Here is a 57,671-nt window from a genome sequence, read left to right as displayed (position 1 = left end):
ACAAGTAGAAAGCACTAATGAAGCTTCGGACGAAGAAAAAACAAAAGAAACAGAGGAAGAACAGCCGTCTTCCGATGAGTTGATTCAAGCAGAAAAAGACAAGTACCTACGCTTGTTTGCGGAATTTGAGAACTACAAAAGACGTACTTCAAAAGAGCGTATCGAATTGTTTAAAACTGCGGGAAAAGATATCATCGTGTCATTATTACCTGTAATAGACGATTTTGACAGAGGAATGGTAGAAATCAACAAATCTGAGAACGAGGAATTAATTAAAGGAATTTCTTTAATTCAAGATAAGTTGGTTAAAACTTTAGAACAAAAAGGTTTAACAGCAGTAGAGGTTAATCAAGGAGATGCTTTTGATGCTGACACTCAAGAAGCAATTACTCAAATTCCTGCTCCAACGGAAGATTTAAAAGGAAAGGTAATTGATGTGGTTGAGAAAGGATACAAATTAGGTGAAACAATTATACGTTATCCTAAAGTAGTCATAGGACAATCATAGGTAGTATTAACGAACAATATTCAATTCGCAAAGAATAATTAGTGTAAACTACTAATTATTAATAGCAAAATCTTAATTGAAAAAATATGGCAAAACAAGATTTTTACGAAGTATTAGGAGTTTCTAAAGGAGCTACTGCTGCAGAGATAAAGAAAGGATACCGTAAAATGGCTGTTAAATATCATCCAGATAAAAACCCTGGAGATAAGGAAGCAGAGGAGAAATTTAAATTGGCTGCGGAAGCATACGAAGTTTTAAGTGACGAGAATAAAAAAGCCAGATACGACCAATACGGTCATCAAGCTTTTGAAGGTGGTCACGGAGGCGGAGGTGGAGGCTTTGGTGGTATGAACATGGACGACATTTTCAGTCAGTTTGGAGACATCTTTGGGGGCGGAGGCTTCGGAGGCGGTTTTGGCGGAGGTCAACGCGGTGGACGTAGAGGCATGGTTAAAGGTACCAATATGCGTATTCGTGTCAAACTAACCTTAGAGGAAATTGCTAATGGAGTAGATAAAAAAATTAAAGTCCGTAGAAAAAAACAAGCCAAAGGAGTTACTTACAGTACTTGCTCTACCTGTAACGGAGCAGGTCAAGTTATGCAAGTAACTAATACTATTTTGGGTAGAATGCAAACAGCTGCTACTTGTAATACTTGTGGTGGAGCAGGAGAGTCTATCAAAAGTAAACCTAACGGAGCAGATGCTCAAGGTCTAATCGTTGAAGAAGAAACCGTTACGATTAATATTCCAGCAGGAGTAACAGATGGAGTACAATTAAAAGTTGCCGGAAAAGGTAACGAAGCTCCTGGTAACAATTCTGTATCGGGAGATTTATTAGTGTTGATTGAAGAAATTCCACATAACACTTTAAAAAGAGAAGGAACTAATTTACATTACGACTTATATATAAGCTTTGCAGAAGCTGTTTTAGGAGTTGGGAAAGAAATAGAAACGGTATCCGGAAAAGTTAAAATTAAAATAGAAGCGGGAACTCAGTCTGGCAAAATTTTGAGGTTGAAAGGAAAAGGTTTACCTAGTATAGAAAGATACGGTAATGGAGATCTAATGGTGCATGTAAATGTTTGGACTCCTCAAGAGTTAAACAAAGAACAAGCAAAGTTTTTTGAGTCTAATTTAGATCACGAAAATTTTGATCCTAGCCCATCCAAATCAGACAAATCATTTTTTGATAAAGTTAAGGATATGTTCTCTTAACACACAAATGTTAAAAAGGTTAAAAAACAAGTGTTTTTTAACCTTTTTTCTTTGCTACATTGTATAAAGTACGTACCTTTGAACTGTTGTGTTATTTATAACACACTTTTTCTTTTTCATAGCAATTTTTCCCACCTAGTTTACTAGGTGGGTTTTTATTTTTAAAAACCAAAGATCATTGAAAAGTAGGTCGTCTTATCGCTGCGTATTTATACGGAGAGGAAAGTCCGAGCATCGTAGAACAGCATAGCGGATAACATCCGTCATTTCAAATTATTGAAAGAGGACAAGTGCAACAGAAAGCAAGTACAGTTCGGCTGTAGTGAAACCAGGTAAACTCTATGCGATGCAATGTCATGTATATTGGAGTCCTGACTTAGTTAGGTAAGAGTCGTTCGCTCAATTTCAAGGGGTAGGCAGATAAAGATTGTTGGCAACAGCAGTTTTAGATAAATGATAAGAATTCTAAATTTAATTTAGAAAACAGAACTCGGCTTATAGACCTACTTTTTATATTACGCTGTTTAATTTTTAACAAAAAGCAGAATACCGTAATTTATCATCAATATAAATATAATTTTCTACGTACAAATACTTGTTTTTGTGTGGTAAAATATGAGTTATTTTAAGAATTTGTTAAAAATCAAGTGTTTCGTTAAAGCTATTGATTTCTACTTTCGATATGGTAGTCTTATTTTGTATATTGGCAGACCAAAATAAATAATTCAGAAAATTCTATTTATGAGTACTTATAACGATTACATTAAAGAAATCGAAGAAAGAAAAGGTTTAGGCTTGAGCCCAAAACCTATCGATGGTGGTGAGTTGCTAAGCGAAATTATCGAGCAAATTAAAGATACAACCAACGCACACCGTAAAGATTCTCTTAACTTTTTTATTTATAACATAGTACCTGGTACTACCGAAGCAGCAGGAGTAAAAGCTAAATTCTTAAAAGAAATTATTCTTGGAGAATCTGCTGTAGAAGAAATTACACCAGCATTTGCCTTTGAGTTATTGTCTCATATGAAAGGTGGACCCTCTGTAGAAGTGTTATTAGATTTAGCTTTAGGAGAAGATGTAGATATTGCTAAAGATGCCGCTAAAGTATTAAAAACACAAGTATTTTTATACGAGGCGGATACTGAACGTTTAGAAGCTGCTTATAAAGCTGGAAATACCATTGCCAAAGAGCTTTTAGAAAGTTATGCCAAGGCTGAGTTTTTTACTGAATTACCGGAAGTAGAAGAAGAAATTGAAATTGTTACTTATATTGCTGGAGTGGGAGATATTTCTACAGATTTATTATCTCCAGGAGCAGATGCTCACTCAAGATCTGACCGTGAACTACACGGACAATGTATTTTTGAGCATAATAAAGACATGCAGAAAGAATTAACTGCATTAAAAGAAGAGCACTCAGATAAACGCGTAATGTTAGTTGCAGAAAGAGGTACAATGGGAGTTGGTTCTTCTAGAATGTCTGGTGTAAATAACGTTGCATTATGGACAGGTATCGCTGCCAGCCCATACGTTCCATTTATCAACATTGCTCCTGTAATTGCAGGAACCAATGGAATCTCTCCAATTTTCTTAACAACTGTTGGTGTAACAGGAGGGATTGGTATTGATTTACAAAATTGGGTTAAGAAAAAAGATGCTGATGGAAATGTAGTTTTTGATGCTGATGGAGAGCCTGTTTTAGAAGAAGTATATTCTGTAAAAACAGGAACTGTGTTAACCATTAACACAAAAGACAAAAAATTATACAAAGATGGAAAGGTTGTTAAAGACATTTCAACTGCTTTAACTCCACAAAAAGTTGAGTTTATCAAAGCAGGAGGATCTTATGCAGTTGTGTTTGGTAAAAAATTACAGACCTTAGCATCCAAGGTTTTAGGAATTGATATCGTACCAGTTTACGCCGCTTCTAAAGAAATTTCTATAGAAGGTCAAGGTCTAACAGCTGTTGAAAAAATATTCAACAAAAATGCTGTAGGTACTACTCCAGGAAAAACGTTACATGCAGGTTCTGATGTTCGTGTAGAAGTGAATATTGTAGGGTCTCAGGATACTACTGGTTTAATGACTTCTCAGGAGCTAGAATCCATGGCAGCAACCGTAATTTCTCCAATCGTTGACGGAGCTTACCAATCGGGATGTCATACGGCTTCTGTTTGGGATAGTAAGTCTAAAGCGAACATTCCTAGATTGATGAAATTCATGAATGACTTTGGATTGATTACAGCGCGTGACCCTAAAGGTCAATATCCTGCTATGACAGATGTGATTCACAAAGTATTGAATGATATTACCGTTGGTGATTGGGACATTATTATTGGTGGAGATTCTCATACTCGTATGTCAAAAGGTGTTGCTTTTGGAGCTGACTCTGGAACAGTAGCATTAGCTTTGGCAACAGGAGAGGCTACAATGCCAATTCCTCAATCTGTTAAAGTAACTTTTAAAGGAGAAATGAAAAGTTACATGGATTTCCGTGATGTAGTTCATGCAACTCAACAACAAATGTTAAAGCAATTTGGAGGTGAAAATGTATTCCAAGGTAGAATTATAGAAGTACATATTGGTACTTTAACTGCCGATCAAGCATTTACATTTACAGACTGGACAGCTGAAATGAAAGCTAAAGCTTCTATCTGTATTTCTGAGGATGATACTTTAATTGAATCTTTAGAGATTGCGAAAGGACGTATCCAAATCATGATTGATAAAGGAATGGATAACGCTAAGCAAGTATTAAAAGGTTTAGTAGACAAAGCAGATAAGAGAATTGCTGAAATAAAATCTGGAGAAAAACCAGCTTTAAGACCAGATTCTAATGCAAAGTATCATGCAGAAGTAGTAGTAGATTTAGATCAGATTATTGAACCAATGATTGCTGATCCTGATGTAAATAACGATGACGTTTCTAAACGTTACACACACGATACGATTAGACCATTATCTTTCTATGGTGGAACTAAAACGGTAGATTTAGGATTTGTAGGTTCTTGTATGGTGCACAAAGGGGATATGAAAATATTAGCTCAAATGTTAAAAAACATTGAAGCTCAACAAGGGAAAGTTGAATTTAAAGCTCCTTTAGTAGTAGCTCCTCCTACTTACAATATTGTAGATGAGTTAAAAGCAGAAGGTGACTGGGAAGTGTTGACTAAATACTCAGGGTTTGAGTTTGATGACAACGCTCCTAAAGCAGCAGCTCGTACCAAGTATGAAAACATGTTGTATTTGGAACGTCCAGGATGTAACTTATGTATGGGTAATCAAGAGAAAGCTGAACCAGGAGATACCGTAATGGCTACTTCTACTCGTTTATTCCAAGGAAGAGTTGTAAAAGATTCTGGAGAGAAAAAGGGTGAATCTCTATTATCTTCAACTCCAGTGGTAGTCTTGTCTACTGTTTTAGGAAGAACTCCTAATTTAGAAGAGTATCAAGCGGCTGTAGAGGGAATTAACTTAACTAAGTTTAAGCCTTCGTCTAAGTTATTAGTTTTATAATCTAGAGAAATACATTGTAATAGCAAAAAGCTCGAGTTTTAACTCGAGCTTTTTTTATGTCAAAAATGAAATTAGCGTGATTTTGACTCAACATAACAAAGTTTTGAAACTGTTTTTTGAGTGATTTTAGATAGAAAACTATATAGAAGTTCTATTTTAAGATAGTTAGCGTAGTTTTTCAACTCAAACTCTCACGTAATTTCACTTAAACCCATCTGTTGTTTTCAGATTAACCTTGCGATTAGTTTATTTATTGCTTTTAATCAATTATCAAACGTTCATATCCAAATGTATTTTTTGTAACTTAAAATCCGTAACAAAATATAAATCTGATAAAACAAATTTTATGGCTTTTGATATTGAAATGATAAAAAACGTATATGCTCGCATGAGCGAGCGTGTAGATGCAGCAAAAAAAATAGTAGGCAAACCATTAACCTTGTCTGAAAAGATTTTGTACAACCACCTTTGGGATGTAAATGCCTCAACGTCATTTAAAAGAGGAGTAGATTATGTTGATTTCGCTCCAGATAGAATAGCTTGTCAAGATGCAACTGCACAAATGGCTTTATTACAATTTATGCAAGCAGGAAAATCCAAAGTAGCAGTTCCTACCACAGTTCACTGCGATCATTTAATTCAAGCTAAAGAAGGTGCGGCTAAAGATTTACAGTTCGCAAATAAAACAAGTGCTGAGGTGTTTGATTTTTTATCGTCAGTATCGAATAAGTACGGAATTGGTTTTTGGAAACCTGGTGCAGGAATCATTCATCAAGTGGTTTTGGAAAATTATGCTTTCCCTGGAGGAATGATGATTGGTACGGATTCTCATACGGTAAATGCTGGTGGATTAGGAATGGTTGCCATAGGTGTTGGTGGGGCAGATGCTGTAGACGTAATGGCTGGTATGCCATGGGAATTAAAATTTCCCAAATTAATAGGAGTAAAATTAACTGGAAAATTATCGGGTTGGTCCTCTCCTAAAGACGTTATATTAAAAGTAGCGGGTATCTTAACCGTTAAAGGAGGGACAGGTGCAATTGTAGAATATTTTGGAGAAGGAGCCAAATCTTTGTCCTGTACAGGGAAAGGAACTATTTGTAATATGGGGGCAGAGATAGGAGCAACTACTTCTACTTTTGGATACGATGCTTCTATGGAACGTTACTTAAGAGCAACCGATAGGGCTGAAGTAGCAGATGCTGCAAACAAAGTAGCTACATATCTTACAGGGGATGATGAGGTGTATGCCAACCCTGAACAATATTTTGATCAAGTAATAGAAATTAATTTAAGTAAGTTAAAACCGCACATCAATGGACCTTTTTCTCCTGATTTGGCTTCAGAAGCTGGAGCGGATGTAAAAGCCAAAGCAGAAGCCAATGGTTGGCCATTAACGGTGGAATGGGGATTGATAGGTTCTTGTACCAATTCTTCTTACGAAGATTTATCTAGAGCAGCCTCTATTGCAAAGCAAGCCGTAGATAAGGGAATAGAAGTAAAGGCAGAGTTTGGAATCAATCCTGGTTCAGAACAGGTTCGTTATACAGCAGAGAGAGATGGTTTGCTACAAACTTTTGAAAACTTAGGAGCTAGAATTTTCACCAATGCTTGTGGACCCTGTATTGGTCAATGGGCTCGTTATTCAGATCCTAAAAATGCACCCAAAAATTCAATAGTACATTCGTTTAATAGGAATTTTGCCAAGCGTGCGGACGGTAACCCCAATACTCATGCATTCGTGACTTCTCCAGAATTGGTAGCAGCTATTGCTATTTCTGGGCGATTAGATTTTGATCCTACTAAAGATACTTTAACTAGTAAAAGTGGAGAGTCTGTTATGTTTGATGAGCCCGTAGGTGATGAGTTGCCTACCAAGGGATTTGATGTAGAAGATGCTGGATTTACTCCTCCCACAAAAGATGGTTCTGGAATAGAGGTCGTGGTGTCTCCAACATCGGAAAGGTTACAGTTGTTAACTCCTTTTGAGCCTTTAGGAACGAATATCAAAGGAGCTAAATTATTAATTAAAGCGTTTGGAAAATGTACAACCGACCATATTTCAATGGCAGGACCTTGGTTGCGTTTCCGTGGTCATTTAGACAATATATCTAATAATTGTTTGATAGGAGCTGTGAATGCTTTCAATAAAAAGACAGATATGGTAAAAAATCAACTAACAGGAGAATACGGATCTGTGCCTGCAACTGCAAGAGCCTACAAAGCAGCTGGAATTCCTTCAGTCGTTATAGGTGATCATAATTATGGAGAAGGGTCTTCAAGAGAGCATGCAGCCATGGAACCACGTCATTTAGGAGTAGCAGCGGTTATTGTAAAATCTTTTGCTCGTATCCACGAAACTAATTTGAAAAAACAAGGAATGCTAGGTCTGACATTTGATAACGAATCTGATTATGATTTAATTCAAGAAGATGATGTTTTCAATTTTACAGATTTAGATGGTTTTGCTCCCAATAAACCCATTACTCTAGAAATTGAGCATGCAGATGGATCATCAGACTTAATTAAGCTAAATCACACGTATAATGCGAGTCAAATAGCTTGGTACAAAGAAGGCTCTGCTTTAAATCTCATCAAAAAAGAAAACGCAGCTTAACATTTTAGAAATAAAAAAAGTTCTTACTTCAGAGTAAGAACTTTTTTTTGTGGTATCATTTATCAACCCATCAAAAAATAAATTGATTGGTTTTGATGTCGTATTGTATATCATCAGAATTAAAACTAGAAATGAGTTGCTGTTGAATACTATTGTCACTGCATTTCCCAACGTTAAAATTATTTTGATGAATAAGCATCAGTCTACTTGAGTGTTTTAGTGCCAAATTAATTTCATGAGTGGATATCAATACAGTTTTATTAGTTTCCTTAGTAATTTTTTTCAAGATTTTAAAGACGTTAATTTTATGATGAATATCTAAATGGGAAGTGGGTTCGTCTAATAAAATAATAGGGGTTTCTTGTGCCAAAGCTCTCGCAATCATTACTCTTTGCAATTGCCCATCACTAAGCGTTGATACTAGTTGATTATGCAGTTCACTTGTATTGGTAAGTTGCATTGCTTTCCGTATTATATGTTGGTCTTGTTCTGTGACCACGCCAAGCCAGTTTGTATAGGGCTGCCTTCCTAGAGCAATGGTTTCATACACAGTTAAAGAGTTTTCGGGTAGTTTTTCTGTTAGAACAATAGCTAGATTTTTGGCTATTATTTTTTGGGAGATGTTAGAAGCATCGTGGTTATTGATATAGTACTTGCCATCTAAAAAAGGAATCATACTAGCTAAAGTTTTTAACAAGGTAGATTTCCCAACTCCATTTCTTCCTAGCAGGCAAATCATCTCACCTTTATGCAGTTCAAAATTAATATTAGTACAAATTGTTTGGTTGCCGCTAGCATAACCAATGGATAATTTTTTTGCAGACAAAACAACATTTTTCATCAGCTATACTTTTTTGATTTGGAGATTAATAACCACACCACTACAGGTGCTCCAAACAAAGAGGTTATGGCATTAATCGGTAATGTTTTGTTAGCAATATTTATGTGAGATAAGGTGTCGCAGAAAAGCATAACGATGGCCCCTACAAAACATACTGCGGGTAAAAGAGTTTTGTGTTTAGAAGTTTTAAAAATTAATTTAGTAATATGAGGTATAGCGAGACCTATAAAAGCAATGGGGCCGACAAAGGCCGTAATACTCCCTGTTAATAGACTAGTAATTAAAAACACAAAAATTTCGGTTTTTTTTAGAGAAACTCCCAAGCTTTTTGCATAGTTTTCTCCCAAAAGTAAAGCATCCAAAGGTTTTATAATGATGATTAAACCTATAAAGCTCAGTATCCATATTCCGTACAATATAGACAGTTCTCCCCATTGCAAATTACCCAAACTACCAAAGCTCCAAAAAATGTATTGCTGTAATTCCGAGGCCGAACTAAAATAGCTGAGTATGCTTATAATAGCAGAGGCAAAGCTACCGAACATCAATCCTATAATGAGTATAGACATCGTGTTTTTTATATTTCTAGCAGCAATCATAATTACGCTCAAAACTACAAACGATCCTAAACTTGCACTTATGGGTATAGAGAAATTCATTAGTAAAGGAGAAAAACCAATAAAACTACTCCCCATAATCAACAAAGCAACTCCCAAACTTGCACCAGAACTTATTCCCAAAACAAAGGGACCAGCCAAAGGGTTTCTAAAATAGGTTTGCATTAACAAACCGCTAATTCCCAACCCAGCTCCAGTGATAATACTTGTTAAGGTCTTAGGAATTCTATATTGATTTACAATATAACTCACATTACTTTCTTCAATAAAAAACACACTTTTCCATACTTGATTAAAATTAATAGGAACACTTCCTGTGCTAATATTTAGAAAACATAAGACAACAAGAATTACAAATAATAGTGAAAAAGAGGAATAATATGTTTTTGGCTGTGTTAGCATATTACAAGTTTTGCAAAAACTCAATGAGTTTCTTCACAGCCAGACCCCTATGGCTAATCTTACTTTTTTCATCTAAACTCATTTCTGCAAAGGAAATGTCGTATCCTTTTGGTTTAAAAATAGGATCATATCCAAAACCTTCTCTACCTTGTTTAGAGGTCAAAATACTACCTTCACAAACCCCATCAAATAAATACTGTTTGTTGTTTAAGTTTAAACAGATAATAGTTTTAAAGTAGGCATCTCTTTGATCTTTATGATTAAGGTTTTTTAAAAGTAAGTCCATGTTCTTCTCGGCATTGCCGTCTTCACCAGCGTATCTGGCAGAATAAACTCCAGGGGCTCCATTTAAAGCACCTACAAGCAAGCCAGTATCATCAGCAAAGCAAGAATAGCCATATTTATCTGTAACATAATTGGCTTTTATTTTTGCGTTTCCTTCCAAGGTGTCTGCTGTTTCAGGAATGTCTTCGTTACATCCAATATCACTTAAAGAGAACAATTTTATATTGGGTAGCATAGCGGCTACCTCTTTTAATTTGTTTTTGTTGTGCGTTGCAAAAACTATTTCCATATGAAACATATTTTTTTAATGATTATTCGTGATGATAAGGTTCGTTTTTTAAGATAGTAAAACCTCTGTAAATCTGTTCTACCATAAATAAGCGAATCATTTGGTGGGAGAAAGTCATTTTGGATAAAGAAATTTTTCCTTTGGCTTTTTTGTACACGGTATCGGAAAAACCGTAGGGACCTCCAATTACAAACACAAGTTGTTTGATGCCTGTGTTCATCTTTTTTTGCAGAAAGTTTGCGAATTCAATAGACCTATAATCTTTACCTTTCTCGTCAAGTAGAATAAGGTTGTCTGTAGCCTGTATTCTCTTTAAGATCAATTCTCCTTCTTTTTCCTTTTGTTGGCTTTCAGAAAGATTTTTTACGTTCTTAATATCGGGTATAACATCAAGTTCAAACTTAATGTAGTGTTTAAGCCTATTCTGGTAATTCTCAATAAGTTGATTTAAATTTTTGTCATCGGTTTTACCAATGGCCAAAAGAATAATTTTCATACAATGTACTTTCTTAAAAATACAAATGTACTAAGAACCTTTTAGTTAAAAGTATTATTCAGCAGTTGCGTTTGGTGTATAGAAAAATTCTTCTTTTATGATTTTTTCATCCTTAACATGGTATACACACAGTTCGTCTAGTTGTACTCTACCCAACCCTCTAACGGTTACATCTACAGAAAGTTTAAAGCAAAAGTGATCATCAATAATCAAAGGATCAGACAACTCGTATTTGTGAATTTCTTGGGCCATTTCGTAAAACATAGCTGTTTTGCGTTGCACTTTTTTGATACCTCTAGTTTTTCTGTACCTAGTGGCTTGAGACTCTATACTTTCAATATCATCATCATATAACTCCACTTGAGCAAGAGCATTTTGACCTTGCCTACACAACTCAACCAATCTATTCGCAATTTTTTCCGTTGTCATGATTTTTTAAGTTTACTTTTTAATGCAAATTTAACGGAGGTATTATTTTGTGATGCTGATACATATAGGCTTTTTTTCTGTTTTTACGCATTTTATATAATTGGATAATTTTTTATTTTATGATAAAATGTATTTGTAGTATTTTATCTTTGCTTCAAAATAGAATTAATACATGATAAGCCAAGAGCAATTCGATAACGAAATTCAGTTGATTATAGCCAATGCTATAAGAGAAGATATAGGAGATGGAGATCATTCCTCTTTGGCGTGTATTCCCAACACAGCGCAAGGTAAGGCTAAGCTTTTAGTAAAAGATAATGGAATTATTGCTGGAGTAGATTTTGCACTCAAAGTTTTCAACTATGTAGATACTAGTCTAAGAGTTGAGGTTCTAATAAACGATGGTGAAAAAGTAACTTATGGAGACGTTGTGTTGTATGTAACAGGAAGTTCCCTTTCTATACTAAAAGCAGAAAGGTTAGTTTTAAATGCGATGCAACGAATGAGTGCTATTGCCACCAAGACTGCTTATTATGTAGATTTGCTAAAAGGCACAGGAACCAAAATTTTAGACACTAGAAAAACAACTCCTGGGATTAGAGCTTTAGAGAAATGGGCTGTTAAAATTGGAGGAGGGGAGAACCATAGATTTGCTTTATACGATATGATTATGTTAAAAGACAATCACATTGATTTTGCAGGAGGAGTATCTCAAGCAATTAAGCAAACCAAAAATTATTTAAAAGCCAATAATAAGGACTTGAAAATAATTGTAGAGGCTAGAAATTTAAAAGAAATAGAAGAAATTATTCAACATGATGGAATTCATAGAATTTTAATAGACAACTTCAATTATCAAGATACCAAAACAGCCGTTTCCTTAATAGGAGAAAAAGCAGGCACAGAATCTTCTGGTGGAATTAACGAAGATACGATTAGAGAATACGCAAATTGCGGTGTGCAATATATTTCGTCTGGAGCCCTAACACACTCAGTTTATAATTTAGATTTAAGTTTAAAAGCAGTAGAATAAACAACGTGTTAAAAACTAAAGAGATACATAAAAAAGATTCTGTAGAAAAAGAATTAAAAGCTGTACCTGTAGTAAATTGGTTTGTAAGAACGGGTAAAAAAATACCTGTTCCCGGTTTAGAAGGAATGAGTTTTTACGATTTACTAGAAATGTATTTCTTAGGAATTATTAAAGGAGCCCTAACTTCAAGAGCAGGAGGAATTTCTTACAGTTTTTTCATGGCATTGTTTCCGTTTATGCTATTCATGCTTACCTTAATACCATACATTCCCATTGATGGTTTTCAGAACAGTTTTATGATGCTCGTTTCTGACCTGCTACCTCCAGATACCTTTAACGCCGTAGAATCTGTTCTAAGAGATATTGCCAATAACAAATACGGAGGACTTTTATCTTTTGGTTTTTTAGTCTCCATTTTTTTGATGACTAATGGTGTAAACGCTGTGTTTGCAGCTTTTGAATACTCGGTACACGTTCAAAAAATAAGGAACGTAGTAAGGCAATACTTAATTTCACTCGGAACCTCAATCACCATGTCCGTTATGCTAATTTTAACAGTAGCGGCAACAATATTTTTCGAGTTCGGTTTAGATTTTTTAACAAAAAACGGTTGGTTACCAAGCAATATTTTATGGATGGGAAATCTACGTTACCTTTTGTTTATGTTCCTAATATTCTGTACCGTTTCAATGCTGTATTATTTCGGAACTAGAGAAGGTAGGCAAACGCGATTTTTTTCAGCAGGCTCAGTGTTAACTACAATCCTCTCGCTGTTAACTTTCTATGGCTTTGGAATTTATGTAGTCAAATTCTCAAAGTACAACGAACTATATGGTTCCATAGGTACTCTTTTGGTATTAATGCTATTTATTTGGTTAAATGCCATTATACTACTGTTGGGATTCGAACTGAATGCAAGTATTACCAGACTAAAAAATCAGCAAAGAACAAAAAGCAGCTAGTTTAGATTTTTTTTCGTGACAGACATTTTACAATTATTCAGGGCGTTCCCCTTGTGGGTTGGGCTATTCGCTATATCTTTTACTAGTTTTCGATACAAATTTATTCCGTTCCACTCCACAAATTCACTCAAACCGACCGTAAAAGGATGCCGCTACTATCCCTAACGCAAAAAGTAAAGTTTACTAAAGGTATAAGACAGAAAAAATATCATCAAATCATAACATTCTAATAGAGGTTAAGAGCTCCAAAATCTCTAACCTCACCAACCACCAACCACCAACCACCAACCACCAACCACCAACCACCAACCATCAACCACCAACTATCCATATTAACCCCCTGACTAGTAACCCACTAAAAAAAGACACAAAAACTTCACGAAAAAAGTATATAAAAACATTAAAATATGCGTATGTTTGCAGCCCCTTAGTAGCGAGAACTATTTTAGTTATAAAGGGATAAGATCAGATACATGATATAACATTTAATAAAGGAGATTCTCCTTTACAAACGAGTAAAAAAAAGATTTAGAAATAAATCAACAATTATTTGTTTGGGATTAAATAAAGTTAGTATATTTGCATCCGCTTAGCGAAGCAGCTAAGTTATAAAGTCACTATGTGACAAAGTTCATTGAGAAATTTGAAATTGACAGCGTAAATTAGAGCGTAAATTACATGACTAGATCATGAGATTTTTTTGAGCATCGTCTAAATAAGCAGTGAGAGCTGTAAAAAAATAACGATGAAGAGTTTGATCCTGGCTCAGGATGAACGCTAGCGGCAGGCTTAACACATGCAAGTCGAGGGGTAACAGGGATAGCTTGCTATTTGCTGACGACCGGCGCACGGGTGCGTAACGCGTATAGAACCTACCATAAACAGGAGGATACCCTTTGGAAACGAAGACTAATACTCCATGGCGATATGATTTGGCATCAGATTATATTTAAAGATTTATTGGTTTATGATGGCTATGCGTCTTATTAGCTAGATGGTAAGGTAACGGCTTACCATGGCAACGATAAGTAGGGGTCCTGAGAGGGAGATCCCCCACACTGGTACTGAGACACGGACCAGACTCCTACGGGAGGCAGCAGTGAGGAATATTGGTCAATGGAGGCAACTCTGAACCAGCCATGCCGCGTGAAGGATGACTGCCCTATGGGTTGTAAACTTCTTTTATAGAGGAAGAAACGTGGTTACGAGTAATCATTTGACGGTACTCTACGAATAAGGACCGGCTAACTCCGTGCCAGCAGCCGCGGTAATACGGAGGGTCCAAGCGTTATCCGGAATCATTGGGTTTAAAGGGTTCGTAGGCGGGCTAATCAGTCAGAGGTGAAATCCAGCAGCTTAACTGTTGAACTGCCTTTGATACTGTTAGTCTTGAGTTATATGGAAGTAGATAGAATATGTAGTGTAGCGGTGAAATGCATAGATATTACATAGAATACCGATTGCGAAGGCAGTCTACTACGTATATACTGACGCTGATGAACGAAAGCGTGGGGAGCGAACGGGATTAGATACCCCGGTAGTCCACGCCGTAAACGATGGACACTAGTTGTTGGGCACAAGTTCAGTGACTAAGCGAAAGTGATAAGTGTCCCACCTGGGGAGTACGGTCGCAAGATTGAAACTCAAAGGAATTGACGGGGGCCCGCACAAGCGGTGGAGCATGTGGTTTAATTCGATGATACGCGAGGAACCTTACCAGGGCTTAAATGTAGGATGCATTGTTTAGAGATAGACATTTCTTCGGACTTCTTACAAGGTGCTGCATGGTTGTCGTCAGCTCGTGCCGTGAGGTGTCAGGTTAAGTCCTATAACGAGCGCAACCCCTATTTTTAGTTGCTAACAGGTTAAGCTGAGGACTCTAGAGAGACTGCCGGTGCAAACCGCGAGGAAGGTGGGGATGACGTCAAATCATCACGGCCCTTACGTCCTGGGCTACACACGTGCTACAATGGTAATGACAGAGGGCAGCTACCTGGTGACAGGATGCGAATCTTCAAACATTATCACAGTTCGGATTGGAGTCTGCAACTCGACTCCATGAAGCTGGAATCGCTAGTAATCGCATATCAGCCATGATGCGGTGAATACGTTCCCGGGCCTTGTACACACCGCCCGTCAAGCCATGGAAGCTGGGAGTGCCTGAAGTCGGTCACCGTTAAGGAGCCGCCTAGGGTAAAACTGGTAACTAGGGCTAAGTCGTAACAAGGTAGCCGTACCGGAAGGTGCGGCTGGAACACCTCCTTTCTAGAGAAACGAGATGTATGTTACAAAGAGATTATTTACCTCTAAGCTGTTAATTTAAAAAGATATAGAATACAATCACATATTGAGTCTCGTAGCTCAGCTGGTTAGAGCGCTACACTGATAATGTAGAGGTCGGCAGTTCGAGTCTGCCCGAGACTACAAACAAAGTTTGTTTAGGCAGGCATTAGTTACTAAAAGATTACTTAGGAAAGTAAGATTTAGATTGTATTTTAAAAAGGAAATTCTAGAAGCAACGCAATTCAATTAGCAATTGACAATAAGCAATTAACAATTATTGAAAATTGTATATTGGGGATTGTTCATTGCAAATAAGGGGGATTAGCTCAGCTGGCTAGAGCGCTTGCCTTGCACGCAAGAGGTCATCGGTTCGACTCCGATATTCTCCACAATAGATTGACGATTGATTATTTTACATTGACTATTTAATAATCAATAGAAAATAGACAATAATCAATTTTAAAAGTTCATTGACATATTGATATTATAAATATGGGAAACCATATTTACTTGAGTAGACATTAATAGTTAATATTGAGTACGAAGTACAAAGTATTAACTAAAGATAAAAATAAAATATTACAGTCGAAGACTGTAATAAAGATTAAAGACGCAAAAGAGTACAATAAGCTAATTAAGGGTGTATGGCGGATGCCTAGGCTCTCAGAGGCGAAGAAGGACGTGATAAGCTGCGATAAGCTACGGGGATTTGCACATAAGAATTATATCCGTAGATTTCCGAATGGGGCAACCCACTATGTTGAAGGCATAGTACCGAGAGGAGCAAACCCGGTGAACTGAAACATCTAAGTAACCGGAGGAAGAGAAAATAATAATGATTTCGTTAGTAGTGGCGAGCGAACGCGAAAGAGCCCAAACCCATTCTGTTACGGCAGGCTGGGGGTTGTAGGACTGAGTTATTGAGAAGCAATCGAATTAGAATAACCTGGAAAGGTTAACCACAGAGGGTGATAGTCCCGTATAGGTAAGAGAAGCGATCATATCAGATTCCTGAGTAGGGCGGGGCACGAGGAACCCTGTCTGAATCTGCCGGGACCATCCGGTAAGGCTAAATACTCCTGAGAGACCGATAGTGAACTAGTACCGTGAGGGAAAGGTGAAAAGAACCCTAAGTAAGGGAGTGAAACAGATCCTGAAACCGTACACCTACAAGCGGTCGGAGCCATTTTACATGGTGACGGCGTGCCTTTTGCATAATGAGCCTACGAGTTACTTTATCTAGCAAGGTTAAATTCTTAAGGAATGGAGCCGTAGCGAAAGCGAGTCTTAATAGGGCGTTTTAGTTAGGTTGAGTAGACGCGAAACCTGGTGATCTACCCATGGGCAGGTTGAAGCTGTGGTAACACACAGTGGAGGACCGAACCCGTTGACGTTGAAAAGTCTTGGGATGACCTGTGGGTAGGGGTGAAAGGCCAATCAAACCAGGAAATAGCTCGTACTCCCCGAAATGCATTTAGGTGCAGCGTTGTATTATAGTTATATAGAGGTAGAGCTACTGATTGGATGCGGGGGCTTCATCGCCTACCAATTCCTGACAAACTCCGAATGCTATATAATGCTTTACAGCAGTGAGGGCATGGGTGCTAAGGTCCATGTCCGAGAGGGAAAGAACCCAGACCATCAGCTAAGGTCCCCAAATATATGTTAAGTTGAATAAACGAGGTTTGACTGCCTAGACAGCTAGGATGTTGGCTTGGAAGCAGCCATTCATTTAAAGAGTGCGTAACAGCTCACTAGTCGAGCGGTCGAGCATGGATAATAATCGGGCATAAACATATTACCGAAGCTATGGATTTGTAACGTAAGTTATAAGTGGTAGGGGAGCATTCTAGTTGTGCAGAAGGTGTTCCGTAAGGAATGCTGGAACGGCTAGAAAAGAAAATGTAGGCATAAGTAACGATAAGGCGGGTGAGAAACCCGCCCTCCGAAAGACTAAGGTTTCCTCAGCGATGCTAATCAGCTGAGGGTTAGTCAGGACCTAAGGCGTACCCGAATGGGGAAGTCGATGGACAACAGGTTAATATTCCTGTACACGCACCCGTTAAAAGTGACGGATTGCCTAGATCTTTACGTACTGACGGAATAGTACGTTGAGCCTAGCCTTCGGGCGAAGCGAAAAGAAGTAAGCGGTTCCAAGAAAAGCGAGGGCTGCGTCCTGTACCGTAAACCGACACAGGTAGTTGGGATGAGTATTCTAAGGAGCTCGAGTGATTCATGGCTAAGGAACTAGGCAAAATCGACCCGTAACTTCGGGAGAAGGGTCGCCCTTAATTAAATTTAAGGGCCGCAGTGAAAAGGTCCAGGCGACTGTTTATCAAAAACACAGGGCTCTGCTAAAACGAAAGTTGATGTATAGGGCCTGACACCTGCCCGGTGCTGGAAGGTTAAGTGGAGGGTTTAGATACAAATCGAAGATCTGAAATGAAGCCCCAGTAAACGGCGGCCGTAACTATAACGGTCCTAAGGTAGCGAAATTCCTTGTCGGGTAAGTTCCGACCTGCACGAATGGTGCAACGATCTGGACACTGTCTCAGCCATGAGCTCGGTGAAATTGTAGTATCGGTGAAGATGCCGATTACCCGCTACGGGACGAAAAGACCCCGTGAACCTTTACTATAGCTTAGTATTGGCTTTGGATAAGTAATGTGTAGGATAGGTCGGAGACATTGATCATGCGTCGCTAGGCGTGTGTGAGTCGTTGTTGAAATACGACCCTTTGCTTATCTAGAGTCTAACCCAGTGATGGGGACAGTGCTTGGTGGGTAGTTTGACTGGGGTGGTCGCCTCCAAAAGAGTAACGGAGGCTTCTAAAGGTACCCTCAGTACGCTTGGTAACCGTACGTAGAGTGCAATGGCATAAGGGTGCTTGACTGGGAGACCTACAAGTCGATCAGGTTGGAAACAAGAGCATAGTGATCCGGTGGTTCCGCATGGAAGGGCCATCGCTCAAAGGATAAAAGGTACTCCGGGGATAACAGGCTGATCTCCCCCAAGAGCTCACATCGACGGGGGGGTTTGGCACCTCGATGTCGGCTCGTCACATCCTGGGGCTGGAGAAGGTCCCAAGGGTTGGGCTGTTCGCCCATTAAAGTGGCACGCGAGCTGGGTTCAGAACGTCGTGAGACAGTTCGGTCTCTATCTGTAGCGGGCGTTAGAAATTTGCGTGGATTTGACTCTAGTACGAGAGGACCGAGTTGAACTAACCTCTGGTGTATCAGTTGTTCCGCCAGGAGCATTGCTGAGTAGCTACGTTGGGAAGGGATAAGCGCTGAAAGCATATAAGCGCGAAACCCACCACAAGATGAGATTTCTTTAAAGGGTGGTTGTAGACTACGACCTTGATAGGATATAGGTGTAAAGGCAGTAATGTCATAGCCGAGTATTACTAATAACCCATAGGCTTGTGTACTTGCGGACTTTAATGATTTTAGCTACTCAATGGATTGGAAACATGATTTATAATATCAATATGTTAACACATAATTAGTTGTGGGTTTTTCGTTGTTAGTATGATACTACTAACAAACAATGAACAACCACCAACCAAGACCTTAAGGTGATTATTGCAATAGGGCTCACCTCTTCCCATTCCGAACAGAGAAGTTAAGCCTATTCGCGCAGATGGTACTAGCACTTGCTGGGAGAGTATGTCATCGCCTTTTTTTGATTCTAAAATCACATTAGAATTTACAAACCTCATTCAATTCAATTGAATGAGGTTTTTTTGTTTTTATGAGTAAGTGGATGTCGGGGGAATAGAGAAGTGGAAATTAAGTAGTCAGAAGTGAAGGAGTTATATGAGTTAAGAATTATAAGAGTTAAGCTGGTAGTCGCTTCTCGACTCCGCTCGAAGACCATTATAGGTGTTAGAGCTAAATCCGAGAACTATTTGTGTTATAGTTTTCCTCTAATGCGTTTTGTTATTTTGGCTTAGCTGGATAACTTGAATATTAGAATTTATAGATATTGAAGTTCGATTGAGTAATCTTTGTGACTTTTTATCTCAACTTCGTTCAAAGACCGTTGGCTGTATGAAATTTTATTAGTGCTTATATTGATACCAATATCAATAACTGTTGATGCTGCTTTTAGTCCACTCGAATTTTATTGATTATCATATTTAGATGATTCAAAACATAAAGGAGTATAATTATAATTACTTGTTGTAAAATACATATTAGTTTGTATAACGACATACTTCTCGGCTTTGATTGAAGACAGTTTATTGATGGTATTGTATGTAATTTGTATGAGGTCAGTATGAAAGTAGTATTGCAAATGAACATCTTCTCAACTTTGATTGACGAGTTCTCTAGGTTTTTGAGCGGAGTCGAGAACGATTCTAGAAAAGATTACACTGTTGAAAATTGGATTTTATTGTTTGCGTTAGGGATAGTAGCGGCATCCTTTTACGGTCAGTTTGAGTGAATTTATGAAGTGAAACGGAATAAATTTGTATCGAAAACCAGTAAAAGATATAGCGGATAGCCCGACCCAGAGGGGAACGCCCTTGTGAGAAATAAATCAAAATCCATATTATCTATATAAATGTATTAGGACATTGTGTCTAAACAAAAAAAGCACTTTGAACAAGACAGTATCCAATATTTTGTGTAAACAAAAATTCTACGGGGTTTAACTTTTTTAAAGCTGAACCCTTTTTTCAAATATAGTTAAGAACTGGTTAAGAATTAGTCCCCAATTGTGAATTGGCTGGGTCCATTTCTTAGTAATTTGCATCAAAGATAAATAAACTGATTTTTTCAAGGCATCGTCTGTTGGGAAGCTCATTTTGTTTTTAGTGTATTTTCTAATTTTGCCAGACAGTATCCAATATTTTGTGTAAACAAAAATTCTACGGGGTTTAACTTTTTTAAAGTTGAACCCTTTTTTCAAATATAGTTAAGAACTGGTTAAGAATTAGTCCCCAATTGTGAATTGGCTGGGTCCATTTCTTAGTAATTTGCATCAAAGATAAATAAACTGATTTTTTCAAGGCATCGTCTGTTGGGAAGCTCATTTTGTTTTTAGTGTATTTTCTAATTTTGCCATTAAGATTTTCAATTAGATTGGTAGTGTAAATTATTTTTCTGATTTCTAAAGGGAAATCAAAGAACACGGTAAGTTCCTCCCAATTGTTACGCCAAGATTGTACTGCATAAGGATATTTATCATTCCATTTTTCAGCAAACTGGTCTAATTCGGCTTTAGCCATTTCTTTATTAGGAGCATTGTAAATATGCTTCATATCTCCTGTAAAAGCTTTTTTGTCTTTCCAAACCACATAACGTGCACTATTACGAATTTGATGAACCACACAGATTTGAGTATCTGCTGTTGGAAACACATTTTTAATGGATTGTGTAAATCCGTTGAGATTATCGGTAACAGTTACCAAAATATCTTCAACCCCTCTAGCCTTTAAATCAGTAAGTACTCCTTGCCAAAAAGCGGCAGATTCATTCATTCCTAACCACATTCCTAATAGTTCTTTGTGGCCTTCTCTGTTGAGCCCTACGGCTAAGTAAATAGTTTTGTTAACAACCTTTCCTCCTTGACGAACTTTAAATACAATTCCATCCATCCAAACTACGCAATAAACAGACTCTAAAGGCTTGTTTTGCCATTCTAATACTTCTTGATTGATTCTGTCTGTGATGATAGATATAGATGATGTGGAGAGCTTATAGCCATAAATTTGATAAAGTTCATCTTCAATATCAGAAACACTCATACCTTTTGCATAAAGCGAGATTACGATATTTTCTATAGACAGTGAAGTGCTTTTGTGTTTAGGAACCACAACAGGTTCAAAATCACTATTGCGATCACGTGGAACTTTAATCTCGCTTTGACCGAGGCGGTTCTTTACTTTTTTTGTAGTGCTACCATTGCGAGCATTAGTGTTGCTGCGTTTACCATTTTTGGGATAGCCTAAATGAGCATCCATCTCTCCTTGAAGCATAGCTTCTAAAGCGGCACTGTGTAATTCATTCAATAAATTACTTAAATCGTCTTCTGTTTTTAGGCCTTTTAATAGACCACTTTGTAAAAATTGATTTTTTAAATCATCCATAATAAAACTGTGTGTTATAAAATTAATCAAAAAATTAGGCGGGGTTTTAAAACCCCGCCTAATTTCTGTTTACACAGTTTTTTGGACACTACCTTTTGCCATTAAGATTTTCAATTAGATTGGTAGTGTAAATTATTTTTCTGATTTCTAAAGGGAAATCAAAGAACACGGTAAGTTCCTCCCAATTGTTACGCCAAGATTGTACTGCATAAGGATATTTATCATTCCATTTTTCAGCAAACTGGTCTAATTCGGCTTTAGCCATTTCTTTATTAGGAGCATTGTAAATATGCTTCATATCTCCTGTAAAAGCTTTTTTGTCTTTCCAAACCACATAACGTGCACTATTACGAATTTGATGAACCACACAGATTTGAGTATCTGCTGTTGGAAACACATTTTTAATGGATTGTGTAAATCCGTTGAGATTATCGGTAACAGTTACCAAAATATCTTCAACCCCTCTAGCCTTTAAATCAGTAAGTACTCCTTGCCAAAAAGCGGCAGATTCATTCATTCCTAACCACATTCCTAAAAGTTCTTTGTGGCCTTCTCTGTTGAGCCCTACGGCTAAGTAAATAGTTTTGTTAACAACCTTTCCTCCTTGACGAACTTTAAATACAATTCCATCCATCCAAACTACGCAATAAACAGACTCTAAAGGCTTGTTTTGCCATTCTAATACTTCTTGATTGATTCTGTCTGTGATGATAGATATAGATGATGTGGAGAGCTTATAGCCATAAATTTGATAAAGTTCATCTTCAATATCAGAAACACTCATACCTTTTGCATAAAGCGAGATTACGATATTTTCTATAGACAGTGAAGTGCTTTTGTGTTTAGGAACCACAACAGGTTCAAAATCACTATTGCGATCACGTGGAACTTTAATCTCGCTTTGACCGAGGCGGTTCTTTACTTTTTTTGTAGTGCTACCATTGCGAGCATTAGTGTTGCTGCGTTTACCATTTTTGGGATAGCCTAAATGAGCATCCATCTCTCCTTGAAGCATAGCTTCTAAAGCGGCACTGTGTAATTCATTCAATAAATTACTTAAATCGTCTTCTGTTTTTAGGCCTTTTAATAGACCACTTTGTAAAAATTGATTTTTTAAATCATCCATAATAAAACTGTGTGTTATAAAATTAATCAAAAAATTAGGCGGGGTTTTAAAACCCCGCCTAATTTCTGTTTACACAGTTTTTTGGATACTACCTTGAACAACAATTCAAAGTGCTTTTTTTTAGTGTGATACTATTTATCTATCTCTTATAATTGTGTTGTTTCAAAAACAGCATATTCTACGTCGTCTTGTACTTTATCGTGGTACTTCACTACGAAGTGATCATTTTCATTGAAATAAATATTTTTCTTTGAATCTGCTTTATTTGAATGGTGCTTATGGTACATTTTGTTGATAGCTTCTTTTTCATCATTGTCCATGCTAGACATTTCACTATCGGATAATAACTGGTTACCACTAATTGCAAAGTTGTATTTTTTATCGTTATGTACGGAGTACTTAACTTTTACTATTTTGTCGTATTGTGGGTCGTCATCATTATCAACCATAATTGTTTTTTCTACTTGCGTAGGAGTACTTAATCTGTCTTGGTTTAAGCTATATTTTTGATTTGGATCCATTTTTACAGCTTTTGTTTTTTCTGTAATTACTTTTACCTCTGTAGTATAAAGGTTTCCATTTTCCATTTCTTTTACTTCTTTATCTACTTTGGTAACGATAATTTGATCTGCTTGTGCATATGTTGCAATTCCTGCGAATGCGAACATTCCTAATATTAAATTTTTCATGTGAGTATATATTTTGATGTTAATAATTGTTTGTACTGTAAAGATATAGACTGTTTATGATTGGTCTTTACTCATATAAAACTCATGTTAACTCATATGATAATCTTTTATTTATTATGTATTAATTTTATCAGACTCAATAAAAAAAGCTCCATTACATGAATAATGAAGCTTTAATGGTATGGTTTAATCAATTAGAAAATACTATTCGATATATTTTAATTTTTTTTCGATAGCTTGAATAATGTTGCCTGCGATGTCTTTTCCTGTAGCGTTTTCTATTCCTTCTAGACCTGGGGATGAATTCACCTCCAATAACAAAGGTCCTTTGTTGGAACGAATTAAGTCGACCCCTGCAACAGGAAGGTTTAATATTTTGGCAGATTTTAAGGCTAGCTTTTTCTCTTCGGTATTAATTTTAACGATGGATGCGGTTCCTCCTTGATGAATATTGGCTCTAAATTCTCCTTTGGCAGCACTTCTTTCAATGGATGCTACTACTTTTCCGTCTACAACAAAGCAACGTAAGTCTTTACCGTTGGCTTCTCTAATAAACTCTTGTACTAAAATATTAGCATTTAAACTTTTAAAGGCATTGATTACGGATTCTGCTGCTTTATTGGTTTCTGCCAGTACAACTCCCTTACCTTGTGTACTTTCTAATAGTTTGATAATTAAAGGAGCTCCTCCAACCATATGGATAAGATCTTTGGTATCTAGAGGAGATTTGGCAAAACCTGTGGTTGGAATATGAATATCGTTTTTAGAGAACAACTGCGATGAGTATAGCTTATCTCTAGATGAACTAATGGATTCAGCATCATTTAAACAATAAACCCCCAAAGATTCAAACATTCTTAGTAGAGCGCATCCGTAAAAGGTCATACTTGTTTTAATACGAGGAATAACAGCATCAAAATCATTAATTACGTTTCCTCCTCTATATCTAATTTCTGGAGTTTCGGTATCTAATTTCATGTAACACTGTTGCACGTTAAGAAATACCATTTCGTGACCTCTAGCTTTACCAGCTTCCATCAGTCTCTTATTGGAGTATAGTTCTGGATTGCTTGCGAGTACTGCTATTTTTAATCCAGATTTTTTCTTTACAAACGTTTTGTATTTGTCTTCTATAACTTCGTCAATAATATCTCCTTGAAGAAACTCTTCCGATGGATTTACAATAATTTTGTTGTCCATGGCTTGCCTTCCTAATAGCATTTTAAATTCCATGGTATCTCTATTGGTTAAAGTCAGTTCAATATCCCAAGTTTCATTACCAAGCGTAACGGGAGAGGTAATAACGTATCTTTTCTCTGGAATCCCCGATGAACTTTTTACAATTCTAGTACCTACTACTTTAGATTCACATTCTATAGAAATACTTCTGTTTTCTGTAAGGGGTTGTACGTTAAAACGGACCCACGTTTCTTTATTTTTTTTAAACGTGGAGATATCTGTCGCTTGTATGGATGATGTTTTAGCACCAGAGTCTATTCTTGCTTTGATTGCAGGAATATTTAGCTGATTGAAGTGACACCATTCTTTATTTCCAACAATTTTTAATTCGTTCATCATGTGTTTAATTTTTATCGAAATAATGCTAATTATAAGTGAGCAATGTTATGTAAATATTAATTTTAAAGATATTTTATTTTCTTGATTTTAATACTTTTTTAATCATAATGAATTCTTATATTTGTGGCATAATTTAAGAACATGAGTTTGGTAAAATTACATCATCATCACATCCAGTACTGCGCTTAAGCGAGTTAGGAGGATTATGTTGTAATGTAAACATATTTTTCAGACCCGTTTGAGCTATCTCAAACGGGTTTTTCATTTTAAAATTGAATATAAACTATATACTAATGAGCACATTAAAAATTGCCATTCAAAAATCAGGAAGATTAAATGAAGATTCTTTACAACTTTTAAAGGAGTGTGGAATTTCAATTGATCATCGTAATGCACAGTTAAAAGCTACTGCAAGAAACTTTCCTTTGGAGGTTTTTTACTTAAGAAATGGTGACATACCTCAGTATTTAGAAGATGGAGTTGTAGACATTGCTATTTTAGGAGAGAATACTTTAATAGAAAAAGGAGAGAATTTGCCCATAATTGAGCGTTTAGGTTTTTCTAAATGCAAAGTTTCTTTAGCAGTGCCTAAAAATGTTGAGTATAATGGGCTTTCTTACTTTGAGGGTAAACGTATTGCTACAACTTATACCAATACTTTAGATAAGTTTTTAAAAGAAAAAGGAATCAATGCTAGTTATCACAAAATAGCTGGTTCTGTAGAGATTGCACCGAATATTGGTTTGGCCGATGGTATTTGCGATATTGTTAGTTCTGGAGGTACGTTATTTGCAAATGGTTTAAAAGAAGCTGAAGTAATGTTTTGGTCTGAAGCGGTATTAACTTCCTCTCCAACATTATCTAAAGAGAAGCAAACTCTGTTAGACACTTTGCAGTTTAGAATTCAGTCTATTTTAAAAGGTAGAGCAAACAGATATGTTTTACTAAATGCTCCAAATGATAAGGTAGATGAGATTATAAAAGTAATTCCTGGAATGAAATCTCCTACAGTTTTGCCTTTGGCACAACAAGGGTGGAGTTCTGTTCACACAGTAATTCCTAAAGATAAATTTTGGGATATTATTGATGAGTTGAAAGGACTTGGAGCCGAGGGAATTTTAACTACAGAAATTGAAAAAATGGTTTTATAATAGTACAATGTAATTAGTACAAAGTAGATGGTACAGAGTATAAGTTAACACAACGACTGAACTCAATACTTAATACTTATTACTCATTACTCAGTACTCAGTACTAAGTTAGACAAATGAAAACATATATAAACCCAGCCCCATCAGAATGGGAAAAAATATTAGAACGACCTGCTAAAGAAGCTGTAAGCTTAACGGCAACAGTTAAAGGTGTTTTTGATGATATTAAACTAAAAGGAGATAAAGCTGTAAAAATATATACAGAAAAATTTGATGGTGTTTTATTAGATGCTATAAGAGTCTCTGAAAAAGAAATTAATACAGAAGTATTAAGAGTAAGTCCAGCAATGAAACAAGCCATAGAGGTTGCTGTGCAAAATATAGAAAAGTTTCACCAATCTCAGGTTATTGAGAAAAAAGTGATTTCTACCACGGATGGAGTGGACTGTTGGCAGGAAATGAAACCCATAGAAAAAGTAGGCTTGTATATTCCAGGAGGGTCAGCACCTTTGTTTTCTACCATTTTGATGTTAGGAATTCCTGCAAAAATAGCAGGAGCTAGTAAAATAATATTGTGTACTCCACCCGATAAAGAAGGACACTTGCATCCAGCAATTTTATATGCTGCACAAAGGGTAGGTATCACAGATATTTATAAAGTAGGAGGAATACAGGCAGTAGCTGCTATGACCTATGGTACAGAAACTATTCCTCAAGTATATAAAATATTTGGTCCAGGAAATCAATACGTAACTGCTGCCAAGCAGTTTGCTTTAAGTCAAGGAGTAGCTATAGACATGCCAGCAGGGCCTAGTGAAGTAATGGTAGTTGCAGACAAAAATGCAAATCCTATATACATTGTTGCAGATTTGCTATCTCAAGCAGAACATGGAGCGGATAGTCAAGTAATTTTTGTAGCAGATTCAAAAGAATTGATTGCTCAAGTTAAAGAAGAATTGGCTTTGCAATTAAACATATTACCTAGAAAAGAGCTAGCAACAAAGGCAATAGAGAATTCAAGTGCTATTCTAATAGAGGATATTAAAACGCAAATTGAATTAATTAACGAATACGCACCAGAACACCTAATTTTAAACGTATTAGAAGAGGATGAGTACTTGGCCAACATAGTAAATGCAGGATCGGTTTTTATAGGACCTCACACACCAGAAAGTGCTGGAGATTACGCATCTGGAACCAACCATACGCTGCCAACAAATGGATATGCAAAAATGTATAGTGGTGTAAATTTAGATGCATTTACCAAAAAAATCACCTATCAAAAAATATCAGAGCAGGGATTAAAGAATATTGGACCTGCGATAGAGTTGATGGCAGAAGCAGAAGGTTTACAAGCACATAAAAATGCGGTTACTTTCCGTTTAAAAGGATTAAAATAACAACCATGAGTAATGAGTTTCAGACTTATTTAAGTGAACATCAAAAAACAATAGGTTACATAGCCACACCTATAGCGATTATCATGTTTGCTTCTTTAATAGAGATTTTTATTTCCAATTTAAAAGGAGAAAGTAACATTATCATTCAACCTTTGGCAACTTTCATCAATGGTATTGTTTGGACTTTATATGCTTATGGTCGTAAAGATTATTTTTTATTAATACCCAACGGTTTGGCTACCGTGTTGGGAGCTATGACAGCAATGGCTGCATTTATATAATAAAGTAAATATGGAATTTAATTTAAATAATATCATTAGAGAAAACGTAGCTAATATGAAAGCGTATTCATCTGCAAGAGATGAGTTTACTGGAGCTACGGATGATATGGTGTTTTTGGATGCCAATGAAAACCCTTTTGAAAACGGTGTGAATCGTTATCCAGACCCGATGCAAAAAACTGTGAAGTCAGAATTAGCCAATATTAAAGGGGTTTCTCAAAAAAATATTTTGTTAGGAAATGGTTCTGATGAAGTTATTGATTTACTATTTCGTGCGTTTTGCGAGCCAAAAGAGGACAACGTAATTACGTTACCCCCTTCTTACGGGATGTATGATGTTTCTGCAAACCTGAATCATATCGCTATAAAGGAGGTGCCGCTAAAGATTAATTTTCAGCCTGATGTATCAGCTATCTTAAAGACTGTTGATTCTAATACTAAAATCATCTTTTTGTGTTCCCCTAACAATCCGTCAGGTAACTTGTTTGATTACGCAAATGTAAAAGCTATTGTAGATGGTTTCAATGGCTTGGTAGTGGTAGATGAAGCTTATATTGATTTTGCCTCAGAACCAAGTTGGGTGTCTCGTTTACAAAAGCATCCTAATTTAATTGTAAGTCAAACGATGTCCAAAGCGTACGGAATGGCAGGAATTCGATTAGGTGTTTGTTACGCATCCGCAGAAATTATTACGGTTTTAAATAAAATTAAGCCTCCGTATAACGTAAATGAACTTACGCAACAAAGAGCTTTAGAACGTTTGTTGGCTCATGAAGATGTACAAGAGGAAATTGAAGCTATTTTAGTTGAGCGAGGTAGCTTGGAAATTGCGTTAAAAGAAATTTCTTTTGTAGAAAAAGTATACCCTTCTGATGCTAATTTTTTATTAGTAAAAGTAGACAATGCAACCAAACGATACAATGAATTGATTGAGAAAGGTATTGTTGTGAGAAATAGAACTACACAAACTCTGTGTGAAAATACATTGAGATTTACGGTAGGAACTATTAAAGAGAATTTAGCGTTGGTTAAAGCGTTGAAAGAGCTTCAGTAGAAGCGAATTCCTGAACTTGTTTCAGAAAAAAAATAGAATAAATAATTAGTACAAAGTACATAGTGCTGAGTACAAAGTTTTAAAGTTGAAAAAGTCTTGGTACTTAATACTTTATCCTTAATACTTTGAGTCATGAAAAAAGTTTTATTTATAGATAGGGACGGTACGTTGTGTATAGAGCCCCCTGTAGATTATCAGTTGGATAGTTTAGAAAAATTAGAATTTTATCCAAAAGTATTCCGTTATATGGCAAGAATTGCCGAAGAACTAGATTACGAATTGGTGATGGTTACTAATCAAGATGGATTGGGTACAGCCTCTTTCCCAGAAGATACTTTTTGGCCTGCTCAAAACAAAGTTATTGATGCTTTTAAAAACGAAGGTGTTGAGTTTGCAGCGGTGCATATTGATAAAACTTTTCCTCATGAAAATGCTGAAACACGTAAACCAAGAACTGGTTTATTAACGCAGTATTTTGATAAAGAGCAATATGATTTAAAAAATTCATTCGTATTAGGTGATAGAATTACCGATATGGAGTTGGCCAAAAACCTAGGAGCTAAAGGAATCTTTTTATCAGAGAATCCAGAATTGGGAGCTGACGAAACAGAAGCTGATACTAAAGCAATTCACGATTGTATTGCTTTGACTTCTACAGATTGGAAAGAAATTTACGAGTTTTTAAAATTAGAAGATCGAGTTTCAGAAATTACACGTAACACGAACGAAACTAAAATTTATATCAAACTAAATTTAGACGGGTCGGGTAAGAATCATATAGATACAGGAGTCAAGTTTTTTGACCATATGTTAGATCAGATTGGTCGTCATGGAGCGATGGATTTAACGGTAAAGGTTGACGGAGATTTAGAAGTGGACGAACATCACACCATTGAGGATACGATGATTGCTTTGGGAGAATTATTCCATAAAGCCTTAGGCAATAAATTGGGAATAGAACGTTACGGTTTCTGTTTACCAATGGATGATTGTTTAGCACAAGCTGCGGTTGATTTTGGAGGAAGACCTTGGTTGGTTTGGGATGCTGATTTTAAACGCGAAATGATTGGAGACATGCCAACTGAAATGTTTTTACATTTATTTAAATCGTTTACGGATGGTGCAAAATGTAACTTAAACGTTAAAGCAGAAGGAGATAACGAACACCACAAAATAGAAGGAATATTTAAGGCATTTGCTAAAGCGATGAAAATGGCTGTAAAAAGAGATGCCAATAAAATGTTTTTACCGAGTACAAAAGGAGTGTTGTAAAATAAGTTGTTAAGAATTTAAGAAGTTAAGAAGCTCCTTAACTCCTCATTTCCTTAACTCCTTAACTACTATTAAAGAATGAAAATAGCAATTATAAATTACGGAGCGGGAAATATACAATCTATCCGATTTGCCATTGAGCGATTGGGGTACGATGCTTTATTAACCAACAATGTAGAAGAAATAAAAAATGCAGATAAAGTGATATTTCCAGGAGTGGGAGAAGCAAGTAGCGCTATGAAAATGTTACGGGAATCTGGGTTAGATAAAATAATACCCACTTTAACACAGCCAGTTTTAGGAATTTGTTTGGGTATGCAGCTCATGTGCAAGTATACAGAAGAAGGGAACACAGCTGGTTTAGGTATTTTTGATGTGAGCGTAAAGCGTTTTGAAAATATTGTAAAAGTTCCTCAAATAGGATGGAATCAAATAAAAGGTTTGGGTTCTAAAATTTTTAATAATGTTAAAGAGAATGCCTATATGTATTTAGTACATAGTTATTACGCACCTATCACTAAAGAGACCATTGCCTCTACCGAATATGGTGTAGAATATTCTACGGCATTGCAGAAAAATAATTTTTACGGAGTACAGTTTCACCCAGAAAAAAGTAGTACCGACGGTGCTATGATTTTAGAGAATTTTTTGAATTTATAAGTAGTACAAAGTACGGAGTATTCAGTACGAAGTAAAGAGTTATGAATAAATATCAAGATTTAAAAATTTGGAACAAAGCAATGGAATTGGTAGAAAAGATATATCTATTAATGAAATTGTTACCTGATGATGAAAAATTTGGATTGATTTCGCAGATTAAAAGATGTAGTGTTTCAATCCCCTCAAATATTGCGGAAGGGGCTGGTAGGAATTCAAATAAGGAATTTAAACATTTTTTAAGCATAGCAAATGGATCTACTACTGAACTAGAAACACAAATATTACTGACAATTAGATTAGGCTTAGTAAATAGAGACAAGACAGAAGAAATATTAATTTTATGTAGAGAGATAAGGAAGATGAATTATGCACTTCAAAAAAGTTTAAGTTGAAAACTTTATACTTTGTACTCAATACTTAATACTCAAAAAAAAATGAGAATAATACCAGCTATAGATATCATCGACGGACAATGTGTTCGTTTATCCAAAGGAGATTACAGTACTAAAAAAGTGTATAATGAAAATCCGCTGGAAATTGCAAAGCAGTTTGAAGCACACGGAATAGAGCATTTACATTTGGTAGACTTAGATGGAGCCAAAGCAAGTCACATCGTAAACCATAAAGTATTAGAAGAAATAGCTACTAAAACATCTTTAAAAATTGATTTTGGAGGTGGGTTAAAAACAGACGAAGATTTAAGAATTGCATTTGAATCTGGAGCGAATCAAATTACAGGAGGAAGTATTGCTGTGAAGAACGCATCGGTTTTTAAAAGTTGGATTTCTAAATTTGGAGCCAATAAAATTATTTTGGGTGCTGATGCTAACAATGAGAAAATAGCAGTAAGCGGATGGTTAGAAGAATCTGATGAAGATTTGATACCTTTTGTTCAAGGATATCAAAAAGAAGGAATACAATATGTGATCTGTACAGACATCGCAAAAGATGGAATGTTACAAGGACCCTCTTTTGATTTGTACGAAAAAATGTTACAGCAATGTACCAATATCAAATTAATTGCAAGCGGAGGAATTTCCACATTTGATGAATTACCTAGATTAGCAGCGTTGGGTTGTGAGGGTACTATTGTAGGAAAAGCTATTTATGAAAATAAAATAAGCTTAAAGCAATTGGAAACGTATATAGTACAGAGTAGTTAGTACAAAGTATTAAGTTTAATGGTGCTTTGTACTCAGTACTTAGTACTCAATACTAAATAAAATATGTTAGCAAAAAGAATAGTTCCTTGTTTGGATATTAAAAATGGACGTACCGTTAAAGGTGTCAATTTTGTGGATTTACGAGATGCTGGAGATCCTGTAGAATTGGCAAAAAAGTATGCGGAAACAGGAGCAGATGAATTGGTTTTTTTAGATATTTCTGCCACAGAAGAGAGAAGAAGAACTTTAGTGAATTTGGTGAGAGATGTGGCTGCGCAGGTAAATATTCCGTTTACGGTTGGTGGTGGAATTTCGTCTGTTGAAGATGTAGATTTATTATTACAAAACGGAGCAGATAAAGTATCTGTGAATTCATCAGCAGTTAAAAGACCGCAATTAATAAACGAATTATCTCAAAAATTTGGAAGTCAGTGTGTGGTTGTGGCCATTGATGCCAAAAAGATTGACGGAGAATGGATTGTTCATTTGGTAGGAGGTAAAGTACCTACAGAGTTAAATTTGTTTGAGTGGGCCAAAGAAGTTGAACAACGAGGTGCCGGTGAAATTTTATTTACATCGATGAATAATGATGGAACTAAAGATGGTTTTGCAAACGAGGCTTTGGCACGTTTGTCAGAAGAATTAAACATTCCGATCATCGCAAGCGGTGGAGCAGGAAATATGCAACACTTTGCCGATACCTTTATCAATGGTAAAGCAGATGCAGCTTTAGCAGCAAGTGTGTTTCACTTTCAAGAAATTGAAATCCCAGAGTTAAAAGAAGAATTACAGAAACAGGGAATACCTGTGAGATTATAAATTTAATCAGTATTAAGTAAACAGTAGTAAGTACAAAGTACGAATACTTATTACTCTATACTCTATACTCAGTACTAAAATATATGGAAATTAAATTTGATGAAAAAGGACTAGTTCCTGCAATTATACAAGATGCTGAAACCAAAAATGTATTGATGTTAGGATACATGAATCAAGATGCATTTGACAAAACAATCAGTACCAATAAAGTAACTTTCTTTAGTCGTTCTAAACAGCGTTTATGGACCAAAGGAGAAGAAAGTGGTAATTTTTTAGAACTGGTCTCTATAAAAAATGATTGTGACAAGGACACTTTATTAATACAAACGAAGCCTGCAGGACCTACGTGCCACAAAGGGACTGGTAATTGTTGGGCAGAAGAAAATGAAGAAAACTTTGGATTCTTATCTACTTTAGAAAATGTAATTGCGGAGCGTGTACAAAATAAAGAGGTACAAAAATCTTACGTTGCTAGTTTGTTTGCCAAAGGAATTAACAAAGTAGCTCAAAAAGTAGGAGAAGAGGCCATAGAAACTGTAATAGAAGCGATGGATAATAACGATGAGTTGTTCTTGTATGAAGCTGGAGATTTATTGTTTCATTACTTGATGTTGCTGCAAGCGAAAGGTTTTACTTTAAAAGATATTACGGCAGAGCTAAGAAAAAGACAAAAATAAAAAGAGTTCATATGGGTTCTTATCAAAACTGTATGAGTTATTGATAGTGTTCTAATCTTGTTAATTTTAACCTGAATATTAAAATTTAAAACAGATGATAAAACCAAAAGAACAAGCACCAGACTTAAAAATAAGTTTGGTAAACGATACACAATGGAGTTTACAAGATCAGACTCCAAAAAATTTTACTTTAATCGTTTTTTATAGAGGGAAACACTGTCCAGTTTGTAAAAACCAACTAGAGGAATTGCAATCCAAAATCTCTGATTTTACAGATAGAGGTGTAAACTTAATTGCAGTTAGTATGGATGGTGAAGACAAAGCTAAGGCAACTCATAAAGAATGGGATATTAAAAGCATACCATTGGGTTACGAACTTTCCGAAGACAAAGCAAGAGAATGGGGATTGTTTATTTCTAAAGGTATATCAGACAAGGAACCCGAAACTTTTTCTGAAGCAGGTTTGTTTCTAATCCATAAAGACGGAACTGTTTACTGGGAATCTATACAGTCTATGCCATTTGGAAGACCTCCATTAAAAGAAGTTCTATCGGGAATAGATTATATATTGGATAAAGGTTATCCTGCGAGAGGAGGAGCATAAACTACTACAACCGAAAACATAAAAAGGCTTTAGATAATTCTAAAGCCTTTTTATGTTTGTATGAGCGCATCATGATAGCTTTAGAGTTCATCGATAATAGGGATAATGACTATTTTTAATGTATCATTTAAAACAAAGAAATATGGAAATTAATTTTGAATATCACGGTGTTAAAGCAAGCAACCTTTTAGAAAGCTTTACCAAAGAAAAACTAAACAATTTGAACAAGAAATATCATTTTTTAGTCGACTTGGATGTATATTTTAAAAGTGAAAATACAACTTCTGATGAAACAGGAATGATTGCTGGTTTAAACGCAAATATTCCAGGAACAAGAATTCATGCGAGTCATAGTTCAAACTCATTTGAAAACTCTATTTCTGAGGCGATTAGAGAATTAGAAATTCAGCTACAGAAAAAGAAAGAAAAAATGGCTACTTATTAGACATCATAAAAACATAAATTTTAAGAAACTGCCTATGGCAGTTTTTTTTTGCGCTCGCTAAATCTCTATATTTGTCATATCAGTATTTTAAAATCTTACATACTTAAAATATACTGCGAGCATTTATTCATGAAAGACACTTACAAACATCAAGGATTAAGGAATAGATTAATTGCTGTTTTACAGAGTAAAGGAGTAACGGATCAAGCGGTTCTATCTGCGATAAAAAGTATTCCTAGACATTTGTATATGGATGCAAGTTTTGAAGAATATGCTTATCAAGACATTGCCTTTCCCATAGCTGCTGAGCAAACGATATCTCAACCTTATACGGTTGGTTTTCAATCTCAATTATTGGAAATAAAGCCAGGGGACAAAGTATTAGAAATTGGTACAGGTTCTGGATATCAGACGAGTGTGTTGGTAAACCTAGGAGCTCACGTTTATACGGTAGAAAGGCAACAAGAATTGTTTAAAAAGACAGGAAAGCTACTTCCCTTAATGGGCTACAAACCTAAGTATATGTCTTTTGGAGATGGTTACAAAGGATTATCACAATTTGCACCTTTTGATAAAATTATTGTTACCTGTGGTGCTCCATTTATACCTAAGCCTCTACTGGCCCAATTAAAAATAGGAGGTAGAATGGTAATTCCAGTAGGAAATGCTCAACAAATGATGACCTTAATTGTTAGAAAATCCGCTAAAGAATTTGATAAGCAAATTATTGAAGAATGTGCTTTTGTACCTATGCTAACAGAGAAAAAGATTAAAAGCTTTTCCTAAAAATTAAAGGACTATTTACTCTTTAAAGTTCTTAGATGTAGTTCTCTTTCATCAAAATTTGTTTCTTTTAAGGGTAACACAATTTGACTAAATAAACTCATTAATTCGGCACTGTGTTCTGTAGTTTTACTTTGTGTTAAGTCTACGTGTACAAAAGTCATCCATGCTATAGATTTGAGTTGTGTTTTACTTTTACTGAACATTCTCATCTCAACTTTTAAATGTTTTTTAGAGAACGCTATCGTTTGCGATTCAAAAGCAATTTCTTCCATAGTAAAAACTGGTATCAGATAAGCTAGTTGGGTATTAGAGACTACCCAGCCTAATTTTTCTTCGCGAATCATTTTAAAAATATCTATACCGTAAGCTTTCAAAACCTGATCTTCTCGTTGGTTGATAAAATAATCGATATACCTACCGTTGTTTAAATGATTAAAAGGGTCACAGTCTTGGAATCTAATTTTTGTGCTGCTGGTGAGTATTTTTTGGTTATCCATTTTACCTGATGTATATAATAGCTTGCAAATGCATTAGGGATTGAATGTTTTGTTTGAGCTCATTTATTTGGAGTTTGAGCGGAAACGAGAAAACCAAATAAATAGCGAGTAATGAAAGCCCGACTCCCAAAAGTTATTTTGGGAGAAATGCCATGATGATTCGTTTATGTATCTTTATTTAGGTGTAAAAATACTACATGGAATAATCATTTCTTCCAAAGAAATTCCTCCGTGTTGGTAGGTGTCTTTGTAATACTTGGTAAAATGATTTTGGTTGTTAGGGTATACAAAAAACAAATTGTCCTTGGCAAAAATGAAAGAGCTATTCATACTTTGTTGTGGCAAAAATATTTGTTTAGGGTCGTGTTCTACATACACATCTTTTTCTTGAAAAGTTAAACTCCTACCCGTTTTATAGCGCAGGTTAGAGGCTATAGCTTTAGTTCCGATTACTTGAGTGGGTTTGCTACAGTTGATGGTACCGTGATCTGTGGTTAGGATGAGTTTGATATTGTCTTTTTGCGCTTTTTTTATCAATTCTAACATGGCTGAGTTTTGAAACCAAGAATCTGTTAGAGCTCTGTAAGATTTGTCATCTGACACCAATTCTTTAATAACTTTTGTATCTGTTTTAGCGTGAGATAGCATATCTACAAAATTGAATACCACAATGTTGAATTTATTGTTTTTGTATTGATTGTAGTTGTTAATTAACTCTTTGCCTGCTTTTTGATTTGATATTTTGTGATAAGAGAATTCTATATTTTTACGCAAAGCCTTCAATTGCCTTTTTAAAAATTCTTCCTCTGACATATTTTTTCCACCTTCATCGTTTTCATCCAACCATATATCTTTGTGTTTGGTGGCCATTTCTAAAGGAGTTAACCCAGAAAAAATGGCATTTCTAGCATAATGAGTGGCTGTTGGCAAAATACTATAATAAGGCTTTTCGTCTTGTTTTTTGTAGTAATTGGCAATGGCTTTTTCTATAATGTAGTATTGGTCGTATCTTAGATTATCTACTACAATTACCATTGTTTTGTCACTTTTCTCTATCTCGGGTAAAATAGTTTTTTTAAAGAGTTGATGAGATAGAACTGGAGCATCACTATCATAAAACCAATCGGCATAATTGTTTTTGATGAATTTGAAAAAAATCTGATTTGCTTCCTGTTTTTGACTTTCTAAAATACCCAGTAGACCAGCATCATCTATATTTTCCAATTCTACTTCCCAATGCACCAATTTTTTATAAATATCAATCCAAGCCTCGTAAGAATTAACAGAGGCAAGTTCCATAGAAATTTTTCTAAACTCTTGCTGGTAATTGATAGAGGTTCTTTCGCTGATAAGCCTATTATGGTCCAAGTTTTTCTTTAAACTCAGTAAAATTTGATTTGGATTTACAGGCTTAATTAAATAATCTGCTATTTTGGAGCCAATAGCTTCTTCCATAATATATTCCTCTTCACTCTTGGTAATCATAATAATGGGAACGTTAGAAACCACATTATTAATTTCTGTTAGCGTTTGTAAACCACTAAGCCCTGGCATATTTTCATCTAAAAAAATAACATCATAGTTATGTTCTTTAACCAATTCCAAAGCATCTGCACCATTAGTGCAGGGGGTTACCTGATAGTTTTTTTTCTCAAGAAATAAAATATGTGGTTTTAATAGATTGATTTCGTCATCAACCCATAGAATTTGAATGTGGCTCATATGGTTAAGAATCTGTTATTTACTAAGGATAAAGGAATTAGATTTTTATATTTGTGTACCATTAAAAGTACAAAATTTGAATACCTTGTCCAACAAAGTCAAAATTATAAACGATCCTATTTATGGTTTTATTACAATTCCAAACAAATTAATTTTTGATTTAATAGAACACCCTTATTTTCAGCGTTTAAGGAGAATAACACAAATGGGTATGTCCAATTTGGTGTATCCGGGAGCACATCATACTCGCTTTCATCATGCAGTAGGTTGTATGCATTTAATGCAAAAGGCAATCCAAGTGTTAAGAAACAAATCTGTAGAGATTTCTGAAGATGAAAAAAATGCTGTTTGTATGGCTATTTTGTTACACGATATTGGGCATGGACCTTATTCTCACGCTTTAGAGCATAGTATTGTAGACGGAGTTAACCACGAAACTCTTTCCCTAAAGTTTATGAAAGAGTTGAATGTTGAATTTAAAGGAGCGTTGACTTTAGCAATTGAAATTTTTGAAGGGAATTATCAACGAAAATTTTTAAATCAGTTGGTGTCTAGTCAATTAGATATTGATAGAATGGACTATCTAAAAAGAGATAGCTTTTATACGGGGGTAGCAGAAGGAAACATTAGTTCTGAGCGTTTAATTGATATGCTTAATGTTTATGATGATAAATTGGTGGTGGAAGAAAAAGGAATTTATTCTGTAGAAAAATTTATTGTAGGTAGAAGGTTAATGTATTGGCAGGTCTATTTGCACAAAGCAAGCGTAGTGGCGGAAAAAATGTTGGTGAATTTATTAGCAAGGGCAAAGGAATTGGCACAGAATGGAGTAGAGCTACCTTGCAGTAAGGCATTGCGTTATTTTTTGTACAAAGATGTTAACGGAGAGTTTGATTTAGAAACCCTAAAAACGTTTTCTAAGTTGGATGATTATGATATTTTGTCTGCGATAAAAGATTGGATTAGTCACCACGATAAAGTGCTATCTAAATTGTCCGAAATGATTATTAACAGAAGACTTTTAAAAGTTCAATTAAGTAATACACCATTCACGGATGAATATGTTGTTTCAATAACAAATAGCATGGAAAAACAGGGGTGGAGTCAAAATGATTTGAAATATTTCTTTATTCAAGATCAAATTCAAAATCAAGCATATAATGACGAGCACAGTAAAATTTACTTGTATTATAAAACCGGTCGAGTTGTAGATATTGTAGAAGCATCAGACCAGTTAAACATTCAAGCGCTAACAAAACCAGTAATTAAACACTTTCTTTGCTATCCAAAAGGAATCAAATTGGGTTAAATATAATTTAATTTTATACTTTTGCGAGCAATGGAATTTAAAGCAACACAGATAGCTGAAATTTTAGGGGGGGAAATAATAGGTGATTCTTCAGTAACAGTTTCTACTTTATCAAAAATTGAGGAAGGTGAAAAAGGATCGATGACCTTTTTATCTAATCCTAAATACACACAATATATATATACTACTAACGCATCTATTGTAATTGTTAATAGAGATTTTGAAGCTACTGACAAGATAACATCTACCTTAATTAAAGTGGATGATGCTTACCAAGCTTTTACTCAGGTTTTAGAGTTTTATAACGAGTACAAAAATCAAAAATCAGGTATTGAATCTCCTGTAAGTATTGCAGAGTCATCCGCAATTGGAAAAGATGTTTATATTGGAGCATTTACTTCCATAGGAGGAAATGTAACGATAGGAGATAATGTTAAGATTTATCCCAATTGTTATATTGGAGATAATGTTATTATTAAGGATAATACCACAATTTATTCTGGCGTAAAAATATATATCGATTGTGAAGTTGGTGCTAATTGTAAAATACATGCTGGTGCTGTAATTGGAGCCGATGGATTTGGATTTGCACCTACGGAAAGTGGTGAGTACAAAGCCATTCCTCAAATAGGGAACGTTGTGGTAGAAGACCATGTAGATATTGGAGCCAACACAACGATAGATAGGGCTACAATGGGTTCTACTATCATTAAAAAAGGAGTTAAATTAGACAATTTAATTCAAGTAGGTCACAATGTAGTGATTGGTAGTAATACTGTTATTGCAGCTCAAACGGCTATAGCAGGTTCTAGCAAAATAGGAGAAAATTGCATGATTGGTGGTCAAGTGGCTATTTCAGGACATTTAACTGTTGGAAACAACGTAAGAATTTCTGGGAAAACAGGAGTAGGTAAAAGCGTTAAAGACAATTCGGTTCTAAGAGGTATTCCTGCGATGAATTTGAATGACTACAATAAATCGTACGTGTATTTTAAAAAACTACCTCAAATTATCAACGAATTAAAAAATAATAAAAGCTTATAAAAGTAAAAAGGGATGCTAAAACAAAAAACAATCCAAAAGGAAGTAACATTAACAGGTGTAGGACTGCACACAGGTAAAAATGTTACCATGGTCTTTAAACCAGCTCCAGAAAATTATGGTTATGCATTTGTTCGCGTAGATTTAGAGGGTACACCTACCATTGAAGCAAAGGTAGAATATGTTACTGAAACAGAGAGAGGTACAAATCTTGAAAAAAAGGGAGTAAGTATCAATACTTCTGAACATGTTTTAGCAGCAGCAGTAGGCTTACAAATAGATAACCTTATTATTGAGATTGATGCATCCGAACCACCAATTATGGACGGTTCTTCAAAGTTTTTTATTCAAGCACTTGAATCGGCAGGAGTAGTAGAGCAAGAAGCATGTGTAGAAGAATATATAGTTAAAGATATTATTAGTTATAGAGACGAATCCACAGGTAGTGAAATTATTTTAATGCCTGCGGATGAGTACCAAATTACTACGATGGTAGATTTCGGAACCAAAATATTGGGAACCCAAAATGCCACTCTAGATAAGATTAGCAACTTTAAAGAAGAGATTTCTGCTGCCAGAACTTTTAGTTTTTTGCATGAATTGGAGATGATGCTAGAACACAACCTAATTAAAGGAGGTGATTTAAACAACGCAATTGTTTACGTAGATAAAGAAATATCTGAAGACACTTTAACCAAACTAAAAACAGCCTTTGGTAAGGATGAAATTCAAGTTACTCCTAATGGAATTCTTGATAACTTAGAATTGCACTGGGCAAATGAAGCTGCTAAGCATAAGTTATTAGATGTAATTGGGGATTTAGCACTAGTAGGTACGCGTATTAGAGGTAAAGTAATAGCCAACAAGCCAGGACATAAAGTAAACACTTTGTTCGGGAAACGTTTGGCTAACATTATCAAGCAAGAAAAACGTAAAAACGTTCCTGTATACGATTTAAATCAGCCACCATTAATGGATATTCATGCCATTATGAAGTTGTTGCCACACAGACCTCCATTCTTATTAATTGATAGAATTTTGGACTTAGGAGACGATTTTGTGGTTGGGATGAAGAACGTTTCAATGAACGAGCCTTTCTTTGTTGGACATTTTCCAGAAGCACCTGTAATGCCAGGAGTACTGCAAATAGAAGCAATGGCTCAATGTGGTGGAATATTGGTATTGAGTACGGTACCTGATCCGGAAAATTATTTGACTTATTTCATGAAAATGGATAATGTTAAATTCAAACAAAAAGTATTGCCTGGAGATACTTTGATATTTAAGGCAGAGTTGATTACTCCTATTAGGAGGGGAATTTGTCATATGAGATCTGTTGGTTATGCCAACGGAAAAATAGTAGTAGAAGCTGAATTAATGGCTCAAATCGCAAGAAAAAAATAAAAGGATGAATCAACCGTTAGCATACGTACACCCAGGAGCAAAAATAGCTCGTAATGTTGTGATAGAACCATTTACAACAATCCATAACAATGTAACTATTGGTTCTGGAACTTGGATTGGTTCTAATGTAACCATTATGGAAGGAGCTGTTATTGGCGAAAATTGTAAAATTTTTCCTGGAGCAGTGATATCGGCAATGCCTCAAGATTTAAAATATGATGGAGAGGAAACTTCTACCATTATAGGAAACAACGTGACCATTAGAGAATGTGTTACTGTGAATAGAGGAACGTCCGATAGAATGAAAACTGTAATTGGAGATAACTGCTTAATTATGGCATATTGCCACGTAGCTCACGATTGTATTGTAGGAGATAACTGTATTTTCTCAAACGGTAGTACTTTGGCAGGACATGCCAACGTAGGGAACAACGTAATTTTAGCAGGAATGACTGCAATTCATCAATTTTGTTCCATTGGAGATCATGCTTTTGTTACAGGAGGATCCTTGGTGAGAAAAGATGTCCCACCTTTTGTAAAGGCAGCTAGAGAGCCATTATCCTATGTGGGAATAAACTCCGTAGGATTGAGAAGAAGAGGGTTTAGTGTAGAAAAAATTCGTGAAATTCAGAATATTTACAGAATACTATTTCAAAGCACTTATAACAACACACAGGCAATAAGAATTATAGAAGCAGAAATGGAAGCCTCAAGTGAAAGAGATGATATTATCAATTTCATTCAGACATCGCAAAGAGGAATCATGAAAGGATATTTTAGTAATTAAGAAATAAAAATAAAAAGATGGCAACTACATCAGATATAAGAAACGGTTTGTGTATTGTATACAATAGTGATACTTATAAAATAACAGAATTTCAACACGTTAAGCCTGGAAAAGGTCCAGCGTTTGTTAGAACTAAATTAAAAAGTTTAACCTCTGGAAAAGTGATAGATAATACTTTTTCTGCGGGTCACAAGATAGAAGAAGTAAGAGTAGAAACTAGAAAATATCAGTATTTGTATGCAGAAGGAGATACTTTTAACTTTATGAATACTGATGACTACAATCAAATCACTCTAGAAAGAACAGCTTTGGATGCTCCAGAATTGTTAAAGGAAGGAGAGATTGTTACTATTATTGTACGTTCAGAGGACGAAATGCCGTTAGCGGTAGATATGCCTCAATCTGTAATTTTAGAAGTCACTTATACAGAACCTGGAATAAAGGGAAATACAGCGACCAACGCTACTAAACCCGCTACTGTAGAGACTGGAGCATCTGTTAACGTACCTTTATTTATTAATGAAGGAGATAAAATAAAAATAGAAACAGCTAAAGGAACCTACCAAGAAAGAATTAAAGAGTAATTCTTAAATATTCAAGAACCAACTAAAGCCCAAAATGATTTTCATTTTGGGCTTTGTTATAAAATTATTACAGGTTTTACAATTCTGTGATAAAAAGGCAAAAGAACGTTTTTTTATAGACAAATATTTATATTTGTTCGCAACGAATTTTCAATAAAAAAAATAAAATTAAATGAGTGTTTTAGTAAATAAAGATTCTAAAATTATAGTTCAAGGATTTACTGGAGGTGAAGGTACTTTTCACGCTTCTCAAATGATTGAATACGGAACAAATATTGTCGGTGGAGTAACTCCAGGTAAAGGAGGACAAGAACACTTAGGTAAACCAGTATTTAATACAGTTCAAGATGCTGTTGATAAAGCTGGAGCAGATACCACTATCATTTTTGTACCACCAGCTTTTGCTGCAGATGCTATTATGGAAGCTGCGGATGCAGGAATTAAAGTAATTATTTGTATTACTGAAGGGATTCCAGTTGCTGATATGGTGAAAGTAAAAGGATACTTAGAAAATAAAGAAGCTCGTTTGGTAGGTCCTAACTGTCCAGGGGTTATTACTCCAGGAGAGGCTAAGGTAGGAATCATGCCAGGTTTTATTTTTAAGAAAGGTAATGTAGGTATCGTTTCTAAATCAGGAACATTAACTTATGAGGCTGCTGATCAAGTTGTAAAACAAGGATTTGGAATTACTACGGCTATTGGTATTGGAGGAGATCCAATTATTGGAACGACCACCAAAGAAGCTGTAGAAATGTTAATGAACGACCCTGAAACAGAAGCTATCGTAATGATTGGTGAAATTGGAGGTCAGTTAGAGGCAGAAGCAGCAAAATGGATCAAAGCTGATGGTAACAGAAAACCAGTAGTAGGGTTTATAGCAGGACAAACAGCTCCTGCAGGACGTACTATGGGACATGCTGGTGCTATTGTAAGTGGTGAAGGTGAGTCTGCTCAAGCTAAGATGGAAATTTTAGAAGCAAACGGAATTCACGTTGTGGCATCTCCTGCTAAAATAGGTGAAGCCATTGCAAGCGTATTGGCAGAAGTAGCTAAATAAGCATCATAAAGAAACTATATAATGGGATTATTAGAGAATAAAACAGCGATTATAACTGGTGCCACTAGAGGGATTGGTAAAGGAATTGCTTTAGAATTTGCTAAGCAGGGTGCAAACGTAGCTTTTACTTATAGTTCGTCTGTGGAGGCAGCAAATGCTTTAGAATCGGAGCTATCGTCCTTGGGAGTAAAAGCCAAAGGATATCAATCTAATGCAGCAGATTTTGATGCAGCACAAGAGTTAGCATCAGAAGTATTAAAAGAATTTGGTGCTATTGATGTGTTAATTAACAATGCAGGTATCACTAAAGACAACTTGTTAATGCGTATTTCAGAAGAAGATTTTGATAAGGTATTAGAGGTTAATTTAAAGTCTGTATTCAATTTAACCAAAGCTGTTATTCGTCCTATGATGAAGCAAAGAGCAGGTTCTATTATCAATATGAGTTCTGTAGTAGGAGTTCAAGGAAACGCTGGTCAAACTAATTATGCGGCCTCTAAAGCGGGAATGTTAGGTTTTTCTAAATCTGTAGCTTTAGAATTGGGATCTAGAAATATTAGATGTAATGCTATTGCTCCTGGTTTTATTGAAACTGAAATGACGGCTAAGTTAGACGAAGCTGTTGTGGATGGTTGGAGACAAGGAATTCCATTAAAAAGAGGAGGTCAGCCAAAAGATATTGCAAACGCATGTGTGTTTTTAGCTTCTGATATGTCTTCTTACATAACGGGTCAAACTTTAAACGTTGATGGTGGTATGATTACTGCTTAGATTATAAAAAAATAAATATTAAGACTGCTCTAAAGTTTATCTTTAGAGCGGTTTTTTTATATTGGAAGAAACCGTTTACGCTATGAAAATATCAAAAATTCAAGAAAAGTTGTTAGCAAACACTTGGAAGCCCTTAAAATTGTTTTCTTATAACTATACATCTTCGCAAGGTAGTGTATGGAAGCAGTCTAGAGAAGTTTATGACAAAGGAGATGGAGCGGCTGTCTTTATGTATAACAGTAAGTCTAGAAAAGTATTGTTAACCAAACAATTCAGAATGCCTACTTATATCAATGGTATTTCTGATGGGATAGTAACAGAAGTACCTGCTGGTATGCTGGACCAAGATGATCCTGAAACTTGTATTGTTAGAGAAATAGAAGAAGAAACAGGTTATAGAGTACCCAAAGTAAAAAAAGTACGAGATTGTTTTATGACTCCTGGTGCCGTTACAGAAATAACTCATATGTTTATAGCTGAGTATGACGAAACGATGAAAGTGTCAGATGGTGGAGGTGTTGATAACGAACAAGAAGATATTATTGTATTTGAAATGGACTTTGATGAGGTAAAAAAGAGCGTAAGAAATAACGAAATTAGGGATGCTAAAACTCTAATATTGTTGCAGTATGCTATGATTCATCAATTATTAGATTAAATAAACTAAGATAAATTATATAAAAATGGGGAAAGTAATAATCAATGGCTTTGACGATTTTAAAGCACTTGAAGGTAAAGAAATTGGCGTATCAGAATTTTTACCCGTACCACAAGAAAGAATTAATCAATTTGCAGATGCAACCTTAGACCATCAATGGATACATTGTGATGCAGAAAAAGCAAAAGAAGGTCCTTTTGGTACTCCTATTGCTCACGGTTATTTAACTCTATCTTTAATGCCGAATTTATGGGAACAAATCATAGAGGTAAATAATAGTAAAATGTTGGTTAATTACGGAATAGAAAAATTAAAATTCAACAAACCCGTTCCTGTTGACAGTAAAGTTAGATTGAGAGCCAAACTGAAGTCTATCAATAATTTAAGAGGAATTTCTAAAGCAGTATTAGCTATTAACATTGAAATAGAGGGAGAGAGAAAGACGGCCCTAGATGCTGACATTATTTTCTTATATCACTTTGTAAATTAAGAAAGCTGTGTGGTAGTTTTTGTCTTTTTATGCGACTCAATTATTAGTAATTAATAAAATGAGATAGAATGAAAGATACAAACGAAATAAAAATAATAATTAAGGATAACATTCATCAAATAAAAACTAGTGAATTTGTACCTAATGGTGGATATCCCGATTTAGAGAACATAGATATCAACATCTATAGTTACTCAATAGAGCATGAAATAGAAACGTTCAATTTAGGAATTAGTTTTTTAGAAAGAGAAGCAGATTTTTGTGATATGTTTGGGCATGATGTTTATCACACGATAGACAAGCAACTAGTGATTAGTAGAACTTCAACAGTATTAAAGTAATAAAGATGAGAACAGAGCTAGAAATAAAGCAGATAGTACAGCAAAATATCAATCAAATAAAAATCAGCGAGTTTGTTACAGATGGTGGTTGGCCCAATATAGAGCATATTGATGTTGCTGTTTATAGTCAAACGGAGAGCAACGGAGTAGAGATTATAAATTTACACATTTTGTATACTGTAGATAAGGCTGGTTGTTGTTTTATACCTGGAAGAGAAGAACAAAATAGAATGTCCAAAACATTAATTATAGAAGGTAATAACATTAAAATAAAATAATAATGAATACAAAACCAAATATGAGTTTTCCAAAGAGTTTGCCTATCGTTATAGCAATTATAGTTGTTGTTTTAATTTTTGTCTCAAAATCCGCCCTAACTATAGATTCTGGTAAAGCAGGAGTGTTATATAAAACATTTGATAAAGGAGTGGTAACAGATGAGCCCTCTTTAGGAGAGGGATTTCACTTGATTGCACCGTGGAATAAAGTAATTGTTTACGAAGTGAGACAGCAGGAATTGTTTGAAAAAATGAAAGTTTTATCTTCTAACGGACTTGATATTTTATTAGAGGTTACTGCATGGTATTTACCTCAAAAAGATAAAATAGGATTTTTACATCAACAAAAAGGACAGAGCTATTTAGAAACTGTAATCAAACCTTCTTTGAGATCTGCGGCCCGTTCTGTAGTGGGACGTTATACTCCTGAACAAATTTACTCTAGTAAAAGGGATGTGATACAAGAAGAAATTTACACTGAAACAAAGAAGATTTTAGATAAGCAATTTATTCAGTTGAACGATGTTTTGGTGAGAGACGTTACTTTACCACCAACCATTAAAACAGCTATTGAAAACAAATTGAAACAAGAGCAAGAGTTTTTAGAGTATGAATTTAGATTAGAAAAAGCTAGAAAAGAGGCTGAGCGTCAAAAAATAGATGCAGAGGGTAAAGCCACGGCTAATAAAATTTTAAGTGCTTCTTTAACCGATAAAATTTTAACAGAAAAAGGTATTGAAGCGACGAAAGAATTAAGTAATTCTCCCAATGCAAAAGTTATTGTAATAGGGTCTGGTAAAAGCGGAATGCCTATTATATTAGGAAATCAGTAAATGGTAACTATTCTTAAAAAATAAAAGCTGTCTGATTATCAGACAGCTTTTATTGTCTAATCTTCATCGGAATTCCAAAATTCACGCTTTTTATTTAACTCTTGTTCTTGTTTGGCATATTCTTCTAAAGAAATAACTTTTAAAAACGAAGGATGTTGCTCAATGGCATATTCTATTTTTTTTATGATATCATTCATATCTTCGTTATCATAATCTATATCCAGAGGCTTTTTGATAACCATAGATTGTAAGATTCCTCTTTTTTTAATGAGCAATCCTTTTTTATCAAAAGATCTTCTAAATCCATCAATAACGATAGGCACTACAATAGGCTTGTAAGTTTTAATTAAATGAGCAGTTCCACGTCTAACAGGGTTAAAAGGCTTTGTAGTACCTTGAGGAAAAGTAATCACCCATCCATCGTCCAAAGCAGTTTTAATGTTGGTAATATCAGACATTTTAACCTGTCGATTTACATTTTTACCAGCTGCTCTCCAAGTTCTTTCAATAGAAATAGAGCCAACGTAAGCAAAAATCTTAGGAAGTAAGCCAGCCTTCATAGTTTCTAAAGCTGCTATATAATATAAATTTAATTTAGGCTTTAGTAAGTAAGTCCATCTTCTTAAACTATTATCTCTACCGTTTAGCGTAGCGTAAAAAACGTGATACATCGCAGCGACATCGGCAAAGTAAGTTTGGTGGTTAGAGATAAAAAGAACATTTCTTTCTGGTAACTCCTTTAATATTTCAGATCCTTCAATTTTTAGTTTGTTAAAGCCATTGTATCTTCTATAAGAAACAGCCCCTACAACACTAATAATTATTCGTTTTAAAAAAAGGTATTGCCCAAAAGGGTTCTTTTTTAATAATCCCATGGATTTATCTTTGTTTTTTTATTGGTTAGCAAATTTACAATAAATTGTACCTAATTATATGTTTTTTAACACTTCTTTAACTTCGTTAAGTATCATTGCGGTAGCCCCCCAGATTTTATGATCATTGAAAGCAAAGCAAGGAATGTTTTGTTGGCTGCCCCCAGCAGTGTTTTTTGTAAAGGTGGTTATACTTCTGTCTTGCAATAAATGCTCAGCGGGCAAATCAATGATTTCTGCAACTTCGTAATTGTTCACAAAATTTGGGATATCGTTTATCATACCCAAATATGGGCTTACCTTAAAATTGCTAGGAGGAATGTATATTGGAGTCAAACTTTTAACAATTGTAATATCGGTATCATTAATGCCAACCTCCTCATTAGTTTCTCTCAGAGATGTTTGTCTCAAACTAGAATCATTAATGTCGTATTTACCTCCAGGGAAACTAATTTGATTTCCATGAGTACCTTTATAATTTGCTCTTTTAGTTAGCAGAATATGAGTTTTATTATTTTCTTTCGGATACAAGAGCACCATTACACCTGCCTTTCTAGCATCTTTTGGAATCTGGTATTCTGTAAAGGTAGGGCGAGAAAAAGGAGCTAATTTTCGGTGAGCTTGGACACCTAAAAGTTCAATACTTTTTAAATGTTCAATTTTCTCTTTTAGTTGTTCAAAAATCATTTTTTATATACTTTCACTAAATGAAGTCTAAATATATAAAACTACTTTTAAGTATAGTGTTTGATTTAGTTGGAATGCTGTCTTATTTTGTGCCCCAATTGGGAGAAACAATAGATGTAATCTGGGCCCCGTTATCTACCTATATTTTGGTTAAAATGTATAAAAATAAAGTGTCTAAATATACGGCTGTTCTAGGATTTGTTGAAGAAATTTTACCCTTTACAGATATAGTTCCTACTTTTACTATTACTTGGCTGTTGAGTAATTTTGAAACGAAAAGGAGTTAAGATTTTAACTTCATTCTCTTCATCATTTTGCTTTGCATGTTTTTAAAAAAAGAGTATTGACCCACTAGCCATCCTACATATGGAAGGGTAAACTGATAAACTAAAAAGACAGGAACAATATATAATACGTAGTATACAAACAAATTTAAGTTTTGTTTTGAGATGCCAATGATTGACAAGGCAGGTCTAACAATAAATGCAGCAAAAGAACCATTGATGCTAAATGCTATCAAAATAGCAAGTATTTCCCAATTAGATTTTAGCCCCCAACGTTGTTTTAATTTTTCCATTCTGGATATTTTTTGCAAAAATAATTGATAATGCACGATATACAATAAAAAGAACGCATTATAAAAATTTATTTTTGAGTTCTTTGGTAGGTATCATGCAATGTTCTTTTTTTCCAAACCACTTGTAGCGGTTTTTGGCAATAAAATCGTAAACAAAATCTCTTATAGGTTTAGGAATGATATAAAATATATATAACAAAGGATATCCTCCTTTTAAGTGCTTAGCAATAATAAGAGCAGCGCTAGATTTGGTATATATTTTATTTGATGTAACCAATATTATCGAGTCTATTTTAGATAAATTCGGGACTTGTTTTTTTAAATAAAATTGAGCTAGGGGAGATTGGAGTGTTGAAAATTTGAATAGATTTCGCTGATCATTTTTTATGATAAGTTGCACAGAGTCACTGCATAAGTTACAAACACCATCAAATAATACAACTGGGTTTTTTTCGACAACATCTTCTATCTTTTTCAAACCATTAATCATTTACTTTCGCTAAATTTGCCGAGATTTTATACAAATATACTTAATTGATGTTTATGAAAACTACCAGATTATTTTTGCTATTAGCTTTGTTTGCCCTAAGCACACAGGCCCAAGAAACAAAGTTAAAAAATAAAGGGAAATTTTATGCGTACTGGGGATGGAACAGAGCATCTTATTCAGCATCAGATATTACTTTTAAAGGAGACGATCACGATTTTAAATTATCCAATGTAGTTGCCAAAGACAAACAAAATAAGTTTTCGTTTGATAAGTTTTTAAATCCAGCAAACTTAACCATACCGCAAACCAACTATGGTATTGGTTATTTTTTTAAAGAGAAGTATAGTGTATTTGTAGGAGTAGATCATATGAAATATGTAACTGTTCAAGATCAGAATTTAACAATTGACGGAGAAATAAACACAGGAAGTATTCATGACGGAGTTTATGGTGTGGATACTGCAAACGGGGATTTTATAAAACAAACAGAAGATTTTTTAAAATTTGAACACACCGATGGGTTGAATTATATTCATGTTTCTCTTAACAGATTTGATGATATCAGTAGTCATTTTGGATTACATTCAGAAAATTTCGTAATCAATTTAACAGAAGGTATAGGAGCAGGTCCTATGTTGCCCAAAACAAATTCTACCTTGTTGGGTAAACAAAGACACGATAATTTTAATATCGCTGGTTATGGAGTTCATGCTCAAATGGGGTTAAACTTTGTTATTTACAAATACTTTTTCATCCAGACAGATGTGAGAGGAGGATATATCAATATGAGCAATATTAGAACAACTCAAAGTAAGTCTGATAAAGCCTCTCAAGAGTTTACGTTTTTACAAGGAACCATATTGATAGGAGGTAGGTTTAAATTATTTTAAACATCTGCCAACTTACAAGTAGAAAACAAGTACAAATTTTACAAGTCAAAAAATAAAAACCCCGATCTAAGTTTGGACTACTCCCAAAAATTTAGGTAGTCAAAGATTTAATTATTCATACGGGTTCCATACTGTATCGGTCTCATTCTATTTAAGGCTAACGATATTCTCTCGTTATTTTAGTAACGAAAATATATTGTTTTTTTTTCAAGCTGTTCAATGCAGTCACCTTTTTTAAGGCAAATTAACTCTGATTATATCTCCCTAAGAAGTTTTCAATGACAGCACTATCTGAATAATTACTCTTTCTGGACATGAATTGAATCGCGTTGTTGTTTTTAAAATGCTGAATATGTTCCATCCTAAAGTAGTGATACGGCAAAACATTATTATTTATAGAGAATATTCCTCAGAAATATAGATGGAAAAATCATATTTTATCGCTTGAAATATAGGTTGTTGTAGAATTAGAATTAAAGTATTTGACATTAGTTCAAGCTTTAGATAAGTATAATGTTTAAGCAGATTTAACGATTTATTTTCGGTTAAAGAAATATGGGGATTTCGATTACAGTCACACTGTAAGTCAAAAATAAAGGATAAGCAAAACTCCAAAAACAACAAATTCTAGAACTTGCTTAAGGGTTGTGTTTAAGCTAAAAAAAACAAATTCTTCTAGTACACAAATTTAAAAAATCAAGTAAATAGGTGATTCTGTAAGATGTGATGGAGATATAGCAGTAGCAGAATAGAAGTTAGAAATTTCGATTAGAAAAAGTTGGATTCCGAGTTGTTGGAATGTATGTTAAATAAGAATAAGAAAGCATAAGAGCTACTTGTGAACTACTCGGGATGAATCTATAAATATTATAGAGACATACAAAGGATAAAGCATCGCCAATCTTCAGAAAATCAGATGATGGATTTCGTGTGAACTACTCGTGTCCAGATACCACGGGTAGGAGCTGAAAAATTATATGATATTTTAGAATCACAATTAAGCGACTAAATATCTACGGAGACAAATTGTTCAAAATCTTAAAAGCAAACAACATGCTTATTTCTCATGAGTATAAATATCATGTAACCACATACTCACATCATCACTTTAAAAACGTAGAAATAAAGTGGAGGATATTCAAATGAGTAAATCCAATCAAACTTGGTTTAGAGACATTATTTTTACTAGAGGTAGAGAAAACTAAAATTATTTAGCCTTAATAACCGGTGCACACTTGAAAAAAATAAGGTATATGTTTCTGATAGTTTGAATGTAATAGGTGTTTTGAGGGTTTTAGAAGGCTATAGAAAATATACAGATAGACTCTTAATACACCATTCTAACAAAGGGTTACAATATTGTTTTTCTATTTATCAGAAAGAATTGACAAAGCAATTACGACACCACCAATGACAGATGAAAATATGATTGTTGTCAAAATACATTAAAGGAGAGAGTTAATGGTACTCCAAAAAGGGGATTCATAATAAACAAATGCAGTACGGCAATAGAACTTAAAGAACTAGTTGTAGAAGTAACAAATACTTGTAATTAGCAAAAGACCGCGTTGTAGGATTGATTATAAAACGGTCAACCTGTACTTTAGGGCAAATCACTCAATTCTCTTAATAATTGATTTTTTTGTTTGATAAACATATTAAACCTCTTATATTTGCAACCGCTAACGCGAAAGCGCGCAAATGGTGGTTGTAGTTCAGTTGGTTAGAACGCCTGATTGTGGTTCAGGAGGTCGCCGGTTCGAATCCGGTCTTCCACCCTTTAAAGTAGTAAAGCCCGTCTAATGATTTAGATGGGCTTTTTTTATACCTGTAAGTATTGAATCCACAATCGTCTAAAAAAACATGAATAAAGCAGCATTGCAAATAGAATTGGTTTACGATATCATCTGTCCATGGTGCTACATAGGGCATCATCGTTTGTTAAAAGCTATTAAAACAACGAATGTAGAGGTTATTAAATTATTGCCGTATCAGTTAAGGCCTCATCTTCCACAAGAAGGTATCAGCACCAAAGATTATTGGAAGCAGAAAGGGATTACGGACATAGAAACTGCTTATAAAGATGTTAAAGAAGCTGCCGAAAGCGAAGGTATTGTTATTGCACCTTTAAAATTCAACAGAATTCCCAATACTTTAAAAATTCATCAGGTAGTAATGCTTGCAGAAGAAAAAGGTTTAGGTGTAGAGGTGCTACAGGCTATACAAACAGCTTATTTTAAAGAAGGATTAGATTTAACCAAAATGACAACTGTGCTAGAAGTTACCGAAGATTTTTTGAGTGGGAAAGAAATTAAGAAAGCATGGGAAAGTGAAGATTTTTACGAAACGATGGTTTTTACTAAAGAACAAAAAGTAAAATCTAAAAAAATATCAGTAGTTCCAACCTATATTGTAAACGATAAACACCGAATTTCTGGAGCAGTAAGTAATTACACAATGCTTGATATGTTGAAACAGTTAACTACTGACAAAAATCATTCAGGTTTTTGTGAAATTGATTCAGACGTTTGTTGATAAAACACACGTGTTTGGTTTGTGTTAACGAAATACAAATCACTTAAGGAGTAATTTTTACATCAACTTGATCGCCAATGACGTAATCAGCAGAAATAACTTGAGATCTTTCAATTTTGACGGTTTGTGTTGCTATTAAAACAGTAATCATGGAGTTATCTATTTTTAAAACAGTTCCTCTTAAAGTGTTATGAGTGTTATTGCTTAAGAGTATTTCTGGCTTGCCTTCGTCTATAATTTCTCCGTAATTCATCATAACCACATAGTCAGCCATATTTAAAACTTCCTGTAAATTATGACTTACCATGATGATCGTAAAATTGAGCTTTTTTTGAAGCGCTTTTAAATAGGATTGTATTTTTTTTCTCAATACTTCATCAATAGCAGTTAAAGGTTCATCTAACAATAATAAATCGGGTTTTTGAGCAATAGCTCTTGCCAAGGCGACTCTTTGCTTTTGTCCACCAGATAATTTACTAGGTTTACTATGAATAATATGCTTTATTTCCAAATTGATGATCAAATCATCAATAAGAGCTTTTGATTTTTCATGATGAGCAAACTGAATATTTTGCAAAACAGTCATATTAGGAAATAAAGCGTAGTCTTGAAATACATAAGCAATATTCCTTTTAGAGACGGGAACTGTTTTATTATGATGCGCGTGATACCAAGTCGTTTTTTTGTATGTAATACTACCACTATCAGGCTTGTCTAAACCACTTATTAAGCGTAGTAGCGACGTTTTGCCTGCTCCAGAAGTCCCAAAAAGTATATTAATACTATTTAATTTAAAATGAGCATCGATATTTAAACTAAAAGGTTTTTCCTCTGAATGGTATGTTTTGTTGATTTTACAAGTAATCATTAGTAGTGTTTTTTAAAATAACCTCCATTAATCAAATAAACACTTAACAATACTAGGAAAGAAATCAGTAACAAAATAATAGAGTACAGGTTCGCACTATGGTAATTCAAGGCTTCTACTTCGTCGTAAATCGCAATGGAAGCCACTTTTGTTTTACCTGGAATGTTTCCCCCAATCATTAAAACAACTCCAAACTCTCCAATGGTATGTGCAAAACTCAAAATAACTCCTGTAATGACAGAAGATTTGATGTTGGGTAAGAGTATTTTATTGAGAATTGTAAATCTGGATTTTCCCATAAGCATGGCTGTTTCCATATAAGATTTTGGTAGTGAAGTTAAACCTGCTTGTATGGGTTGTACCATAAATGGTAAGCTATAAATCATGGAAGCTAGTACCAAACCATTAAAAGTAAATAGAAGCTGAATACCCAAAGTGTTTTCTAACCAATAACCAATAGAGGTATTTGGACTTAAAAACAGTAAAAAATAAAACCCCAAAACTGTAGGAGGCAATACCAAAGGCATGCTTACAATGGTTTCTATAAACGGTTTTAGTTTAGATTTTGTAAATGCAAGCCAGTAACAAAGGGGTGTAACAATAATAAACAACAATAGAGTTGTGATGATGGCTAGTTTAAAAGTAAGTAAAAGCGGATTGAGTTCCATGCGTTACAAGCGTTGTGTCAAATATGAGCAATTAATCTAGAATAACGTTAAGAATTGTGTTATTCGTTTTCGATAACAACTAAAGCCATTTTGATAGCAGCATAATCTAATTGCTCATTAAAATATTCATAAAAACTTTTTAAAGATTTAGGATTTTCTACTTTATCCATAGCTTCTCTTACTGCTTCTATTTCCTTATTTGATACAAAATCACTCAAATCTATTTTTATTCCTTCATTGTATAGTTTTACAAAATGACTTTGAATGGTATTGGGAGTTAAGCCTCTTTGCTGTGCTATTTCTTCAATAGACAACCCCTGTTTTTGTAAATCGTAAGTTTCTAAATGCGTTGCAGTTTTGCTTTTCTTTTTTCTAATTGGTTTTACTACTTTTTCTTTGTTAAACCTTATGATTTCGGTGATAAAGTCATAACCATAATCTTGGAGTTTTTTTTGCCCAACACCATCTATTTGCAAAAACTCTTCATCAGTAACAGGCCTTTCGTTGGCCATATTTTTTAAAGTAGCATCTGTAAATATATGATAAGCAGCCAATCCTTTAGCTGTTGCTAATTCCAAACGTAAAACTCTTAAACGCTCAAACAAATTATTTTGTGGCTTACTAGCTTTTTGTTGTGTTTTGTTACCGACGTTAACATAATCTACGGATTTAGTAAGAGAAACTTTAGCTCCGTTAAACAATACTTCTTTAGATAGTTCATTTAATTTGAGAGCATTATTCTCGTGGAAAGCGATTTCACAGTATCCTTGATTGATTAACTGTACCATGTATTGTTGCAAATCTTTCCAAGCAATATCTTTGGCAACCGCATAAGTTTTTAGCTGATAATATTTTTTCTCTACTATTGTTGCGTTCATAGAGCCTCTTAAAAAGTCCACAACCACGTTTAATGGCTCTTGCTGACGAAGTCTAAAAATTCCTGATAACACCTTTTGAGCAATTACAGTACCGTCTAAAAAAGTAGGAGGATGCTTACATACATCACAATTGCCACAATTTTTCGTTTCTGTCTCTCCAAAATAACTTAACAATATGTTTCTTCTACAACTAGTAGCCTCTGCATATTGTCTCATTCTCTCTAACTTGGCTAGTTGTACCTCTTTGTTTCCAGAAGTTTCTGCGAATTTTTGTAGCTGAACTACATCTGCATAAGAATGAAAAAGAATGGTTTCGGAATCTACACCATCTCTACCAGCTCTACCAATTTCTTGGTAATAGCCTTCAATGTTTTTGGGTAAGTTGTAATGTATAATCCACCTTACATTAGATTTATCTATCCCCATACCAAAAGCAATGGTTGCGCAAATAATCGGAGTAGTATCGTGTATAAAACCTTCTTGAACCTTACTTCGTTCGTCAGCAGGCAAACCTGCATGGTAAGCAGCCGCTTTATGCCCGTTTTTTTGTAATCGTTCAGCTAGCTGTTCTGTTTGTTTTCTACTTAAACAATAAATAATTCCTGATTCTTTAGGCTTGGAATTCACAAAATCAATAATCTGATTTACGCGATCTTGCGCTGGACGAACTTCTAAACTTAAATTAGCTCTATTAAAGGAACTGATATTTCTTTTGGCTTGCCCTATGTTTAATTGATTGGCAATATCTTCTCTCGTGGCTTTATCTGCAGTTGCGGTTAGCGCTACCAACGGAGTGTTTGGGAGTCTTTTTTTTAAGAAAGATAATTGAGTGTATGCAGGTCTAAAGTCATGACCCCAAGAAGAAATACAATGAGCCTCGTCTACCGCAATTAAGCCAATATTACAAACTTGGCTAATTTGTTCAAAAAAAACCAAACTTTCAGGAGCTAAATACAACAGCTTAAGGTTTCCTTCTTTTACATTTTTTACAATTGTGTTATTTTCAGTATCGGTTTGAGAGCTATTCACAAAGGCAGCATGAATTCCATTTGCATTTAGAGCATCAACTTGGTCTTTCATCAAGGCAATCAATGGAGAAATCACTAAGGTTAATCCATCAAGTAAAATGGCTGGTAATTGGTAACAAATAGACTTACCACCCCCAGTAGGCATTATTACTAGATTATCCTTACCGTTTAAAATACTTGTTATAATAGACTCTTGTAACGGTCTAAACTGTTCGTACCCAAAGTAGTCTTTTAAAGTTTTGTGCAGTAACTCTTGTTGTTTCATTCTTTCAAGCAAATATTTTTAAATAAAATACAAAAACGTGTATTCAGTAAGCTAGTATAACTGCAAAGCTTCATCTAGTATTTCAGCGATGGTTTTAACATCAATATTTTGATGCGAGGGCACACGCAGTATCTTGATAGTTGTTCTTTTACCCGAAATCAATTTTGGATGATTCATTAAATGTCCTTTTGCAAAGCCTAAATAAGGTTCGTTGCTTACTTTCTCTTTCCAAATATAGCATAGTGGTTTTTCTTTATAATAAAGGTAAGGTAACCTCCACTTAAAATATACACGTATTTCCGGATGGTAATCAGAAATGAAATTTTTGAGAAACAAGAAAACACTTTGGTTAGGCTCTTCTAATTTCTCAAAAAAATCATCGATATTATTCATTATAGACTTAGAGTTATGAAAGATAGTAATCCAAAGACTCTTCTATCAATTCTGTGGAAACTTTGCAATCAATCTTATATTTTTCTATACCCTCTAATAGAACAAAATTTACCTGACCGTTCACATTTTTCTTGTCGTGTTTCATTAAATCTATCACCGCAGGATAATCACTTTTTAGAACGGGTACTTTACCAAAAATACGTACCATTGTTTTTTTGATGTTTTCTAATTCTTCTGAAGGAAAGTTATAAAGTTTGGTAGATATGTAGGTTTCGGTAATCATTCCCAGAGCAATAGCTTCACCATGAGTTAAAGTTTCTTTGTCTTCGGATTCTAAAAAATGCGATTCAACAGCATGACCAATGGTATGACCAAAATTCAATATTTTTCTCAAACCACCTTCTAGTCGATCCTCTAGGACTACTTCGTTTTTAATTTCTATAGAACG

53 protein-coding genes, 3 tRNA genes, 3 rRNA genes, 1 other RNA gene and 2 pseudogenes (2 of these 62 running past the window's edge) are annotated in these 57,671 nt (G+C 34.9%); 41 read left to right on the top strand and 21 right to left on the bottom strand.

Annotated elements, in window-relative coordinates; all coding sequences use genetic code 11:
• The 5 genes from ACXGQW_RS02505 to ACXGQW_RS02485 form a co-directional block, all read left to right on the top strand.
• A protein-coding gene (locus ACXGQW_RS02505; RefSeq protein ID WP_457823530.1) for a nucleotide exchange factor GrpE crosses the window boundary here: on the top strand, positions 1-508 show its 3' portion. 59 nt of this gene lie to the left of the window's left edge; only the last 508 of its 567 coding nucleotides appear in the window; its start codon lies beyond the left edge, outside the window; its stop codon occupies positions 506-508.
• A gap of 86 nt (positions 509-594) precedes the next feature.
• Complete coding sequence (gene dnaJ / locus ACXGQW_RS02500; RefSeq protein ID WP_457823529.1) at positions 595-1,725, top strand: molecular chaperone DnaJ; 1,131 nt, start codon at positions 595-597, stop codon at positions 1,723-1,725.
• 182 nt (positions 1,726-1,907) lie between these two features.
• An RNA gene (gene rnpB / locus ACXGQW_RS02495) (RNase P RNA component class A) lies at positions 1,908-2,239 on the top strand.
• 227 nt (positions 2,240-2,466) lie between these two features.
• Positions 2,467-5,244, top strand: a complete 2,778-nt coding sequence (locus ACXGQW_RS02490) for a bifunctional aconitate hydratase 2/2-methylisocitrate dehydratase (RefSeq protein ID WP_457823528.1) — start codon at positions 2,467-2,469, stop codon at positions 5,242-5,244.
• 346 nt (positions 5,245-5,590) lie between these two features.
• Positions 5,591-7,861, top strand: a complete 2,271-nt coding sequence (locus ACXGQW_RS02485; RefSeq protein ID WP_457823527.1) for an aconitate hydratase — start codon at positions 5,591-5,593, stop codon at positions 7,859-7,861.
• Positions 7,862-7,931: 70 nt separating this feature from the next.
• On the opposite strand, the gene ACXGQW_RS02480 is transcribed toward ACXGQW_RS02485, so the two are convergent.
• Genes ACXGQW_RS02480 through ACXGQW_RS02460 form a run of 5 tightly spaced genes read right to left on the bottom strand, consistent with a single transcriptional unit; the run spans position 7,932 to position 11,220 of the window.
• A complete protein-coding gene (locus ACXGQW_RS02480) occupies positions 7,932-8,702 on the bottom strand; it encodes an ABC transporter ATP-binding protein (RefSeq protein WP_457823526.1) in 771 nt (256 codons plus the stop codon).
• Positions 8,702-9,721: an iron chelate uptake ABC transporter family permease subunit gene (locus ACXGQW_RS02475; RefSeq protein ID WP_457823525.1), complete on the bottom strand. Its 1,020-nt coding sequence runs from the start codon at positions 9,719-9,721 to the stop codon at positions 8,702-8,704. The genes ACXGQW_RS02480 and ACXGQW_RS02475 overlap by 1 nt, the downstream gene beginning before the upstream one ends.
• A 1-nt stretch (position 9,722) precedes the next feature.
• Positions 9,723-10,295, bottom strand: coding sequence for a non-canonical purine NTP diphosphatase (locus ACXGQW_RS02470; protein WP_457823524.1), 573 nt, complete (start codon positions 10,293-10,295; stop codon positions 9,723-9,725).
• A 22-nt stretch (positions 10,296-10,317) separates the two neighbouring features.
• Entirely contained in the window at positions 10,318-10,791 is a 474-nt protein-coding gene (gene rlmH / locus ACXGQW_RS02465) for a 23S rRNA (pseudouridine(1915)-N(3))-methyltransferase RlmH (RefSeq protein ID WP_457823523.1), read from the bottom strand.
• A gap of 54 nt (positions 10,792-10,845) precedes the next feature.
• Positions 10,846-11,220 carry a SnoaL-like domain-containing protein gene (locus ACXGQW_RS02460; protein WP_457823522.1) on the bottom strand — a complete coding sequence of 125 codons (375 nt, stop codon included), beginning with the start codon at positions 11,218-11,220 and terminating at the stop codon, positions 10,846-10,848.
• A 172-nt stretch (positions 11,221-11,392) separates the two neighbouring features.
• On the opposite strand from ACXGQW_RS02460, the gene nadC reads away from it, so the two are divergent.
• The 7 genes from nadC (at position 11,393) to rrf (ending at position 19,181) form a co-directional block, all read left to right on the top strand.
• Entirely contained in the window at positions 11,393-12,253 is an 861-nt protein-coding gene (gene nadC, locus ACXGQW_RS02455) for a carboxylating nicotinate-nucleotide diphosphorylase (RefSeq protein WP_457823521.1), read from the top strand.
• A gap of 5 nt (positions 12,254-12,258) precedes the next feature.
• Complete coding sequence (locus ACXGQW_RS02450) at positions 12,259-13,215, top strand: YihY/virulence factor BrkB family protein (protein WP_457823520.1); 957 nt, start codon at positions 12,259-12,261, stop codon at positions 13,213-13,215.
• A 742-nt stretch (positions 13,216-13,957) separates the two neighbouring features.
• Positions 13,958-15,480: ribosomal RNA gene (locus tag ACXGQW_RS02445) — 16S ribosomal RNA — on the top strand.
• Positions 15,481-15,565: 85 nt separating this feature from the next.
• Positions 15,566-15,639: transfer RNA gene (locus ACXGQW_RS02440), tRNA-Ile, on the top strand.
• Positions 15,640-15,813: 174 nt separating this feature from the next.
• Positions 15,814-15,887, top strand: a tRNA-Ala gene (locus ACXGQW_RS02435).
• Positions 15,888-16,121: 234 nt separating this feature from the next.
• Positions 16,122-18,928 (top strand): 23S ribosomal RNA (locus tag ACXGQW_RS02430).
• Between the two features lie 143 nt (positions 18,929-19,071).
• Positions 19,072-19,181, top strand: a 5S ribosomal RNA gene (rrf, locus tag ACXGQW_RS02425).
• The 16S, 23S and 5S rRNA genes sit together here with 2 tRNA genes alongside, the layout of an rRNA operon.
• A 982-nt stretch (positions 19,182-20,163) precedes the next feature.
• Here rrf and ACXGQW_RS02420 read toward each other — a convergent pair.
• From ACXGQW_RS02420 to rimK, 5 genes and pseudogenes are all read right to left on the bottom strand, one after another.
• Positions 20,164-20,346 (bottom strand): annotated as a pseudogene (locus tag ACXGQW_RS02420) (IS256 family transposase); the annotation flags it as partial.
• Positions 20,347-20,392: 46 nt separating this feature from the next.
• Positions 20,393-21,595 carry an IS256 family transposase gene (locus ACXGQW_RS02415; protein WP_457821478.1) on the bottom strand — a complete coding sequence of 401 codons (1,203 nt, stop codon included), beginning with the start codon at positions 21,593-21,595 and terminating at the stop codon, positions 20,393-20,395.
• A gap of 94 nt (positions 21,596-21,689) precedes the next feature.
• Positions 21,690-22,721 (bottom strand): annotated as a pseudogene (locus ACXGQW_RS02410) (IS256 family transposase); the annotation flags it as partial.
• Between the two features lie 146 nt (positions 22,722-22,867).
• Positions 22,868-23,410, bottom strand: a complete 543-nt coding sequence (locus tag ACXGQW_RS02405) for a hypothetical protein (protein ID WP_457823519.1) — start codon at positions 23,408-23,410, stop codon at positions 22,868-22,870.
• Between the two features lie 204 nt (positions 23,411-23,614).
• On the bottom strand, positions 23,615-24,985 hold the full coding sequence (gene rimK, locus ACXGQW_RS02400) for a 30S ribosomal protein S6--L-glutamate ligase (RefSeq protein WP_457824209.1): 1,371 nt from the start codon (positions 24,983-24,985) through the stop codon (positions 23,615-23,617).
• Positions 24,986-25,281: 296 nt separating this feature from the next.
• Between rimK and hisG the strand changes: the two genes are divergently transcribed.
• From hisG to ACXGQW_RS02335, 13 genes are all read left to right on the top strand, one after another.
• Positions 25,282-26,139 (top strand): ATP phosphoribosyltransferase, encoded by an 858-nt coding sequence (gene hisG / locus ACXGQW_RS02395; RefSeq protein WP_457823518.1) that lies wholly within the window; start codon positions 25,282-25,284, stop codon positions 26,137-26,139.
• A 116-nt stretch (positions 26,140-26,255) separates the two neighbouring features.
• On the top strand, positions 26,256-27,539 hold the full coding sequence (gene hisD / locus ACXGQW_RS02390; protein ID WP_457823517.1) for a histidinol dehydrogenase: 1,284 nt from the start codon (positions 26,256-26,258) through the stop codon (positions 27,537-27,539).
• Between the two features lie 5 nt (positions 27,540-27,544).
• The gene (locus ACXGQW_RS02385) at positions 27,545-27,820 is read left to right on the top strand and encodes a SemiSWEET family transporter (RefSeq protein ID WP_457823516.1); all 276 of its coding nucleotides are present in this window, start codon (positions 27,545-27,547) and stop codon (positions 27,818-27,820) included.
• 10 nt (positions 27,821-27,830) lie between these two features.
• Complete coding sequence (gene hisC, locus ACXGQW_RS02380; protein ID WP_457823515.1) at positions 27,831-28,874, top strand: histidinol-phosphate transaminase; 1,044 nt, start codon at positions 27,831-27,833, stop codon at positions 28,872-28,874.
• Positions 28,875-29,006: 132 nt separating this feature from the next.
• Complete coding sequence (gene hisB, locus ACXGQW_RS02375) at positions 29,007-30,146, top strand: bifunctional histidinol-phosphatase/imidazoleglycerol-phosphate dehydratase HisB (protein ID WP_457823514.1); 1,140 nt, start codon at positions 29,007-29,009, stop codon at positions 30,144-30,146.
• A gap of 78 nt (positions 30,147-30,224) precedes the next feature.
• Positions 30,225-30,806, top strand: coding sequence for an imidazole glycerol phosphate synthase subunit HisH (hisH, locus tag ACXGQW_RS02370; protein ID WP_457823513.1), 582 nt, complete (start codon positions 30,225-30,227; stop codon positions 30,804-30,806).
• Between the two features lie 41 nt (positions 30,807-30,847).
• Positions 30,848-31,198, top strand: a complete 351-nt coding sequence (locus ACXGQW_RS02365) for a four helix bundle protein (protein ID WP_457823512.1) — start codon at positions 30,848-30,850, stop codon at positions 31,196-31,198.
• Between the two features lie 42 nt (positions 31,199-31,240).
• Positions 31,241-31,969, top strand: a complete 729-nt coding sequence (hisA, locus tag ACXGQW_RS02360) for a 1-(5-phosphoribosyl)-5-[(5-phosphoribosylamino)methylideneamino]imidazole-4-carboxamide isomerase (protein ID WP_457823511.1) — start codon at positions 31,241-31,243, stop codon at positions 31,967-31,969.
• Positions 31,970-32,032: 63 nt separating this feature from the next.
• A complete protein-coding gene (gene hisF, locus ACXGQW_RS02355) occupies positions 32,033-32,788 on the top strand; it encodes an imidazole glycerol phosphate synthase subunit HisF (RefSeq protein ID WP_457823510.1) in 756 nt (251 codons plus the stop codon).
• An 83-nt stretch (positions 32,789-32,871) separates the two neighbouring features.
• Complete coding sequence (gene hisIE / locus ACXGQW_RS02350; RefSeq protein WP_457823509.1) at positions 32,872-33,465, top strand: bifunctional phosphoribosyl-AMP cyclohydrolase/phosphoribosyl-ATP diphosphatase HisIE; 594 nt, start codon at positions 32,872-32,874, stop codon at positions 33,463-33,465.
• A gap of 94 nt (positions 33,466-33,559) precedes the next feature.
• Positions 33,560-34,069: a peroxiredoxin-like family protein gene (locus ACXGQW_RS02345; RefSeq protein WP_457823508.1), complete on the top strand. Its 510-nt coding sequence runs from the start codon at positions 33,560-33,562 to the stop codon at positions 34,067-34,069.
• Positions 34,070-34,211: 142 nt separating this feature from the next.
• The gene (gene hpf / locus ACXGQW_RS02340; protein WP_457823507.1) at positions 34,212-34,514 is read left to right on the top strand and encodes a ribosome hibernation-promoting factor, HPF/YfiA family; all 303 of its coding nucleotides are present in this window, start codon (positions 34,212-34,214) and stop codon (positions 34,512-34,514) included.
• A 129-nt stretch (positions 34,515-34,643) separates the two neighbouring features.
• Positions 34,644-35,300, top strand: coding sequence for a protein-L-isoaspartate(D-aspartate) O-methyltransferase (locus ACXGQW_RS02335; RefSeq protein ID WP_457823506.1), 657 nt, complete (start codon positions 34,644-34,646; stop codon positions 35,298-35,300).
• 11 nt (positions 35,301-35,311) lie between these two features.
• Here the strand turns inward: ACXGQW_RS02335 and ACXGQW_RS02330 are convergent, their stop codons facing one another.
• Positions 35,312-35,797 (bottom strand): acyl-CoA thioesterase, encoded by a 486-nt coding sequence (locus ACXGQW_RS02330; protein ID WP_457823505.1) that lies wholly within the window; start codon positions 35,795-35,797, stop codon positions 35,312-35,314.
• 174 nt (positions 35,798-35,971) lie between these two features.
• A complete protein-coding gene (gene porX / locus ACXGQW_RS02325) occupies positions 35,972-37,519 on the bottom strand; it encodes a T9SS response regulator signal transducer PorX (RefSeq protein WP_457823504.1) in 1,548 nt (515 codons plus the stop codon).
• Positions 37,520-37,604: 85 nt separating this feature from the next.
• Between porX and ACXGQW_RS02320 the strand changes: the two genes are divergently transcribed.
• The 12 genes from ACXGQW_RS02320 to ACXGQW_RS02265 all read left to right on the top strand — a co-directional run bounded on the left by ACXGQW_RS02320 (position 37,605) and on the right by ACXGQW_RS02265 (position 47,072).
• Positions 37,605-38,828 (top strand): HD domain-containing protein, encoded by a 1,224-nt coding sequence (locus tag ACXGQW_RS02320; RefSeq protein WP_457823503.1) that lies wholly within the window; start codon positions 37,605-37,607, stop codon positions 38,826-38,828.
• 30 nt (positions 38,829-38,858) lie between these two features.
• Positions 38,859-39,872 carry a UDP-3-O-(3-hydroxymyristoyl)glucosamine N-acyltransferase gene (lpxD, locus tag ACXGQW_RS02315; protein WP_457823502.1) on the top strand — a complete coding sequence of 338 codons (1,014 nt, stop codon included), beginning with the start codon at positions 38,859-38,861 and terminating at the stop codon, positions 39,870-39,872.
• Positions 39,873-39,884: 12 nt separating this feature from the next.
• Positions 39,885-41,273 carry a bifunctional UDP-3-O-[3-hydroxymyristoyl] N-acetylglucosamine deacetylase/3-hydroxyacyl-ACP dehydratase gene (locus ACXGQW_RS02310; protein ID WP_457823501.1) on the top strand — a complete coding sequence of 463 codons (1,389 nt, stop codon included), beginning with the start codon at positions 39,885-39,887 and terminating at the stop codon, positions 41,271-41,273.
• A gap of 4 nt (positions 41,274-41,277) precedes the next feature.
• Positions 41,278-42,060, top strand: a complete 783-nt coding sequence (gene lpxA, locus ACXGQW_RS02305) for an acyl-ACP--UDP-N-acetylglucosamine O-acyltransferase (protein WP_457823500.1) — start codon at positions 41,278-41,280, stop codon at positions 42,058-42,060.
• A gap of 17 nt (positions 42,061-42,077) precedes the next feature.
• On the top strand, positions 42,078-42,644 hold the full coding sequence (efp, locus tag ACXGQW_RS02300) for an elongation factor P (protein WP_457823499.1): 567 nt from the start codon (positions 42,078-42,080) through the stop codon (positions 42,642-42,644).
• Positions 42,645-42,816: 172 nt separating this feature from the next.
• A complete protein-coding gene (gene sucD / locus ACXGQW_RS02295) occupies positions 42,817-43,701 on the top strand; it encodes a succinate--CoA ligase subunit alpha (protein ID WP_457823498.1) in 885 nt (294 codons plus the stop codon).
• Positions 43,702-43,722: 21 nt separating this feature from the next.
• Positions 43,723-44,472 carry a 3-oxoacyl-[acyl-carrier-protein] reductase gene (gene fabG / locus ACXGQW_RS02290; protein ID WP_457823497.1) on the top strand — a complete coding sequence of 250 codons (750 nt, stop codon included), beginning with the start codon at positions 43,723-43,725 and terminating at the stop codon, positions 44,470-44,472.
• A gap of 82 nt (positions 44,473-44,554) precedes the next feature.
• Positions 44,555-45,130, top strand: a complete 576-nt coding sequence (locus tag ACXGQW_RS02285) for an NUDIX domain-containing protein (protein WP_457823496.1) — start codon at positions 44,555-44,557, stop codon at positions 45,128-45,130.
• Positions 45,131-45,155: 25 nt separating this feature from the next.
• Complete coding sequence (locus ACXGQW_RS02280) at positions 45,156-45,620, top strand: MaoC family dehydratase (RefSeq protein ID WP_457823495.1); 465 nt, start codon at positions 45,156-45,158, stop codon at positions 45,618-45,620.
• 68 nt (positions 45,621-45,688) lie between these two features.
• A complete protein-coding gene (locus ACXGQW_RS02275; RefSeq protein WP_457823494.1) occupies positions 45,689-45,961 on the top strand; it encodes a hypothetical protein in 273 nt (90 codons plus the stop codon).
• 5 nt (positions 45,962-45,966) lie between these two features.
• Complete coding sequence (locus ACXGQW_RS02270; RefSeq protein WP_457823493.1) at positions 45,967-46,239, top strand: hypothetical protein; 273 nt, start codon at positions 45,967-45,969, stop codon at positions 46,237-46,239.
• A gap of 2 nt (positions 46,240-46,241) precedes the next feature.
• Positions 46,242-47,072 (top strand): prohibitin family protein, encoded by an 831-nt coding sequence (locus tag ACXGQW_RS02265; RefSeq protein ID WP_457823492.1) that lies wholly within the window; start codon positions 46,242-46,244, stop codon positions 47,070-47,072.
• A gap of 56 nt (positions 47,073-47,128) precedes the next feature.
• Here ACXGQW_RS02265 and ACXGQW_RS02260 read toward each other — a convergent pair whose 3' ends face one another.
• Positions 47,129-47,947, bottom strand: a complete 819-nt coding sequence (locus ACXGQW_RS02260) for a lysophospholipid acyltransferase family protein (RefSeq protein WP_457823491.1) — start codon at positions 47,945-47,947, stop codon at positions 47,129-47,131.
• Positions 47,948-48,001: 54 nt separating this feature from the next.
• Positions 48,002-48,631, bottom strand: a complete 630-nt coding sequence (locus tag ACXGQW_RS02255; RefSeq protein ID WP_457823490.1) for an NUDIX hydrolase — start codon at positions 48,629-48,631, stop codon at positions 48,002-48,004.
• 20 nt (positions 48,632-48,651) lie between these two features.
• Between ACXGQW_RS02255 and ACXGQW_RS02250 the strand changes: the two genes are divergently transcribed.
• The gene (locus ACXGQW_RS02250; protein WP_457823489.1) at positions 48,652-48,918 is read left to right on the top strand and encodes a hypothetical protein; all 267 of its coding nucleotides are present in this window, start codon (positions 48,652-48,654) and stop codon (positions 48,916-48,918) included.
• Here ACXGQW_RS02250 and ACXGQW_RS02245 read toward each other — a convergent pair.
• Both ACXGQW_RS02245 and ACXGQW_RS02240 read right to left on the bottom strand, forming a co-directional pair.
• Positions 48,915-49,208 (bottom strand): DUF6787 family protein, encoded by a 294-nt coding sequence (locus ACXGQW_RS02245; RefSeq protein WP_457823488.1) that lies wholly within the window; start codon positions 49,206-49,208, stop codon positions 48,915-48,917. The genes ACXGQW_RS02250 and ACXGQW_RS02245 overlap by 4 nt on opposite strands.
• Before the next feature lie 58 nt (positions 49,209-49,266).
• Positions 49,267-49,686: a thiol-disulfide oxidoreductase DCC family protein gene (locus ACXGQW_RS02240; RefSeq protein ID WP_457823487.1), complete on the bottom strand. Its 420-nt coding sequence runs from the start codon at positions 49,684-49,686 to the stop codon at positions 49,267-49,269.
• A 65-nt stretch (positions 49,687-49,751) separates the two neighbouring features.
• On the opposite strand from ACXGQW_RS02240, the gene ACXGQW_RS02235 reads away from it, so the two are divergent.
• The 3 genes from ACXGQW_RS02235 (at position 49,752) to ACXGQW_RS02225 (ending at position 53,123) form a co-directional block, all read left to right on the top strand.
• Positions 49,752-50,588 carry a hypothetical protein gene (locus ACXGQW_RS02235; RefSeq protein ID WP_457823486.1) on the top strand — a complete coding sequence of 279 codons (837 nt, stop codon included), beginning with the start codon at positions 49,752-49,754 and terminating at the stop codon, positions 50,586-50,588.
• A 1,703-nt stretch (positions 50,589-52,291) separates the two neighbouring features.
• Positions 52,292-52,367: transfer RNA gene (locus ACXGQW_RS02230), tRNA-His, on the top strand.
• An 84-nt stretch (positions 52,368-52,451) separates the two neighbouring features.
• Positions 52,452-53,123 carry a DsbA family oxidoreductase gene (locus tag ACXGQW_RS02225; RefSeq protein WP_457823485.1) on the top strand — a complete coding sequence of 224 codons (672 nt, stop codon included), beginning with the start codon at positions 52,452-52,454 and terminating at the stop codon, positions 53,121-53,123.
• A 43-nt stretch (positions 53,124-53,166) separates the two neighbouring features.
• Here ACXGQW_RS02225 and ACXGQW_RS02220 read toward each other — a convergent pair whose 3' ends face one another.
• The 5 genes in view from ACXGQW_RS02220 to aroB are tightly spaced (at most 59 nt apart) and all read right to left on the bottom strand, a layout consistent with a single transcriptional unit that may run on beyond the window.
• Positions 53,167-53,991 carry an ATP-binding cassette domain-containing protein gene (locus tag ACXGQW_RS02220; RefSeq protein WP_457823484.1) on the bottom strand — a complete coding sequence of 275 codons (825 nt, stop codon included), beginning with the start codon at positions 53,989-53,991 and terminating at the stop codon, positions 53,167-53,169.
• Positions 53,991-54,659 (bottom strand): molybdate ABC transporter permease subunit, encoded by a 669-nt coding sequence (modB, locus tag ACXGQW_RS02215; protein ID WP_457823483.1) that lies wholly within the window; start codon positions 54,657-54,659, stop codon positions 53,991-53,993. The genes ACXGQW_RS02220 and modB overlap by 1 nt, the downstream gene beginning before the upstream one ends.
• 59 nt (positions 54,660-54,718) lie before the next feature.
• Positions 54,719-56,830, bottom strand: coding sequence for a DNA helicase RecQ (gene recQ / locus ACXGQW_RS02210; RefSeq protein WP_457823482.1), 2,112 nt, complete (start codon positions 56,828-56,830; stop codon positions 54,719-54,721).
• Positions 56,831-56,881: 51 nt separating this feature from the next.
• On the bottom strand, positions 56,882-57,223 hold the full coding sequence (locus ACXGQW_RS02205) for a DUF1801 domain-containing protein (protein WP_457823481.1): 342 nt from the start codon (positions 57,221-57,223) through the stop codon (positions 56,882-56,884).
• 13 nt (positions 57,224-57,236) lie between these two features.
• Positions 57,237-57,671 carry the final stretch of a 3-dehydroquinate synthase gene (aroB, locus tag ACXGQW_RS02200; RefSeq protein ID WP_457823480.1) on the bottom strand. It continues 627 nt past the right edge of the window, so the window shows 435 of its 1,062 coding nt (coding positions 628-1,062); the start codon falls outside the window, past its right edge; its stop codon occupies positions 57,237-57,239.

The sequence above is a fragment of the Wenyingzhuangia sp. IMCC45533 genome, from assembly GCF_054111225.1.
The sequence above is the reverse complement of the archived record's forward strand: the minus strand, read 5'-3'. Positions and strand labels throughout refer to the sequence as shown.

Coding starts and splice junctions, on each gene's coding strand:
- dnaJ (WP_457823529.1), top strand. CDS start 595: ATGGCAAAACAAGATTTTTACGAAGTATTAGGAGTTTCTAAAGGAGCT.
- ACXGQW_RS02490 (WP_457823528.1), top strand. CDS start 2,467: ATGAGTACTTATAACGATTACATTAAAGAAATCGAAGAAAGAAAAGGT.
- ACXGQW_RS02485 (WP_457823527.1), top strand. CDS start 5,591: ATGGCTTTTGATATTGAAATGATAAAAAACGTATATGCTCGCATGAGC.
- ACXGQW_RS02480 (WP_457823526.1), bottom strand. CDS start 8,702: ATGAAAAATGTTGTTTTGTCTGCAAAAAAATTATCCATTGGTTATGCT.
- ACXGQW_RS02475 (WP_457823525.1), bottom strand. CDS start 9,721: ATGCTAACACAGCCAAAAACATATTATTCCTCTTTTTCACTATTATTT.
- ACXGQW_RS02470 (WP_457823524.1), bottom strand. CDS start 10,295: ATGGAAATAGTTTTTGCAACGCACAACAAAAACAAATTAAAAGAGGTA.
- rlmH (WP_457823523.1), bottom strand. CDS start 10,791: ATGAAAATTATTCTTTTGGCCATTGGTAAAACCGATGACAAAAATTTA.
- ACXGQW_RS02460 (WP_457823522.1), bottom strand. CDS start 11,220: ATGACAACGGAAAAAATTGCGAATAGATTGGTTGAGTTGTGTAGGCAA.
- nadC (WP_457823521.1), top strand. CDS start 11,393: ATGATAAGCCAAGAGCAATTCGATAACGAAATTCAGTTGATTATAGCC.
- ACXGQW_RS02415 (WP_457821478.1), bottom strand. CDS start 21,595: ATGGATGATTTAAAAAATCAATTTTTACAAAGTGGTCTATTAAAAGGC.
- ACXGQW_RS02405 (WP_457823519.1), bottom strand. CDS start 23,410: ATGAAAAATTTAATATTAGGAATGTTCGCATTCGCAGGAATTGCAACA.
- rimK (WP_457824209.1), bottom strand. CDS start 24,985: ATGAACGAATTAAAAATTGTTGGAAATAAAGAATGGTGTCACTTCAAT.
- hisG (WP_457823518.1), top strand. CDS start 25,282: ATGAGCACATTAAAAATTGCCATTCAAAAATCAGGAAGATTAAATGAA.
- hisD (WP_457823517.1), top strand. CDS start 26,256: ATGAAAACATATATAAACCCAGCCCCATCAGAATGGGAAAAAATATTA.
- ACXGQW_RS02385 (WP_457823516.1), top strand. CDS start 27,545: ATGAGTAATGAGTTTCAGACTTATTTAAGTGAACATCAAAAAACAATA.
- hisC (WP_457823515.1), top strand. CDS start 27,831: ATGGAATTTAATTTAAATAATATCATTAGAGAAAACGTAGCTAATATG.
- hisB (WP_457823514.1), top strand. CDS start 29,007: ATGAAAAAAGTTTTATTTATAGATAGGGACGGTACGTTGTGTATAGAG.
- hisH (WP_457823513.1), top strand. CDS start 30,225: ATGAAAATAGCAATTATAAATTACGGAGCGGGAAATATACAATCTATC.
- ACXGQW_RS02365 (WP_457823512.1), top strand. CDS start 30,848: ATGAATAAATATCAAGATTTAAAAATTTGGAACAAAGCAATGGAATTG.
- hisA (WP_457823511.1), top strand. CDS start 31,241: ATGAGAATAATACCAGCTATAGATATCATCGACGGACAATGTGTTCGT.
- hisF (WP_457823510.1), top strand. CDS start 32,033: ATGTTAGCAAAAAGAATAGTTCCTTGTTTGGATATTAAAAATGGACGT.
- hisIE (WP_457823509.1), top strand. CDS start 32,872: ATGGAAATTAAATTTGATGAAAAAGGACTAGTTCCTGCAATTATACAA.
- ACXGQW_RS02345 (WP_457823508.1), top strand. CDS start 33,560: ATGATAAAACCAAAAGAACAAGCACCAGACTTAAAAATAAGTTTGGTA.
- hpf (WP_457823507.1), top strand. CDS start 34,212: ATGGAAATTAATTTTGAATATCACGGTGTTAAAGCAAGCAACCTTTTA.
- ACXGQW_RS02335 (WP_457823506.1), top strand. CDS start 34,644: ATGAAAGACACTTACAAACATCAAGGATTAAGGAATAGATTAATTGCT.
- ACXGQW_RS02330 (WP_457823505.1), bottom strand. CDS start 35,797: ATGGATAACCAAAAAATACTCACCAGCAGCACAAAAATTAGATTCCAA.
- porX (WP_457823504.1), bottom strand. CDS start 37,519: ATGAGCCACATTCAAATTCTATGGGTTGATGACGAAATCAATCTATTA.
- lpxD (WP_457823502.1), top strand. CDS start 38,859: ATGGAATTTAAAGCAACACAGATAGCTGAAATTTTAGGGGGGGAAATA.
- ACXGQW_RS02310 (WP_457823501.1), top strand. CDS start 39,885: ATGCTAAAACAAAAAACAATCCAAAAGGAAGTAACATTAACAGGTGTA.
- lpxA (WP_457823500.1), top strand. CDS start 41,278: ATGAATCAACCGTTAGCATACGTACACCCAGGAGCAAAAATAGCTCGT.
- efp (WP_457823499.1), top strand. CDS start 42,078: ATGGCAACTACATCAGATATAAGAAACGGTTTGTGTATTGTATACAAT.
- sucD (WP_457823498.1), top strand. CDS start 42,817: ATGAGTGTTTTAGTAAATAAAGATTCTAAAATTATAGTTCAAGGATTT.
- fabG (WP_457823497.1), top strand. CDS start 43,723: ATGGGATTATTAGAGAATAAAACAGCGATTATAACTGGTGCCACTAGA.
- ACXGQW_RS02285 (WP_457823496.1), top strand. CDS start 44,555: ATGAAAATATCAAAAATTCAAGAAAAGTTGTTAGCAAACACTTGGAAG.
- ACXGQW_RS02280 (WP_457823495.1), top strand. CDS start 45,156: ATGGGGAAAGTAATAATCAATGGCTTTGACGATTTTAAAGCACTTGAA.
- ACXGQW_RS02275 (WP_457823494.1), top strand. CDS start 45,689: ATGAAAGATACAAACGAAATAAAAATAATAATTAAGGATAACATTCAT.
- ACXGQW_RS02270 (WP_457823493.1), top strand. CDS start 45,967: ATGAGAACAGAGCTAGAAATAAAGCAGATAGTACAGCAAAATATCAAT.
- ACXGQW_RS02265 (WP_457823492.1), top strand. CDS start 46,242: ATGAATACAAAACCAAATATGAGTTTTCCAAAGAGTTTGCCTATCGTT.
- ACXGQW_RS02260 (WP_457823491.1), bottom strand. CDS start 47,947: ATGGGATTATTAAAAAAGAACCCTTTTGGGCAATACCTTTTTTTAAAA.
- ACXGQW_RS02255 (WP_457823490.1), bottom strand. CDS start 48,631: ATGATTTTTGAACAACTAAAAGAGAAAATTGAACATTTAAAAAGTATT.
- ACXGQW_RS02250 (WP_457823489.1), top strand. CDS start 48,652: ATGAAGTCTAAATATATAAAACTACTTTTAAGTATAGTGTTTGATTTA.
- ACXGQW_RS02245 (WP_457823488.1), bottom strand. CDS start 49,208: ATGGAAAAATTAAAACAACGTTGGGGGCTAAAATCTAATTGGGAAATA.
- ACXGQW_RS02235 (WP_457823486.1), top strand. CDS start 49,752: ATGAAAACTACCAGATTATTTTTGCTATTAGCTTTGTTTGCCCTAAGC.
- ACXGQW_RS02225 (WP_457823485.1), top strand. CDS start 52,452: ATGAATAAAGCAGCATTGCAAATAGAATTGGTTTACGATATCATCTGT.
- ACXGQW_RS02220 (WP_457823484.1), bottom strand. CDS start 53,991: ATGATTACTTGTAAAATCAACAAAACATACCATTCAGAGGAAAAACCT.
- modB (WP_457823483.1), bottom strand. CDS start 54,659: ATGGAACTCAATCCGCTTTTACTTACTTTTAAACTAGCCATCATCACA.
- recQ (WP_457823482.1), bottom strand. CDS start 56,830: ATGAAACAACAAGAGTTACTGCACAAAACTTTAAAAGACTACTTTGGG.
- ACXGQW_RS02205 (WP_457823481.1), bottom strand. CDS start 57,223: ATGAATAATATCGATGATTTTTTTGAGAAATTAGAAGAGCCTAACCAA.